At 40.7% G+C, this 57,671-nt stretch carries 54 protein-coding genes (1 of these 54 only partly in view); 35 read left to right on the top strand and 19 right to left on the bottom strand.

Going from position 1 to position 57,671, the window contains the following annotated elements:
* From metK to N6A79_RS12620, 6 genes are all read left to right on the top strand, one after another.
* Positions 1 to 832 carry the 3' portion of a methionine adenosyltransferase gene (metK, locus tag N6A79_RS12645; RefSeq protein ID WP_268546217.1) on the top strand. Its footprint begins 431 nt before the window's first position, so only the last 832 of its 1,263 coding nucleotides appear in the window; its start codon lies off the left edge, out of view; it ends in the stop codon at positions 830 to 832.
* Complete coding sequence (gene trmB / locus N6A79_RS12640; RefSeq protein WP_262078933.1) at positions 832 to 1,545, top strand: tRNA (guanine(46)-N(7))-methyltransferase TrmB; 714 nt, start codon at positions 832 to 834, stop codon at positions 1,543 to 1,545. The genes metK and trmB overlap by 1 nt, the downstream gene beginning before the upstream one ends.
* Before the next feature lie 134 nt (positions 1,546 to 1,679).
* Positions 1,680 to 2,477: a pyrroline-5-carboxylate reductase gene (locus N6A79_RS12635; protein WP_268546216.1), complete on the top strand. Its 798-nt coding sequence runs from the start codon at positions 1,680 to 1,682 to the stop codon at positions 2,475 to 2,477.
* Between the two features lie 46 nt (positions 2,478 to 2,523).
* The gene (locus N6A79_RS12630) at positions 2,524 to 3,114 is read left to right on the top strand and encodes a cysteine hydrolase family protein (protein WP_268546215.1); all 591 of its coding nucleotides are present in this window, start codon (positions 2,524 to 2,526) and stop codon (positions 3,112 to 3,114) included.
* Positions 3,115 to 3,179: 65 nt separating this feature from the next.
* Positions 3,180 to 4,223, top strand: coding sequence for a hypothetical protein (locus tag N6A79_RS12625; RefSeq protein WP_182417972.1), 1,044 nt, complete (start codon positions 3,180 to 3,182; stop codon positions 4,221 to 4,223).
* A gap of 167 nt (positions 4,224 to 4,390) precedes the next feature.
* The gene (locus N6A79_RS12620; RefSeq protein ID WP_268546214.1) at positions 4,391 to 5,419 is read left to right on the top strand and encodes an LLM class flavin-dependent oxidoreductase; all 1,029 of its coding nucleotides are present in this window, start codon (positions 4,391 to 4,393) and stop codon (positions 5,417 to 5,419) included.
* Between the two features lie 96 nt (positions 5,420 to 5,515).
* On the opposite strand, the gene N6A79_RS12615 is transcribed toward N6A79_RS12620, so the two are convergent.
* The gene (locus N6A79_RS12615; protein WP_268546213.1) at positions 5,516 to 5,941 is read right to left on the bottom strand and encodes a hypothetical protein; all 426 of its coding nucleotides are present in this window, start codon (positions 5,939 to 5,941) and stop codon (positions 5,516 to 5,518) included.
* Between the two features lie 232 nt (positions 5,942 to 6,173).
* Here N6A79_RS12615 and N6A79_RS12610 point away from each other — a divergent pair, with 232 nt between their 5' ends.
* From N6A79_RS12610 to N6A79_RS12600, 3 genes are all read left to right on the top strand, one after another.
* A complete protein-coding gene (locus N6A79_RS12610) occupies positions 6,174 to 6,581 on the top strand; it encodes a hypothetical protein (protein WP_268546212.1) in 408 nt (135 codons plus the stop codon).
* Positions 6,582 to 6,594: 13 nt separating this feature from the next.
* Positions 6,595 to 7,056 (top strand): hypothetical protein, encoded by a 462-nt coding sequence (locus tag N6A79_RS12605; RefSeq protein ID WP_268546211.1) that lies wholly within the window; start codon positions 6,595 to 6,597, stop codon positions 7,054 to 7,056.
* A gap of 389 nt (positions 7,057 to 7,445) precedes the next feature.
* On the top strand, positions 7,446 to 7,751 hold the full coding sequence (locus N6A79_RS12600; RefSeq protein WP_182417967.1) for a hypothetical protein: 306 nt from the start codon (positions 7,446 to 7,448) through the stop codon (positions 7,749 to 7,751).
* Positions 7,752 to 7,841: 90 nt separating this feature from the next.
* Here N6A79_RS12600 and N6A79_RS12595 read toward each other — a convergent pair whose 3' ends face one another.
* The 5 genes from N6A79_RS12595 to N6A79_RS12575 form a co-directional block, all read right to left on the bottom strand.
* Complete coding sequence (locus N6A79_RS12595) at positions 7,842 to 8,579, bottom strand: hypothetical protein (RefSeq protein ID WP_268546210.1); 738 nt, start codon at positions 8,577 to 8,579, stop codon at positions 7,842 to 7,844.
* Positions 8,580 to 8,606: 27 nt separating this feature from the next.
* On the bottom strand, positions 8,607 to 8,987 hold the full coding sequence (locus N6A79_RS12590) for a hypothetical protein (protein WP_268546209.1): 381 nt from the start codon (positions 8,985 to 8,987) through the stop codon (positions 8,607 to 8,609).
* Positions 8,988 to 9,200: 213 nt separating this feature from the next.
* Positions 9,201 to 9,989, bottom strand: a complete 789-nt coding sequence (locus N6A79_RS12585; RefSeq protein WP_268546208.1) for an ABC transporter ATP-binding protein — start codon at positions 9,987 to 9,989, stop codon at positions 9,201 to 9,203.
* A complete protein-coding gene (locus tag N6A79_RS12580) occupies positions 9,990 to 10,985 on the bottom strand; it encodes a FecCD family ABC transporter permease (protein WP_268546207.1) in 996 nt (331 codons plus the stop codon).
* Positions 10,982 to 12,049 (bottom strand): ABC transporter substrate-binding protein, encoded by a 1,068-nt coding sequence (locus N6A79_RS12575; protein WP_268546206.1) that lies wholly within the window; start codon positions 12,047 to 12,049, stop codon positions 10,982 to 10,984. The genes N6A79_RS12580 and N6A79_RS12575 overlap by 4 nt, the downstream gene beginning before the upstream one ends.
* Positions 12,050 to 12,325: 276 nt before the next feature.
* Between N6A79_RS12575 and N6A79_RS12570 the strand changes: the two genes are divergently transcribed.
* The 3 genes from N6A79_RS12570 (at position 12,326) to N6A79_RS12560 (ending at position 17,966) form a co-directional block, all read left to right on the top strand.
* Positions 12,326 to 14,536, top strand: coding sequence for a TonB-dependent receptor plug domain-containing protein (locus tag N6A79_RS12570; protein ID WP_268546205.1), 2,211 nt, complete (start codon positions 12,326 to 12,328; stop codon positions 14,534 to 14,536).
* 168 nt (positions 14,537 to 14,704) lie between these two features.
* Positions 14,705 to 15,313 (top strand): glutathione S-transferase family protein, encoded by a 609-nt coding sequence (locus N6A79_RS12565; protein ID WP_268546204.1) that lies wholly within the window; start codon positions 14,705 to 14,707, stop codon positions 15,311 to 15,313.
* A gap of 178 nt (positions 15,314 to 15,491) precedes the next feature.
* Entirely contained in the window at positions 15,492 to 17,966 is a 2,475-nt protein-coding gene (locus N6A79_RS12560) for a TIGR02302 family protein (RefSeq protein ID WP_268546203.1), read from the top strand.
* Between the two features lie 53 nt (positions 17,967 to 18,019).
* On the opposite strand, the gene N6A79_RS12555 is transcribed toward N6A79_RS12560, so the two are convergent.
* The 3 genes from N6A79_RS12555 to N6A79_RS12545 all read right to left on the bottom strand — a co-directional run bounded on the left by N6A79_RS12555 (position 18,020) and on the right by N6A79_RS12545 (position 22,770).
* Positions 18,020 to 20,302 (bottom strand): molybdopterin-dependent oxidoreductase, encoded by a 2,283-nt coding sequence (locus N6A79_RS12555; protein WP_268546202.1) that lies wholly within the window; start codon positions 20,300 to 20,302, stop codon positions 18,020 to 18,022.
* Positions 20,303 to 20,771: 469 nt separating this feature from the next.
* Positions 20,772 to 21,095: a hypothetical protein gene (locus N6A79_RS12550; protein ID WP_268546201.1), complete on the bottom strand. Its 324-nt coding sequence runs from the start codon at positions 21,093 to 21,095 to the stop codon at positions 20,772 to 20,774.
* Positions 21,096 to 21,351: 256 nt separating this feature from the next.
* Positions 21,352 to 22,770, bottom strand: a complete 1,419-nt coding sequence (locus N6A79_RS12545; protein ID WP_268546200.1) for an NAD(P)/FAD-dependent oxidoreductase — start codon at positions 22,768 to 22,770, stop codon at positions 21,352 to 21,354.
* A 604-nt stretch (positions 22,771 to 23,374) separates the two neighbouring features.
* Here N6A79_RS12545 and N6A79_RS12540 point away from each other — a divergent pair.
* The 21 genes from N6A79_RS12540 to N6A79_RS12440 all read left to right on the top strand — a co-directional run bounded on the left by N6A79_RS12540 (position 23,375) and on the right by N6A79_RS12440 (position 43,867).
* Positions 23,375 to 24,367: an aldo/keto reductase gene (locus N6A79_RS12540; protein WP_268546199.1), complete on the top strand. Its 993-nt coding sequence runs from the start codon at positions 23,375 to 23,377 to the stop codon at positions 24,365 to 24,367.
* A 368-nt stretch (positions 24,368 to 24,735) separates the two neighbouring features.
* Positions 24,736 to 25,236: a hypothetical protein gene (locus N6A79_RS12535; protein ID WP_268546198.1), complete on the top strand. Its 501-nt coding sequence runs from the start codon at positions 24,736 to 24,738 to the stop codon at positions 25,234 to 25,236.
* 121 nt (positions 25,237 to 25,357) lie between these two features.
* Complete coding sequence (locus N6A79_RS12530) at positions 25,358 to 25,855, top strand: hypothetical protein (protein WP_262098685.1); 498 nt, start codon at positions 25,358 to 25,360, stop codon at positions 25,853 to 25,855.
* Between the two features lie 70 nt (positions 25,856 to 25,925).
* Positions 25,926 to 27,293, top strand: a complete 1,368-nt coding sequence (locus tag N6A79_RS12525; protein WP_268546197.1) for a hypothetical protein — start codon at positions 25,926 to 25,928, stop codon at positions 27,291 to 27,293.
* A gap of 28 nt (positions 27,294 to 27,321) precedes the next feature.
* On the top strand, positions 27,322 to 27,639 hold the full coding sequence (locus N6A79_RS12520) for a hypothetical protein (protein ID WP_268546196.1): 318 nt from the start codon (positions 27,322 to 27,324) through the stop codon (positions 27,637 to 27,639).
* A 17-nt stretch (positions 27,640 to 27,656) separates the two neighbouring features.
* Positions 27,657 to 29,009, top strand: coding sequence for a PBSX family phage terminase large subunit (locus tag N6A79_RS12515; RefSeq protein ID WP_268546195.1), 1,353 nt, complete (start codon positions 27,657 to 27,659; stop codon positions 29,007 to 29,009).
* 55 nt (positions 29,010 to 29,064) lie between these two features.
* Complete coding sequence (locus tag N6A79_RS12510; protein WP_268546194.1) at positions 29,065 to 31,107, top strand: portal protein; 2,043 nt, start codon at positions 29,065 to 29,067, stop codon at positions 31,105 to 31,107.
* A 77-nt stretch (positions 31,108 to 31,184) separates the two neighbouring features.
* Positions 31,185 to 32,108: a hypothetical protein gene (locus N6A79_RS12505; protein ID WP_268546193.1), complete on the top strand. Its 924-nt coding sequence runs from the start codon at positions 31,185 to 31,187 to the stop codon at positions 32,106 to 32,108.
* 212 nt (positions 32,109 to 32,320) lie between these two features.
* Positions 32,321 to 33,364, top strand: a complete 1,044-nt coding sequence (locus N6A79_RS12500; RefSeq protein WP_268546192.1) for an alpha/beta hydrolase — start codon at positions 32,321 to 32,323, stop codon at positions 33,362 to 33,364.
* 325 nt (positions 33,365 to 33,689) lie between these two features.
* Positions 33,690 to 34,781, top strand: coding sequence for a N4-gp56 family major capsid protein (locus N6A79_RS12495; protein WP_268546191.1), 1,092 nt, complete (start codon positions 33,690 to 33,692; stop codon positions 34,779 to 34,781).
* A 117-nt stretch (positions 34,782 to 34,898) separates the two neighbouring features.
* On the top strand, positions 34,899 to 35,198 hold the full coding sequence (locus tag N6A79_RS12490) for a hypothetical protein (protein ID WP_268546190.1): 300 nt from the start codon (positions 34,899 to 34,901) through the stop codon (positions 35,196 to 35,198).
* A gap of 181 nt (positions 35,199 to 35,379) precedes the next feature.
* Positions 35,380 to 36,078 (top strand): phage adaptor protein, encoded by a 699-nt coding sequence (locus N6A79_RS12485; RefSeq protein ID WP_268546189.1) that lies wholly within the window; start codon positions 35,380 to 35,382, stop codon positions 36,076 to 36,078.
* Between the two features lie 73 nt (positions 36,079 to 36,151).
* Positions 36,152 to 37,618 carry a hypothetical protein gene (locus N6A79_RS12480; protein ID WP_268546188.1) on the top strand — a complete coding sequence of 489 codons (1,467 nt, stop codon included), beginning with the start codon at positions 36,152 to 36,154 and terminating at the stop codon, positions 37,616 to 37,618.
* Positions 37,615 to 38,043 carry a hypothetical protein gene (locus N6A79_RS12475; protein WP_268546187.1) on the top strand — a complete coding sequence of 143 codons (429 nt, stop codon included), beginning with the start codon at positions 37,615 to 37,617 and terminating at the stop codon, positions 38,041 to 38,043. The genes N6A79_RS12480 and N6A79_RS12475 overlap by 4 nt, the downstream gene beginning before the upstream one ends.
* Position 38,044: 1 nt before the next feature.
* Positions 38,045 to 39,094, top strand: a complete 1,050-nt coding sequence (locus tag N6A79_RS12470; RefSeq protein ID WP_268546186.1) for a tail fiber domain-containing protein — start codon at positions 38,045 to 38,047, stop codon at positions 39,092 to 39,094.
* A gap of 152 nt (positions 39,095 to 39,246) precedes the next feature.
* A complete protein-coding gene (locus N6A79_RS12465) occupies positions 39,247 to 40,191 on the top strand; it encodes a phage tail protein (protein WP_268546185.1) in 945 nt (314 codons plus the stop codon).
* Position 40,192: 1 nt separating this feature from the next.
* Positions 40,193 to 40,618 carry a hypothetical protein gene (locus N6A79_RS12460; RefSeq protein ID WP_268546184.1) on the top strand — a complete coding sequence of 142 codons (426 nt, stop codon included), beginning with the start codon at positions 40,193 to 40,195 and terminating at the stop codon, positions 40,616 to 40,618.
* 56 nt (positions 40,619 to 40,674) lie between these two features.
* Complete coding sequence (locus N6A79_RS12455) at positions 40,675 to 42,315, top strand: phage tail protein (RefSeq protein WP_268546183.1); 1,641 nt, start codon at positions 40,675 to 40,677, stop codon at positions 42,313 to 42,315.
* Between the two features lie 11 nt (positions 42,316 to 42,326).
* Positions 42,327 to 42,893: a hypothetical protein gene (locus N6A79_RS12450; RefSeq protein WP_268546182.1), complete on the top strand. Its 567-nt coding sequence runs from the start codon at positions 42,327 to 42,329 to the stop codon at positions 42,891 to 42,893.
* A gap of 35 nt (positions 42,894 to 42,928) precedes the next feature.
* The gene (locus tag N6A79_RS12445; protein ID WP_268546180.1) at positions 42,929 to 43,594 is read left to right on the top strand and encodes a lysozyme; all 666 of its coding nucleotides are present in this window, start codon (positions 42,929 to 42,931) and stop codon (positions 43,592 to 43,594) included.
* Entirely contained in the window at positions 43,595 to 43,867 is a 273-nt protein-coding gene (locus tag N6A79_RS12440; protein WP_268546179.1) for a hypothetical protein, read from the top strand.
* A 247-nt stretch (positions 43,868 to 44,114) separates the two neighbouring features.
* Here the strand turns inward: N6A79_RS12440 and N6A79_RS12435 are convergent, their stop codons facing one another.
* Positions 44,115 to 44,408 carry a PepSY domain-containing protein gene (locus N6A79_RS12435; RefSeq protein ID WP_182417935.1) on the bottom strand — a complete coding sequence of 98 codons (294 nt, stop codon included), beginning with the start codon at positions 44,406 to 44,408 and terminating at the stop codon, positions 44,115 to 44,117.
* 143 nt (positions 44,409 to 44,551) lie between these two features.
* Here N6A79_RS12435 and N6A79_RS12430 point away from each other — a divergent pair, with 143 nt between their 5' ends.
* Positions 44,552 to 44,908, top strand: a complete 357-nt coding sequence (locus tag N6A79_RS12430; RefSeq protein ID WP_268546178.1) for a hypothetical protein — start codon at positions 44,552 to 44,554, stop codon at positions 44,906 to 44,908.
* Between the two features lie 92 nt (positions 44,909 to 45,000).
* On the opposite strand, the gene N6A79_RS12425 is transcribed toward N6A79_RS12430, so the two are convergent.
* The 4 genes from N6A79_RS12425 to N6A79_RS12410 form a co-directional block, all read right to left on the bottom strand.
* Positions 45,001 to 45,549 carry a flavodoxin family protein gene (locus N6A79_RS12425; protein WP_268546177.1) on the bottom strand — a complete coding sequence of 183 codons (549 nt, stop codon included), beginning with the start codon at positions 45,547 to 45,549 and terminating at the stop codon, positions 45,001 to 45,003.
* A 62-nt stretch (positions 45,550 to 45,611) separates the two neighbouring features.
* A complete protein-coding gene (locus N6A79_RS12420; RefSeq protein ID WP_268546175.1) occupies positions 45,612 to 45,947 on the bottom strand; it encodes a DUF1330 domain-containing protein in 336 nt (111 codons plus the stop codon).
* Positions 45,948 to 46,048: 101 nt separating this feature from the next.
* The gene (locus N6A79_RS12415) at positions 46,049 to 46,942 is read right to left on the bottom strand and encodes a LysR family transcriptional regulator (protein ID WP_268546174.1); all 894 of its coding nucleotides are present in this window, start codon (positions 46,940 to 46,942) and stop codon (positions 46,049 to 46,051) included.
* 155 nt (positions 46,943 to 47,097) lie between these two features.
* Positions 47,098 to 49,632, bottom strand: a complete 2,535-nt coding sequence (locus N6A79_RS12410) for a ligase-associated DNA damage response DEXH box helicase (protein ID WP_268546173.1) — start codon at positions 49,630 to 49,632, stop codon at positions 47,098 to 47,100.
* 118 nt (positions 49,633 to 49,750) lie between these two features.
* Between N6A79_RS12410 and N6A79_RS12405 the strand changes: the two genes are divergently transcribed.
* On the top strand, positions 49,751 to 50,689 hold the full coding sequence (locus tag N6A79_RS12405) for a glycosyltransferase family 25 protein (RefSeq protein ID WP_268546172.1): 939 nt from the start codon (positions 49,751 to 49,753) through the stop codon (positions 50,687 to 50,689).
* A 7-nt stretch (positions 50,690 to 50,696) separates the two neighbouring features.
* On the opposite strand, the gene selB is transcribed toward N6A79_RS12405, so the two are convergent.
* The 5 genes from selB to N6A79_RS12380 all read right to left on the bottom strand — a co-directional run bounded on the left by selB (position 50,697) and on the right by N6A79_RS12380 (position 57,670).
* The gene (gene selB / locus N6A79_RS12400) at positions 50,697 to 52,631 is read right to left on the bottom strand and encodes a selenocysteine-specific translation elongation factor (RefSeq protein WP_268546171.1); all 1,935 of its coding nucleotides are present in this window, start codon (positions 52,629 to 52,631) and stop codon (positions 50,697 to 50,699) included.
* Positions 52,628 to 54,016: an L-seryl-tRNA(Sec) selenium transferase gene (selA, locus tag N6A79_RS12395; protein WP_326848740.1), complete on the bottom strand. Its 1,389-nt coding sequence runs from the start codon at positions 54,014 to 54,016 to the stop codon at positions 52,628 to 52,630. The genes selB and selA overlap by 4 nt, the downstream gene beginning before the upstream one ends.
* 15 nt (positions 54,017 to 54,031) lie before the next feature.
* Positions 54,032 to 54,946 carry a formate dehydrogenase accessory protein FdhE gene (gene fdhE, locus N6A79_RS12390; protein WP_268546170.1) on the bottom strand — a complete coding sequence of 305 codons (915 nt, stop codon included), beginning with the start codon at positions 54,944 to 54,946 and terminating at the stop codon, positions 54,032 to 54,034.
* 264 nt (positions 54,947 to 55,210) lie between these two features.
* Positions 55,211 to 56,743 (bottom strand): class I SAM-dependent methyltransferase, encoded by a 1,533-nt coding sequence (locus tag N6A79_RS12385; RefSeq protein WP_268546169.1) that lies wholly within the window; start codon positions 56,741 to 56,743, stop codon positions 55,211 to 55,213.
* Positions 56,744 to 56,839: 96 nt separating this feature from the next.
* The gene (locus N6A79_RS12380) at positions 56,840 to 57,670 is read right to left on the bottom strand and encodes an enoyl-CoA hydratase (RefSeq protein ID WP_268546167.1); all 831 of its coding nucleotides are present in this window, start codon (positions 57,668 to 57,670) and stop codon (positions 56,840 to 56,842) included.
* Position 57,671 lies beyond the last annotated feature (1 nt).

The following is a 57,671-nucleotide window of genomic DNA, read 5'->3' as shown; positions in this document are numbered from 1 at the left end:
CGAAGAAGGTGCTGGCGATCAAGGTATTATGTTTGGTTATGCTTGCCGTGAAACTGAAGATTTAATGCCAGCGCCCATTTATTATGCCCATAAAATTTTGGAAGAAATTGCTGTCGCTCGTCATAAAGGTGATGGCGAAGCTCGTTTATTGGGACCAGATGCTAAAAGTCAGGTGACTGTGCGCTATGCTGACGGTAAGCCATCAGAGGTCGTGTCAATCGTTTTATCAACCCAGCATCTTGATGCCAATTGGGATTCGAAAAAAGTGCGCGAAGTGGTTGAACCCTATATTCGCAATGCTTTACATGACATTGAAATCTCAGAAAATTGCAATTGGTATATTAACCCAACTGGAAAATTTGTTATTGGTGGGCCTGATGGTGATGCGGGGCTTACCGGTCGTAAGATTATTGTTGATACTTATGGTGGGGCTGCGCCGCATGGTGGCGGTGCTTTTTCTGGTAAGGATACCACTAAAGTTGACCGTTCCGCTGCCTATGCCGCACGCTATCTAGCTAAAAATGTTGTTGCTGCTGGCCTATCTGAGCGTTGCACCATCCAGATTTCCTATGCGATTGGCGTTGCCCAACCGCTTTCAATTTATGTTGACCTTCATGAAACGGGCAAGGTTTCAGAGGCGCAGGTTGAAGCAGCAATTCGCGCAGTAATGGATCTTAGCCCAACCGGTATTCGTAAACATCTTGATCTTAATCGACCCATTTATGCCAAAACGTCAGCCTATGGACATTTTGGTCGTAAACCTGGCCGCGATGGTTCATTTTCTTGGGAAAAAACCGACCTTGGCAGTGCGTTAAAGGCAGCAATTCAGTAATGCAATCGGATAAAACACCACATAGAACCCGTATGAGCGAGGCTTTTTATGGCCGACGTCAAGGCAAGCCCTTACGGGATAACCAAATTAAACGGCAAACAGATCTTTTGCCGCAGGTGTTGGTTGACCTCAAACAACCAGCGCCGCAATCGCTAAAAGAATTATTTGCAAAGCCCGTTGAAGCTGTACGCCTTGAAATTGGTTTTGGCGGCGGTGAGCATTTATTGCATGAGGCTGGTCGTTTCCCCAATACCGGTTTTATTGGGGTTGAGCCTTTTGTTAACGGCATGGCAAAGCTATTAGCTGGTCTTGATGAATTGCCTGATTTGCAATCCTCATTGCGTCTTTATAATGATGATGCAACTGCACTGCTTGATTGGCTGCCTGATCAATCGCTTGATGGTATTGATCTATTCTATCCAGATCCATGGCCCAAGAAAAAACATTGGAAGCGGCGTTTTGTGAATGAGAAAAATTTGCAGCGGTTCGCCCGTGTTTTAAAAAAGGGGGCATTGTTTCGTTTTGCTAGTGATATTGATACCTATATTAACTGGACATTATTGCATTGCCGTGAGCATGGTGGTTTTGAATGGGTAGCGGATAATGCCAGTGATTGGCACACGCCCTATGAAGCATGGCCGGGCACGCGCTATGAAGCAAAGGCGATACGCGAAAATCGCACGCCAGCTTATTTGACATTTAAACATATTTAAAAAAGGGGCAATTTTGCCCCTTTTGTTTTTGATGTTAAAAATACATTATTGGGCAGTTTTGCCAGTCCATGGATATAAGCTTATATTCATAATATTGGCTTAATCATATTGAGTTTTTAAGGTGGAAGCGACAGATGAATATTGGTTTTTTAGGCACTGGCACAATTTCTGATGCTATTATTCGTGGTCTTGCTAAATCGGATATTACCAAATCAAGCCTTGATAAATCAAAAGGGGCGGTTAAATCAATCATTGTGTCACCGCGCTCACAATCTATTTCAGCTAGGCTTGCCACAGATTTTCCAAACCTTGTGCATGTGGCATGTGATAATCAAGCGGTGGTCGACCAATCGGATATTGTCTTTATCGCTTTGCGAGTACAAGACGCGCAAGACTTGCTTAAACAATTAGCATTTAAGCCGCAGCAAAAACTGGTTAGTTTTATTGCAACCGCCTCAATTGATGATCTTGCCGCTTGGAGTGGGCACAAGGGGGACATTCTTCGCGCGGTGCCGTTACCATTCGTGATGGATCATCAAAGCGCCACGCCGGTTTTTCCAAAAGATGAGGACGTTGAAGGAATTTTTGCCAAGATTGGCGGCGCACTTAGTCTTGCCAATGAAGAAGAATTGAAAATTTTCATGATTGCAGGCTCACTTATGGGCAGCTATTATCGTTTTGCAGGCAGTGCCAATCAATGGTTGATTGACCATGGCATTGATGAAAATACTTCAACCAAATTTATCAGCAAATTATTTGCAAGCCTTGCCCATGAAGCGCAATCGCGACCAAAAATTGACTATAAACAACTAGAAATTGACCATTCTACCAAGGGCGGCACCAATGAGTTGGTGACGAAAGTCTTTACCGATAATGGTGGCATTGATGCGCTTATTAAAGGGCTTGATAGCGCGCTTAAAAAAATGCAGTAACTTAAAATTCTATATTATTTTTATATAGAAGATAAAGAAGGCAGCTATGGAAAACAAAGTTATTGATCCTAAAAAGACCGCTTTAATCTTGATGGATTTTCAAAAATTTATTTTGGAGAATTTTATTTCACTAGAGCAAGCGACACATGTGACGCAAAATGCTGCAAAGCTACTTCAATGGGCGCGCCAAGCAGGTGTTTTGGTTATCCATGTGAATGTTAGTTTTCGCCAAGGCTATCCTGAAATTAATTCACGCAATGTCATGTTTGGTGATATTAAGGCCAATAAGCGGGTTATTCCCGGCGGTGACGAGATGAAAATTTATGCGCCACTTGCGCCGCAAAGTGATGAGCCAATTGTTGGCAAACATCGCATTAGTGCATTTTCAGGCAGTGATTTTGATATGATTTTGCGCGCTAATAATATTGAAGAATTGGTGCTTGCTGGGGTTGCAACCTCGCATGTTGTTTTATCGACCTTCAACCAAGCATTTGATCTTGATTATGGTTTAACGGTCATTGAAGATGCTTGTACCGATGGTGATCTTGAAATGCATGATATTTTAATCAAAAAGCATTTTCCAAGACATGCAATGGTCATGTCTGCACAAGAATTTATTGAAAAAAATATTAGCTAATCTTTGATTTTTTAGGTAAATATCGCAGTTTAAAACGTGGATTATAGCATAAGCCGGGGAACAATATGTTACAAAATTTATTTTTAAAAATCTACATGCCTATTTTTAGGTTTAAAAATAGACGTTATTTAAAAAAGCGAAATTTTAACTACATTATTGATCGTTTTGAAGAATATGGCGCTGCTGGGCTTGAAGTTAAAAAAGTCACAGACCATTTTTTACAAAATCATTTTGACGCATTTCGGCAAGGGTTCGAGCAATTGCGCCGCAATGATGAGCTTCTTGCCAATGGCTTTTTGAAAAGCGGCCTTGTCTTTGATGGGCTTGAAAATATATTTAAAGACTGTAGCTTTGATGAAGCATTGAAGAAAATTTCACATTTGGAAAATTGGTGGGAAAAAGATAAAAGCTCATTTGCTGGTGGGCTTTATGCATTATGTCTTTATCACACCGGTTGGATTGCGCGCGGCGGCGGATATATCCAAGATGTCGGTAAGACTGGTTTAAATAGCTATCAAGGTTGTTTGAGCAAAATGTGGGATGTCCTCAAAGACAGCGTTGCAGGGTCTGACAACTGCCTTTTATGGAACTTAGCACATTATAAATTATATAGCGATGGTGGTGCTGGAATTGAATATCTTAATGAGTTGTTTTGTACACTTCTTGCTTTAGATCCTGATAATCTTACCCATTATATTGATCATGGTTTTCGGCTATTGCCGCGTTGGTTCGGTTCATCTATGCAAGATGTTGACGATTTTGCTCGCAAAGCCATTGAAGTTACCAAAGAAAAATTCGGTTGTGGTGTTTATGCGATGATTTATTCATTCCATTTTCGACTTGGAGATAATCCCGTGGAAGAGACCTGCTGTGATTTTGATTTGTTAAATCAAGCCTTTGACGATTTATATCAGCGTTTTGGTGGGCAGGCTATGGTTAATTATAATATTGCCCTACTTGATTGGGCGGAAAAATATGACAAGGCCTATCCGTTGGTTAATTCTCGACTAACCGCAATTGTGCCTGCTGTTTGGAATCCTTATGATGTTGTCAACGGATTATTAATCGCTGATCTTAAAATTTGTCATATAGGGCTACATTATTCTTAAGCTACATAAAGGCGCTTATCGCTAATTTAAACTGTTCATCTAACCGTAGTATTTTGTTTTGCAAAATTCTTGCATTAATTTATATATCGTTATATAGATTTTATACATAACGGGTGTAAAATTGTTGTGAAAGCTATTATAAAATTGATAGCGCATTAAAGGAAAAGATGATGAAAAAGATTGCCTTTCTTTCTTTTGGACGTTGGAAACAACATGAACTTTCCAAAACAACGACACCGCAGGCATCCTATAAGCAAGCAATTGAAATGGCAGTTCGAGCGGAGGAAATGGGTGCTGATGGTGCTTATTTTCGTGTTCATCATTTTACCGAACAATTGGGTGCGCCTTATCCTTTGCTCGCAGCTATCGCAATGCAAACCAAACATATTGAAATTGGCACTAGTGTGGTTGATCTTCGTTATGAAAATCCGCTTTCCATGCTCGAAAATATCGCCTCTGCAGATATGATTGCTGACCAAAGAATACAATTTGGTATTGGCCGCGGCGCGCCGTTTGCATCCATTAATGGTAGTGAATTTTTTGCACCAAGCATGAATAAGGAATTGAGCCAAAGAGAACTTGCCCAGCAACGCGCTTTGTTTTTTCTTGACCAATTACGCGGCGAAAAAACATTTGAACTTGAATATAATTTTGCCGACGCTGGTGAAACGCGCCGCATTGCAAGAGTGGAACCCTATAGTGACACGTTACACAAGCGTATTTGGTGGGGATCTGGCACGATGGAATCGGCCATCTGGGCAGCTGAACATGGCATGCATATTCAATGTGCCACCCATCGCAATCCTGATACCGGTCAATTTATGTTTTCAGAGCAAGTCGAGTTTTTAACTGCCCATAAAAAAGCCTGGGATAAAGCTAAGCATAATTATGCACCACGCGCTGCAATTATTCGTGAGATTGTACCGCTTTGTGATGAAAAAGAAGACGCTTGGTTGCAACAAATCAATAATGAATTGGTGGAATTATGGCCCAATAATAAGAAAGCGCGTGATGTTTTTCAAAGCACCTATTGTGGGCGCCCTAAAGATATAATTGCTAAGCTCAAAAATGATGCCGCAATTTCTGAAGCAGATACTATTTTTATTCCGGTTGAAAATAGCATTGGTCTTGAATTTAACCTTAAAATTATTGAAAATATTTTGACAAAAATTGCACCGGAATTGGGGTGGCGCTAACAAAGCGGCCTGATTTAAAACTGATATTTTATAAATATAAAGATGAAATTTTTTTGAGGCGTAACGACAGTTTCGCCTCAAAAATATTGTTTAATATTAGTTATCTGCAAATCTATATCGTAAACTTGATCCCAATCTTAGCTCAAAAATTACATAGGTATATAATTTTCTTAGGCATGAATTGTCTTCTATAGCTCTGTTTGCTCCCTCTATGTAACTAAAATTCAAATCCCGAAAAAAACTTATCTCAGACAAAGTTGAATGTTGTGGATTTTGCGCTGCAGGTGCAAATTTTCTGCTTTCAAAGGCGCATTTTATTTCATTAAACATATTGTTTTGCGGATAAATATCTTTAATTTTTTTAAAATCGGGGCTTTGAGGATAATAGATTAAAGACCAATGTTTAGGATCTTTATGGGTGTGCAGGGTATAATGATCGCCATTATCAACAAAAGCGTAAGAGCCGTCAATCTGCATATTTATAAGGATATTTGGTCCCTTATGAGCGATAAAATCTACCATTGTAATGCCTTAAAACTTCTATTCATTTGTTTTTTGTGAAAAAAATAAAGTAAAATATGCTAAAAATTGATGGCACCAATAAGATTTCAACTAAAAATGCTTTTTTATTACGATGCTCTAAGTTCTGTATTTATTTTAATGAACCATTATTTGTCTTTTTTGATAAAGTATTATCATCATAGTTTGATTTTTTTCATAAACTTCGCTTATATTTGTCTAGGAAAGGTGAGCTATGGAAATTCGCGATTATGAACTTGAGGAAAAATATAAAGTTAAGATTTTTGAAATTATTTCATTAGGATTTCCGCTTTTTTTTGATATTTATGAATATGCTGAAAATAAGCTAATAATCGCCATCAGTAGTGATTTTTGCTATTATCATAATTGCGAATTTATTATGGACGGTGTTGAATTGATTCATTGCGAAGCTATGTGGTCAACGGACTTTAATCTGGATTATTTACGCATCTTCAAATTTCAAAAAAATAAACAGGATTTTATACGTTTAGAAATACTCTCAGATACGGGTATTCTCTTAAGGTTTATTGGGAAAAGTTTAAATTTTAATCCTCATATGGTTTTTTATTATGAACGTGAGAATTTAAAGCCCGGCGAGCGTATAGTTAGTAAATTGTTTTAAGTATCGGAATTTTATGATGGAAATTGATAATCATACAGCGCAAACCATCATGGGCTATTTGCGTGAACGTTGGCCTAATCAGATTTTGCGCATCAAAATATATGAGTGGTGTTCAACTAATCTGCTTTTAGCAATTAGTGATGATTTTCAAAAGCATCATATTTGCGAGTTTTTTTCAAATGATTATTGTTATTCCAATTGTTCGGTCGAGTGGAGTTTCAACACCAATAATGATTTTTTAAAAATTATTCTTCAAAACGAGTTTCGCCCTGTACCCGAGTTTATTTTTACCGCCCTTGATGGCGCTCAACAGCTTATAAGCTGCGATAATTTCTATTTTAATTTTGATGTCGTTGATTATCTGGGCGCTAAAAAGCCGCAAAAATTTGACCGCTTAAATAAAAATTATTTTTCGCATTATGATCCAAAAACGGATCTATTTGATGAAAGAAAGTGGGGACTGCGATTAGATTAGGAAACGAAGAACAAAAACGCGGGCAATGATTATTATCAATATGATATAGCCAACGTTTTTTAAGAATCATAGTTTATCACGATGATATTCTACATTGATGGGCCGTTATTCCAATCATAATTATGATTATTGGCCATGTTGCAAACTTTTTTAAGACTGTAAAAATTAGAATAATATTTCATATAATGGCAATATTGCCCGTCTAAATAATACGCCAAAGCATCAAATTACTCAATTTTAGAGACTGAAACGGGAAATATTAAAAGTTTTACCAGTTATTTGAGAATTAAATTCTAGCGTAAAATATTTGCGACAAGGCCGTTTTTCTTGGTTAGATTTTAATGAATGCATTATGTAGCTACATAATCTCTATTAAGAAAGATAAATATATGTTATCAGATAGACTTTTTCGATTGTGCGTTGAAGCAACTTTTGGTGAAATTTATAACAATATAAGAATAATATCTATCGTATTTTGCCCTAATAAAAGAGAATTAAAATATAATATTTATACAGATAGAATGGTTTCTGATTATGACTTGGATTCCGGAGGCGAAATTTCTTCTTATTTAGCGGATGATATAAGAATAAATGAATATGTTGATAAAATTTCTGAAAATGTAATGTTTGATGATAGAGCATACAAGGATATCCAAATAATTGGAACTATAATATTTAAGAGGAGAGAGTACTAAAATATAGGAACGTTGTTTAACCCATCATCGTAAATGCTTGGTATTTTGGGATAATGGGTTAAAATCGCCTAATATAATCTCATAATAGTTTTATTGTGGCGTAACATCCGGACGATCAAGGCTGATGCGTTGCTCATAAGGTAAGGCAGTAAGGTTTTCAAGAATAGCAAGGCGACCATTTACGCCGTGTTCTTGAATATAGGCCAGTTCCTTAGCGGTAAGCAATGTGATTGCTAACAAGCGAATAGGGCCGCAGGGCATAGCGAGTGTGGTTGTAAAGTCAGGCTGCGGTGCACCGATAAGAATACCAAGATTACCATTATCCAAGACAAAGCGTGATGGTACTTGGTTTGCAACTTCCGCGCTTTGAAAGTCTGGATATTCAATAGAAACCGCACCATATTGCTCAACCATATCAGCAAGGTTTGGATTTTGTGCAGCAACATCGGCGGTGCTGACAACAACACTATAGGCAAAACTATATTGCAAACCATTTTTATTGCCATCATGGCTAAGATATTCAGGGGCGATGGAATTGGTCTCCAAAAACACTTCAAAACCGAAACCGCTCGTTTTCGCCTTACTTGATTGCGGCCATGATAGCCCATTACTGGAAACAATAATGCTGTTGGTGCGGCGCACAAAAGCAAAACTTTGCACAACTGTTGGCCAAGGTTCGCCCTGTACGATTAATGACACAATGCCATCATCCATTTTGCCAATACTATTCCAGTGTTCATGCAAAATAGCGGCTGTCTTATCGACTAATTGAATGTGCTTATCATCCGCCTTTGATCCTTGAAATATATTTTTAATAAAACCAAACATATCTTATCCTATTAGGGGCTTTGTCCTTTAGTAAAGTCCTGGCATTTCATTATTGGGGATTATTTCATAAAGATTACTGTCCAATGGTCCCTCTAACGTTTCTTTATTTAAAAAGCGTTTCAATGATAAAAAACGAAATTGGTAATAATCATTTTGATTTTTGACCCAGAAATTTAAATTTAGTTTAATAAATTTATTAAGTCCATCATGTTTTAAATATAGCTCGTAAAATTTATCATAACATTTATAAACATCAATTTTATTATATATTACAATATTTATAATAACTTGTTGGTAATCCCACCATGGATCTAAATATGATATTTTCCACAATTTTTCATCATGCTGTTTTAATTGATTTTCAAGGGTATCAATTTCTAATTTAAATTCTGGAAATTGAAATTGCATCTTTCTTTTCTCCCCTTTTATTAGTCGTAATACATTATACAAAATTTAAACTAAGTTCGATTTGATTGATGGAAGCGGTGGTATAGCTTATTTATAACGGTAGAATAATTAAAGAGAATTTCAACTTAATTGATGAAGAAGAGCCGCGATTTTTGCGATTTTAAAAAACTTTAAATATAAGCGTTTCGTTTAAGATGAGGTTTCAAGGCTTTATCATTGGTTTATTTCATGGTTATTTTTGATAAAGCTTATTTTTTTACCTTCAACTTCAATAATGCCGATAGGTGCTTTATAAAGATTGGTTAGCATTGTTTCGTTCATGACATCATGGGTTTTACCGCAACACAGCATATTATTATCCTTGATCATTAAAACATCATCGGCAATGTCAAAGGCTTGGTCTGGATGATGCGTTGTAAAAATGATCGTGCGTCCTTGGTGTTTTAACGCGCCAAGTAGCTGGATGACATGGGATTGATTGTAAAAATCAAGACTTGCGGTTGGCTCGTCTAATATGATTGCTTGGGCATTTTGCATTAATGCACGGGCAATCAAAACAAGTTGTCGTTGCCCGCCGCTTAAGCTGGCATAGTCTTGGTTGGCAAGATGCAAGATATTTAATTGATCAAGAATAGTGCGGGCTTGTTGCTCATCCCTCTGGTTGGGGTGAGCAAAAACGCTCATTTGCCCAGCTTTTCCCATTGTTACCATTTGCAATACACTAAAAGCAAAGCCGATTTGCATATTTTGCGGCACATAGGAAAGGACTTTGGCGCGTTCTTGCAAATTTAAGCTGCTAATTGAGCAAGAGTTAAGGAAAATTTTTCCTGATAAGGGAGGCAATAGGCCAAGTAAGGTTTTGAGTAAAGTGCTTTTACCCTCGCCATTAGCACCAAGAATACAAAGGACGCTGCCTTGCTTGATTGAAAAATCAATATTTTGACAGATCATTTTGCGATGATAACCAATAGTAAGGTTTTGAACGCTGATCAAAGTTTGCATTTATTTTCCTTTGATTAACAGCCAAATGAAAATTGGCGCACCAATAATGGCGGTTAAAATGCCAAGCGGAATTTCAGTTGCGGCAAGTGAGCGGGCGCAGCTATCAACAAAGAGTAAAAATATTGCACCAATAATAGCTGATGTTGGACCAACACGCCCAAAACTTGGGCCAACAATCATGCGGCTAATATGGGGAACAACAAGCCCAACCCAGCCAATAATACCAGCAATTGAAACGGCAATTGAGGTGAGGAAAGTGGCGCAAAGAATAGTGGTAAGGCGGATTTGTCCTGTGTTAATGCCGATTGTTTTAGCCTCTTCTTCACCAAGGGTCATGACATCAATGCGAAAACGCATGGCGATTAATATAGTAATACCAATGATAAAAAATGGTGCTAATAGCAAAATATTATCAAGCTCTACCCGGCTCAAACTTCCTAACAACCAAAAGGTGATAATCGGTAGTTTTTCATAAGGGTCACCAATAATTTTTAAAAGCGATACGCCTGCACCAAACAGGCCGCCAACAACAATACCAGCCAAAACAAGCACCAAAGTGACATCGCGCCGTGGTACAAGTCGAGCAATGAGAAGAACGATAGCAACAGCACCAATGCCGCCGAAAAAAGCACCGACCTGAATGGCAAATAGGCTTAACGAGGCAACAATGGCTAAACATGCGCCAAAAGCTGCGCCTGAAGAAACCGCCAATATATCTGGTGAAACAAGGGGATTGCGAAAAATGCTTTGATAGGCAGCGCCGGCACAAGAAAATGCGCCGCCAATCAAAATTGCGGCAAAAATTCGCGGCGCTCTAATATTTTCAATGATACTGATTATCGTATCATTGGGTCGCTCACCGCCAAAAATACGCCATTCTAACCATTGTAAAAATGTTGATGCTGATATTGGATAGGCGCCAATTTTTAAATTGATGAGAATAACAGCAATTAAAAATAGCGGCAGCCCTATCCATTGCAAAAGTTTGATTTTCATTGAGAACCAGTTTTTTGCGGTTGAGTGCTGATCATGAGGTCATCAAATGCCTTATCATCAAGCGTGATATGATAAAATAGGTCATAAAATTCACCAGCGGTGGCTTTGATATCCACATTATAGGTTTCTGGATAAAGAATATGGGTAAGCCAAATGACGCCAATGGCCCGATTGACTGAAGGGGGAACATCAATCCAACTATAAGGCATGGATGGGGCAAGATAAACCTTGTTGTTTTTAACCGCACGCAAGTGCTGCCATAAGGGATCGCTGGCGATGGTTTCCATGAATTTTGGATTTGAAGCAATGATAATATCAGGATCAAGAGCCAAAATGTGATCCATGGATAATTGTAATATGCCTTGGCTACCAACATTAGCATCAACTGCATTGATTGCGCCAGCGCGTTCAATCACTTCTGCATGGATAGAACCGCTGCGCCCCGTTTCTTTACCATCGACACCACGGGCATAATAAATACGCGGACGCTTATCCTGCGGGATCTGATCTATTGCGGTTTTTACCGCTTTCATATGGTTTTCAAGCCACAAAGCGCGTTTTTCACCTTCATCTGGTTTATTGATTGCTTTTCCAATCTCTCGATAGGCTTTAGGGAAATTGTCTAAACTGCCATCAAACAGGATATAGGGAATATTAGTGCGCTTACGCACCATTTGGGCAAGTTCAAGGTCAACCGTGCCCACATTTCCTAAATCAATAATGACATCAGGTTTTGCTAATAAAAAACGCTCAATATTGGCTTCACTGCCAACTCGTCCGCCAAGAGAGCCAATGACCGGCATGTCAACGGCTCGTTGCCCTAAAAATGTGCGGCGCTTTTCACCAATTTCGCTTGGCCAACCCATCATTAAATCTGGTGCAAGCGTATAAAGAAAAACACTGGCTGGCGGCCCTGCGGGGGCGACCTTGGCGATTTGGTCTGGTATTTTTACAACTGTGCCTGTTGCATCAATTATTTCGGCCGCTTTTGCAAAGCTTGGAACCAATATTAAGATTATGAATAAATAACGCAGTAAGACCATTGCACAGACCTCTATTTCCACTATGAGCTCGTTTTTTTGAACAGAGTTTTTCGCAAAACTTTATGCATTAGAAAAAAATACTATTTACACTAGCTCTAAAAAACATTACGGTATATAGGTAAACTACATAACGATTTATAATTCAAGTAGCCATTAAGGTTAAATAGAAAAAATATCACCTTTGTTCATGTCTAATATACTGGCATGCAAGGGGTGGTTTTTTGCAAACTTTTTTGGCGCATTGTGCACTTTAGTCGTATATTTCTTAATCATATTTTTCCTTGAGGGGTCTTGGAAATGAAAGACAACCAAAAAACACTGCATAGCCCCATAAAGGCTATGCTTTTTGCCGCCGTATCGTTTTTGACCTTATCGCAAGCCGCATTGGCGGCGCCAGTTGAAGGGCAAGACCAAAATTCGTCATCGTCATCAAGCAGTTTAGAAAATCAAAACCGCAATGATGATAATAATGCCGGTGTCTTTACCCTTGGTACAATTACAGTTTTTGGCGCAAGAGCTAATGCTGCTACGAGCGGTTTATCGGTTTCTGAAAGCACTGTTACATCAGAAGATATTCGTGTTTATAACCGCAACACTTTGGGCGATGCACTCAAAGTGACACCTGGTGTTATAGTTCATAGTTCTGGCGGGCGGCGCAATGAAAACCGCTATTATATTCGTGGTTTTGATATGAATCAGGCGCCGTTGATGGTTGACGGCGTCCAAATTTATCTGCCCTATGATAATGGTCTTGATATTAATCGATTTTTGACACCTGATTTATCACAAATTCAGGTGCAAAAGGGCTATGTATCGGTACTGAATGGCCCTGGTGGCATGGGCGGAGCTGTCAATCTGGTGACCCGCCGTCCAGAAAAAACCTTGGAAGTTGAATTTCGTCCAACTGTTGAATTTGGCAATACAGGTAGGGTTGCCAATTATACCACCTATGGTTATGTTGGCAGTAAGCAAGACACTTATTATGTACAAGCAAGTGGTGTTTATAGCGATAATGATGGCTTTTTTCTCTCCCGCCATTTTGATCCAGTGGTTATTGGCAATAGTATTATTGAAAATGGTGGCCGTCGTGATTTTTCATCATCAAGAGATTGGCGCGGTAATTTGAAAATTGGCTTTACGCCAAATGATACCGATGAATATACGATTAATTATACCAAGCAAGAAGGCCACAAGGATTCGCCCTATTCAATTTTTGCGCCTGTTGATGGTTTAACAACCAAACCGCCTAAAGGTCTTGGTTACCAAGCCAATTGGAATTGGCCGCAATGGGATGTTGAAACCATATCATTGTCAAGCCACACTGAATTTGGCGAGCATACTTATCTCAATACGCGGTTTTTCTATGCTGAATTTGACAATACCATTGCAGCTTATGATGACTATCACTTTAATCGCCAGTTTAAGGGTAAGGCTTTTCGCTCAACCTATCATGACAAAAGCTATGGTATGAGCATGGAAGCTGGTACCAAGCTATTTGAACGCAATGATTTAAAAGCTGCTTTCCATTTTCGCCGTGATGAGCATGAAGAGCATAATATCAATCAGCCTTCTAAGCCAACCGCTATATATGATCCGGTAACGGGGCAAGATGAAAATATTTTTTCAATCGCGGTTGAAAATACTTTTCATGCCACGGACAAGCTCGACTTAGTTGGTGGTATTAGCTATGATTATCGTGATTTAAAAAATGCTGAATATCTCATTAAAGGGACTCGTGATATTGGGCATTTTGAACTTTCTGATGATGATGCAATAAACTGGCAAATGGCAGCAATTTATCGCCCAACCACTACTGCAGAGTGGCATGCTAGCGTTTCTAGCCGCACACGCTTTCCAACTATTAAAGAACGTTTTTCAAGTCGCTTTGGCGCGGCTGTTCCAAATCCGTGGGTGAAGGCGGAACGCGCAACAAATTATGAAATTGGCTGGTCAGACTTTGTAACCTCTGATCTTGAGGTAAGCACTGCAGTGTTTTACAATAATGTTGAGGATATGATTGATTCTGTCTATCTTGGCGTTATGAACAGCGAGGGCCGTGAAATGGCACAAAGTCGCAATGTTGGTAAAGCTCGATATTACGGCATTGAATTAAAGGCTGAATGGCAAATTAATGAAAACCTACTTTTTGGTGGAAATTATAGCTATTTGAAAGGCAGGATCACATCGCCGAATGAAAGCGAAACATTGGTGACGGGTAAGCCGCAACATCAAGCTTTCATTTATGGTAAATGGACACCGATTGAAAAGCTCACCATTTCACCTAGCATCGAAATTGCTTCTTGGCGTTATTCACGCAGCGCAATCCAAAATATTTATCGCAAAGCTGATGGTTATGTTATCGGCAATATTTCTGCCGAATATAGCTTTACTGATAATGCAAGCTTGCTAGCAGGGGTGAGAAATATTAGCGATGAAAATTATGAAGTTGAAGCTGGTTATCCAGAGGCTGGTCGAACATTTTTTTTAAGCGGCCGTTTTACTTTTTAAGCTGAAAGTTTATGAAAATATAAAGCGCTGGTCTAACATTTTAGGCCAGCGCTTTTTTTGTTTCTAGACGAAAAATTGGTTTTCAATTTTGAATAAATACTCTAGATTTTTTGTGTATCAAAATGTTTAAATAAAAACATAAAGAACCTAAAAAGGGGAAGAGATAATATGATTTTGATTGGGCAATTAGACTCACCTTATGTGCGCCGTGTTGCAATTTCTGCGGCCTTTATGGGATTTAAATTTGAGCGCAAGAACCTTTCGGTCTTTCGGGATATTCCAGAGTTTTCAACTTATAATCCTGTATTGAAATCGCCTTCTTTTGTGAGTGATGACGATATAGTTTTAATGGATTCAACTTTAATTATTCAATATCTTGAAGCGCAAACACAAAAGCAACGTAGCCTTTTACCAAAAGATAATCTTGCGCTAGAGTTAAGGATTATTGGGCTTGCTTTAGCAGCTAGTGATAAAAGCGTTCAAATTGAATATGAAGAAAAGCGTCCTATAAGTGAACGCTCTCCAAATTGGCTAGCGCGAATAATAGAACAAATGCTGAGTGCTTTTTCTCTTTTAGAGCAAGAATATCAGAAAATATCGACACCTTGGCTTCATGGTGAGGAAATTATGCAAAGTGATATAACAACCGCCATTGCTTTGAATTTTTCTTATAATACCGTGCCGGATTTGATTACCAAACAAAGCTATCCAGCACTTAACCAACATTGGCAAAGGGCAGAAATGTTGGATATTTTTAAACAATATCCTTATTGTTAATTTTATCACTGAGAAAATTATTCCATAATAAGTATATGGTATGAGGAATATAATTTTAAAAATAAAAACAGGATGATTGTCTTTTTAAATCAAACTTAAGACAAAAACTTGTATAAAGACTGATTATGACACCTCTTTGCTATATTGCATGGCAAAATCATGCCAAACGGATGGAATTATGACCATAGAAGTTGAAAATCAGAATTGGCAAGCAAAACTGGCGCGTGTGCGTCGGCTGACCTTTGCTATTTTGATTTTCGAGCGTTTATGGCCGTTGGTTTTGCCGGTTATTCTAGTGGTTTTGAGCTTTTTTGCGCTTTCATGGTTTGGCATTTTTAAAATGGCTTCCGGTTTAACGCAAATTGGCTTGCTATTGGTTTTTGCGTGTTTACTGTTTTGGTGTTTGCTGAAATTGTTGGATTTTAGATCACCCACTCGTAGTGATGTTGATAACCGAATTGAAAAAGCAAGTGGGCTAAAGTTTCAGCCAATTCTTGCGCAATATGATGCGCTACCGCCAACCAGTGATGAAGTTGCTAAAATATTGTGGCAAGCACATCGCCAACGCTTGGTTAAATCCTTAAATAATTTACAAAGTGGCTACCCATCGCCCAATATTCCGCGCCAAGATCCCTATGGTTTGCGCTCGATTGTTATTTTAAGTTTTGCTATTGCTTTTGCCTATAGTTTTAGTCCATCCTCAGGGCGCATTGATGATGCATTTTATTTTGGCAAACATGCCGACTGGTCCAATATGCGCGTTGATGCGTGGGTTGCGCCGCCTGAATATACAGGGCGCGCTCCGATTTATTTAATTGAAAATAATACATCTTCCAAAACTGACGGGCAGTTTGATGTTCCAGTCAATAGTATTATTAATTTGCGTATTAGCAGTGCTGATACGCGCTTAAAACTTACTGCCAATTGGCATGATGGTGACAATACGCTTAAAAGTGAAGACATTGCAGCTAAGGCCGATGATAATAGCGATGTCATGGCTTATGATGTCAAATTAACCAAAGCGGTTACGCTTTCCTTGACTGGTCCGCATATGGATTTAAGCTGGAATTTTAATGCAATTGCAGACCAATCCCCGCGCATTAGCTGGGAAGGTGATCCCAAAAGGGCAATTAATGGGTTGCTTGATTTAAGTTATAAAATTGATGATGATTATGGTGCGGTTAAAGCTTGGGCAACGATGGAACTTGCAAAGGATGATGATGGCGAGATCCCATTATCTAAAGGGCACCAGCTTTTTCCAGTGCCTGATATTACTTTAACATTGCCACGCAATGGTAAGGGAATTACTCGTACATCGAAAGATTTTGCCGCAAATCCTTGGGCCGGCGCTAAGGTTTATATGACCTTGCATGCACAAGATGCAGCCGGTAATCTTGCATCAAGTGAGCCTAAGGAGTTGGTTTTACCGCAACGCAGTTTTGGCAATCCACTTGCCCGCGCTTTGATTGAGCAGCGCGGCTTATTGATTGGAGATACAGCCAATAAAGATCATATTCTTGATATGCTTTATGCCGTGCAAATTCGTCCAAAAGATACGATTAAGAATGCCACAACGGTGATAACCCTTGCGAGTGTTAAGCGCCGCCTTGCCGTTGCTAATAATGATGAAGAATTTCGCAATATTGCTGACTATTTATGGGATATTGCCGTTGGAGTTGAAGGTGGCAGCTTAAGCGCAGCAGCACAAAGACTAAAAGCTGCACAGCAAGCCTTGCGCGATGCTTTGCGTAATGGCGCAAGTCAAGACGAGATTGAGCGTTTAATGGCCGAGTTGAAAAACGCCATGTCTGCTTATATGGATGAGCTTGCGCAAAGTGGCCAGAAATTGCAACAACAGCCCGGCCAACAAATGCAGGACTTGAGTGAAGATGAATTGCAAAAGAAATTAAAAGAGCTGGAAGATCTTGCTAAAACCGGAAATCGTGCTGCGGCAGAACAATTATTATCTGAACTTGAAAAAATGATGGATAATATGCAAGTCACCCAAAGTGATGGGGGCAGCGGTAGCGGTAAGGGCGAGAATAAAGATAGCGCAAAGCAAGAAATGCAGAAAAATATCGATAAATTATCGGATTTAATGCGCCGCCAACAAGAAATGCTTAATGATACTAATAAGATGACTGGCGAACATCAGCGTGGTGAAAAATCTGATGAGGATTTTGCTAAAGATCTCGATGATTTGAAAAAGCGCCAACAAGATTTATCCAGTGATTTAAAAAATCTGCAAGAGGATTTAAAAAAGCAAGGCATGAAACAAGGCGAAGGTCTTGATGATGCAGGGCAAGCGATGGAACAATCGCAAGAAGCGCTAGATAATGAAGATGGCGAATCGTCAACCCAAAGCCAAGCCGATGCCCTTGATGCAATGCGTAATGGCGCGCAGGAAATGATGGCTGAAATGCGCGAAGCCTTGAAGGAAAAAGGTGAAGGCACGCCCAATGATGATCGCAAGATCGATCCATTGGGGCGTGAGATGGGCGGCGAGCAAAATCAGCATGGTGATAATGCAATTCCAAGTGAAAGCGATATTCAAAAAGCCCGCCGCATCTTGGATGAAATTAGGAAACGCCTTGGCAATCTTACTCCAGAAATGGAACGCCAATATCTTGAACGCTTGCTAAATTTTGATTGATGCCTATTTAAGTTAAGCTAAGAATTAAACATTAATTATATTAGGTAATGTATTTAGCCGAATTGAGGTGGTTCATAAATATTGGTTTTAGGGGCTATGCCGTGATATTTTTCGACCTCAATAAGGCAGGAATTGGCACTGGTGGCTTGGGTGAGGGTTGATGTTCCGTGATCTTGTGTCAAGACATTGGGATTGCCATTTAGCTCAAGCTTGTTACCGTTTTCATCTTGCCATGGATTAAACCAAGCCCCTGTTGCCATTTGTGTGACACCTTGTTTTATATCTTGGCTAGGTTTTGCTATTGCAAGGCAGGCACCGCGCTCGTTAAAAACGCGCACCAGATCATTTTCTTTTATATTTCGTTGTTTTGCATCATCTTCATGGATAAGGATTGGCTGGCGGCCATGCTGTTTGGTTGCTTGTGGTTTTGCCGCGTGATCCCATTGGCTGTGGAGTTTGTCGCTAGGTTGGCAGGTAAGAAGGTGAAGCGGAAAACTCTTTGTTTTATCTGATCCGAGCCATTCACTTGGTGGCAGCCAGGTTGGATGGGGTGGGCAGTCTTGATAGTTAAAAGCTGCAATGGCTTTTGAATAAATTTCTATGCGTCCTGATGGTGTCCATAGACGGTTTTCATCAGGGGATTGACGAAATTCGCTCAATAGCGGCTTTATTTGCCTTTTAGGAAGTTCAAGATAGCCCATGTCTTGAAATGTGCGATAATTGGGCAAATTAATATGTTGATGCTGAAAAATTTGGCAGCTTTGCTGATATAGCCAACATAGCCAATCCGCTTCGCTACGTTTAGCGGTAAATTGTTCTTCAAAACCTAATCGTTGAGCAAGTTGTTTTAATATCTCATGATCGGTTGTGACGCCTTGCGGTGGCTCGCTTAGAGCTTTGGCATAAGTTAGGAAACTATCATTGCTGGCACTTGCTATATCGTCACGTTCTAGAAATGTGGCGGCTGGAAATACGATATCGGCATGGCGGGCATGGGCGTTCCACCAATGTTCATGGGTGATGATTGTTTGTGGCTTTTGCCAAGCATTAACCAGACGATTTAAATCTTGATGATGATGGAAAGGATTGCCGCCTAGCCAATAGACGAGTTTTATATCAGGATAATTTTTGATTTGGCCGTTAAATTGATAATTGGCATTGGGGTTAAGCAACATATCGGCAATGCGGGCAACGGGGATTGCGTCTTTGATCGGATTTACCCCTTGCGGTAATGATGGTAGAGCAACTTTGGGGCCAGTCATGCCGATATTGCCGGCTGAAGAATAGCCAAAGCCAAAGCCTTGTCCTTTTTTTCCGATATTGCCTAGCATAGCACTAAGGGCAATTGTTGCCCAATAGACTTGCTCGCCATGATCGGCACGTTGCAACGACCATGCGACCATGATGAATGTTTTTTTGTCAATTATCTGTTTGCCCAAGGATAAAATTATATCGGCATTAATGTCAGTGATGCCCGCTGCCCAAAAATGATCTTTAATGATGCCGTCATTTTTGCCATGAAGATAATCAACAAAATGATCAAAGCCAGTCGTGTATTGATTGATGAAATTATAGTCAACTCGATGATTGACGAGGACGTGGTGGCATAAAGCCAATAACAAAGCCGTGTCGCTATTAGGACGCAAAGAAAGCCATTGGCTTTGAATATCGCTATCGCTTTTAACGGGCGAAATAGAAATAAGGTCAATGCCTTTTTGGCATAGTTTTTGCAAATGGCTATGGGTGTTATGACTAAACAGTCCACCAGAGTTAACCTGTGCATTGCGAATGGGTGTACCGCCAAACATTAAAACAAGTTCGGCTTCATCTAAAATATCGTCATAACTGGTATGATTGGCAACCAATCCACTAAGACCACCGATAATATGGGGTAAAATAGTTTCACCAGCGCCATAGCTATAAGTTTGGATTGAGCGAACCGAACCGCCAGCGAGATTGAAAAAGCGTTTTAATTGGCTTTGGGCATGGTGAAAGCGTCCGGCGCTTGACCAGCCATAGGAGCCGCTATAAATTGCCTGATTGCCATAAATTTGTTTAATACGGGCAATTTCTTGAGCTGCAAGATCAAGAGCAAAATCCATCTCCACTTCAATAAATTCATCTTGGCCGCGTGTGCCAATTTTTGCTTCTGGCCCATATTCAAGATAGGATTTGCGAATGGCTGGTTTTAAAATGCGGCAAGGTGCAAGGCTGTATTGTGGGTAATCAGTGCCGAAGCTTGCCGGCTGGATATCTTTATAGAAGGGGAAAAGGCTTGCATGATCATGCTGATAAATACCCCAATGGGTGGTTAGAAAATATTTGCGGTTTTCCATTTACCCATCCTTGCAAGTATTTATGCTTTTAGCTTCCCCAACGCATTCAGTGATATTATAATGCGGGTTTAAGTTCAATGATTGCTTATCTTAAAAAAGATCGAATCGTTAATAATTCAATATAAGCTATGCTTAATTTAGCGGTATTAATGACATTAAATGACAGAAAATAGATTGGAACGGCCAATTATATTTTTGCTTTTCCAACTCTAATTTTTAAAAAATAATATTTAAAATCAATATATTGGATGCGTATTGTTAGGTTTATTTGTGTGTTTTTGATTTTTTTAACAGTGATTTGCATTTTTTTCTTGCAATGAGAACAAAAGGTGAATATATGACATGTATCTTCAAAATGCAAAATTGTATCCAACGACCAAGCAATGGCAAATCAGCTGCTTGATTGATGATTTATTTGATGCTTGGTTGAATGACATATTGTAATAGATTTTAATTGGCTTGGTTTATATCATTCAGCTAATAATTTAACTGTATTCCAGTCGGTTTTGGTTTTCTTGGAAATAAGCCAATTTTTAGCATTAATATTGGTTTTGGCTGCTGTTTTATAGGCTGGCATTGTTAAGATAAGTTGGTTTTCATTATCCAAATCTTGTGCATTTTGGTGAATATGAGCCACAACAATAGTGCCGTCACTAAATTCAACGCTAATCGGGGTTGGGAGTGTGCCACAGTCTGGCAATTCGTCTTGCTGTTTTAGTTGGCAGCCCGGATATAGATGCGTGTTGGAAATAGAAAAGCCAAAAATAAGATCATTTGCTTGATGGTTACTCATTTTACGTTCCAATTTTGTTATATTCCAATTTTGAAATGATGCAGATGATATTTTAAATGGTTAGTTTGAGCTTTATATTTGCATTTGTCAAAAATTTCAGGCCACTTTGCAAAACTTGTAGCGCTGGTAATTATGTTTTGAGGGATGCTAAGGCATAAAGTGCGAAAAGGGAATTATCTACCGCACATTTACATTTCTTAATAGATTTTTGTAAATGTGCGGTAGGTTTGTTTTTATACTTTAATTGATCGCTATTTTAAAAACGATAAATGCTAAAGGCTTTTGGATCAATCACTGGCGTTGCGCCCAATAATAGATCTGCGGCAATTGATGCAGATACTGGGCTTTCTGTCATGCCCCAGCTTGTTGCTGTATTGACAACGAGACCTGGACATTCTTTGACCAAAGAAATGATTGGCGATTCATCGGGAGCAACTGCCATAGCGCCGCTCCAGCGATCGATAATTTTTGAATCATTAAAGGCTGGAAACTCTTTTTTAAGGGCAATTAATGACGCATCCAAGTCTTTGATGTCGGGGACGGCGACCATATCGCGATTGCTTTCAAATGGCGATTTTTCGTCCAATTTCCAACTGGTTTTTTGAGTGAAGGAATCAAGCAATTGTTTATTAATTGAGATGTGAATGGCAGCGTCGGGTGCAGAAAGGAGCGGAAGATATTTATAACCATAGCCAAATGAATCTTTGACGATTGGAATAACTTCAATGCGCGGTGACGTTGCATAAGTGCCATCAGCCTGCTCGCGGAAGAATATGTTTCCCGGTAATGCAACATTTGCGCCAGGAAGCCCCTTACCGCCAGTAATTAATTGTTGTGATTGATAGGCTGGTAGAGTTTCTAGATCGACACCGAGATTTTGCATGAAGAGACGAGACCATGCACCACCACAAAGGACAACACGTGATGTTTTGATTGAGCCATTTTCGGTTACTACTTCTGATACCGCGCCTGCTTGTTTTTCAATTCCGCGAGCTGCGCATTGGGTATAAATTTTTACCCCGATTTTTTTGGCATATTCTGCCACTTTAAATGTTGTAATTTCAGGGTCAAGGCTGCCTGAATCTTCTTCAAAACCAGCAATTTTCCAATCGGAAGTGGCGCCTTTTAAACGGTCGTTTAATTCACTTCCTTCGATAATACGAGTTTGAAGTGGAATTTCTGTACCAGCTTCTTCCTTGGCTTGCGCTATCCATTTTTTTACATTTTCCAAATCTTCTTCATTAAATGGAACTTCAACACGTCCTTGTGTTCGGTAGCTTGTATCAACGCCAAGTTTTGCATTCATGTCGCGCCAATGTTTTTTACCTAAATGGTGGAGCATGAATGTTGCGCCTTCCATTTTATAGGTGATGAGCTGCCCATAAAAGCGCGATGATTGCTCGCCGGCAATATTGCCCTTTTCAACGACAACAACCGCTAAACCTTTTTCAGTAAGATTGATGGCGGTCATCAATCCTAATATGCCGCCACCGATAATAACGGCATCAGCGCTTTGCGGAAGAGGTCCCGTTGAGCCGTCAACAAAACCAACCCGTGGCTTTCCGGGAACCAATCTGCCTTCGCGCTGTAGCATGGGGGTGAGAACGCCAGCACCGACGCCAACAGCACAAATAGCTGCACCGCCCAAAATTAGTTTTCGTCTACTAATATTCATATTCAAACCTCTTTATTGAAGTTATTTCTAATTTATTGGCACGAATTAAAATTGGCCAAAAACAATATATTAGAAATAAATTATGCTATGTTTTGTTGAAATGCATGCTTGCAAATAGGGTTGTAATGCGATGAAAATTATGAGGCTTGAGACTAGAAAACCCCATTTATCTTTCCTGTTTTGGGAAAGGATTTATGCCCAATTTTTATGCCGCATTTTCCCGATATTGGAAAACTATACTTGGTTTGTCATGATATGTCACCAATACAACACCAATTAGGTGATTACATTATTGTGAGCTTCATACGAAAATGTGAAAAGCGATCTCATGAGAGCGTTCAATGGAGATTAGTGATTCATCGCTGCCTATGTTTAATGAGCTGCGTTAAGCGAACAAAGTTTGGTGGCTAATGGATAAATTTTTACTTATTAATTAGTTCTACTAATAACTCTAATTACTTTTTATAGCATTCTCAATAAATTATTTAACGGTTATTGATGGGTGAAATCAAATTTGATGCAATTTGATGTTACTGCAATTTGAGAATTATTTTAAAATGAGCAGATCATTGCGCTGTATCATTGCCGCTAATTAGGAGCTGTTATGAAATATGTAAAATTTGGAGCCACTGGCTTAGATGTATCAAAAATTTGTCTTGGTATGATGAGTTTTGGCCAACCGGGCGAACAAAACGGACTATTTCCGTGGGCTAAAGATTTTGACGCGGGTAAAGAGACGTTTAAAAAGGCAATTGAACTTGGTATTAATTTTTTTGACACCGCCAATGTTTACCAAATGGGAAGCAGCGAAGAGATTACTGGCCAGTATATTAAGGCATTTAATCTTAATCGTGATGAAATTGTTGTGGCATCGAAGGTTAATTTTGCAATGCGTCCTAACCGTCCTAATGGTGGCGGCCTATCACGCAAAAATATTATGACCGAGATTGATCATAGTTTAAAGCGGTTACAATTGGATTATCTTGATGTCTATCAAATTCATCGCTTAGATCATTCAACCCCTTATGAAGAAACCATGGAAGCATTGCATGACGTAGTAAAAAGTGGCAAAGTTCGCTATCTTGGTGCATCTTCCATGCATGCATGGGAATTTGAGCGATTGCAGAATATTGCTGAAAAGAATAATTGGACCAAATTTGTTTCCATGCAAAATCACTATTCGCTTATTCATCGCGAGGAAGAACGGGAAATGATCCCGCTTTGTGTTGATCGCAAAGTGGCGATGATCCCGTGGAGTCCTTTAGCGGGTGGCCGATTAACCCGTCCGTGGCAAACCGCAACCGATCGTTCAAAGATTGATAATGTATCGCCGATGGTTTGGGGTAATAGTGAAGATTTGGATAAGGTGATTGTTGATAATGTTGAGACCTTGGCAAAAAAGCGCGGCATTTCCATGGCGCAGCTTAGCCTTGCTTGGATGTTAAGCAAACCGTTTATCACTTCACCCATTATTGGAACAACATCACCCCATCATATTGATGAAGCGGTAAAAGCCCTTGATATTACCCTTAATGATGATGAAATTGAGTTTCTTGAACAATCTTATAAGCCGCATCCAGTTTTAAGTGTATTTTAGATACTGATTTTTTGGAAGTTATACAGCGGATATTCTGTAAGTATAACTTCCATCATTGAGACCTTTGGTCTTCTGTGTAAAGCTGTATTTGAACCAATTGACCAAGGGCTTTAATTTCATGGTCATTTTTGAAAAGTTAATTAATTTAAAGCGTATTGATCGAAAATAAATTGTGTGTTTTTAGTATGATTAATATTGGTTTTATCAATATGGTAAAAACTACTTAGTTGCGTTGGTTGTAATATACGGATAAAAACCATTATAAAAATTGATAAACTATAGTGTTGACTTTATGTGGTTTATCAAAGGGTCAAGAATATTGTTATTCTTATAATCAATGAATTGGATAAAATGTCTTGGCAGATATAATGAGCCAAAATGCTGATGAGGATGTGTTTTTTGGTCATCCATGGCGCGGTATTGTTGTCGTGCTTATCTTTTTGATAGTTGCACCGCCAATGGAATTACTTCTATTTTCTTATTGTCAATATGAGTGGGGTAGTGATACCAAATTGCTTGTTGAAATGGTTGATATTTTTAATATTTATTTTTTACCAAATGTAAAAATTTCTTATTCATTTTTTGTTGCGCAAGCGGTTTTAGCTGGGCTTTATTGTGCATTTTTCGTTGCAAGAGGTCAGGCTCTTTCATGGCGGCAAGCAGTTATAGCTTTGAGTGTATTGGAGCTCACGACAGAGTTTTTGATTGAAATTATAACATTTTACTTTCGGGATATGGCTTTTGATGGTTTGTTATTATTTGTCACCTTGTTACAAGCGATATTTGCAGCTTCCATTTGTTGGTTGATTATACGCCTATTAAAAATTGATCAATTCATAAATTTGAAAAAGAATAAATCGGCTTATTAAAGAAAAAGCTATTTTTTTGTGCTATTGATGATTAATAACATATTAGTAGCGAGCAGATAATTTTATGAAAATTTTATGTAAGCTATGATTGAGTATGTGAGCGATTATCAGGTGTGGTTTAATGAGTAATATGACAAATAATTCAAATCCTAACGAGGTTTTTAGCCATCCTTGGCGTGGTATTTTGGTTTTGTCTATTTATTTGGTTATATCGCCACCCTTACAAATGTTGGTATTGGTGTTTTTTGATCATTCTTGGATTGGTGGTTCAGACCTTTTGATTGAAATTACGAATGTTTTTAAACAAAATTTTGTCCCGCGATTGATGAGTTCTTATTCATTATTTATGGCACAGGCTGTTTTTGCAGGTCTTTGGTGTGCTTATGGAGCAGCGCAGGGTAGGGCTTTGAGCCTTGGAACTGCAATCACCTCTTTGGTGGTTACAGGCGTTGTTATTGAGCTAATTACCCAAGTCATTGTTGTGCTTGTAAATCATACTGCTTTTATCCCTATGCTTTTATTAATTGCGGTTGTGCAAGGCATTGTTGCTGGCTTTATTTGTTGGTCGCTTGCGCGCAAGTTAAAATTGGCGCGTCCTGCTGATGATATAAAAAGTTAAAAAACCTTGCCCTGTTTATAGAAGGCGAGATGTTTGAGTTAGCGAAATTGGCTTTAAGGATGCAATTGACGTGGCGGAGTTTTCAAAAGATTCAACATTTTGGTATGCGCGATTGGTGCAGGCCTTGTTTATATTCGCCGGTTGTCTTGTTTTTATGCCGCCGCTATGGGCTTTTATTTATTTAAATATCACGGGTGTTTTTTCTGGTTTTGAGCTATCTTTTTCGCAAATTTTAGCATTGACTTTAATACCTTATCCGAAAAGTTTACTAACCGCTTTGTTTATTGGTTTGGTTTTAGCTTTTCGCAGTGGCACATGGGGGAGCATAAGTCTTTTATTTGCAATTTTAACCAGTTTTATCTGTGCCTTCATTATTATGATAATAACGGCAGTTTTGCAGTATTTTTGGCCGCAATGGATGAATGATACAGGCTTTGGCGGCGAATTTAATTTTGGTTGGTTGGTTGCTTTTGCTGCTAGCGGCGCGCTTTATTATTGGCTTTTAGTGCTTTCTGGGTTTTATGATCGTTATCAAATTGATGAGCGCCCCAATCTTATCGCTGCTTTTTGGGCAGCTTTAACCTATGGTATTTTTACGCCGGTTTTATATTTATTGATCACTGTAAAGCTTGCCTTTGGTAGTGCAATTGCTGCCATTGCTTCTGGTCCGATTAAACAGGTGCAAGTTGAAACGACTGCTTATTTAATAGCGGCGTTGCTAGCCTTTGCTATTGCCAGCCTTATGCGGCGTTTTGGCCGACTTACCCCTTTGGCAATATTGGTTTTGCCGTGGGTGGTCTGCGCTGTTCTTTTATTGCTGCGCTTAATTGCTTTGCCAAGTGAGGTGAGAGGTGATTTAAGCAGTTTTTATATTTGGGTCTTTATATGGCTTGCATTTTTGACTGGCATATTAAGTTTAGTGGTTTTCTATTTGCTTGGCATTATAGGTCAAAGGCAAGGTGACGGTTTAGGGCAAAATATTTGGCTTTATGAAGGGCAAAGCATTTTAGGGTCGGTTATCGCCGCTAGTTTTATATTTGCTGTGATGATGCTTGTTGCGCCGATTATTTTGCATTTTACCAATCAATCTTTGCTCGCTATTTTTATTGGTTATCCACCAATTGGCTATTTATGGCGCAATATTTGGATTGCCTATGTACAAGCTGGTTGTATTTTTGGCGGTTTGTTAGCAATTTCGGTTTTTATGACTGGACGTCTGAAATTTAGTGTATTTTTGGGCTGGGCGATTATTGCCTGTTTGCTTGGCTCTTTATTGCCGATGCGTCCATTTATTTTATCATTTGGCTTTTTCATCGATAATATTGCTTGGCCGATGTTGTCCTATCTTTGTGTAATCATCTTATGTTGGGTGATGATGATAGGGCTTGAGCGCTTTGGGGTGCTTGCGCAACTGCGCAATTATTTGAAAAAAGTTTAACTGCAAATTTCTTATAAAAAGGTGATTTATGGTAAAACGGAGTGCGCCGCGCCGCCGTGCCAATGCGCATGGCAATAATATTGAGCGTGAAAAACTTTGCAAAGCAGTTTTGAGCGCGGCAGAAGCTGCTGGCAAACAATTTGGCGATAAGGGGCTTGTTTCTTATTTAGAAGCACAAGCGATTGCGACGCCTAGCCCTTTTTTGACTTTGCTTGGCAAGGTGCTAGCTGAGGATAAATTAAGCAAGGGCGCTAAAATAACCCATATTGAAATTATTGCACCGCAACTTGAAGACGTTGTCCAAAACGCTATTGGCACGTTGGATATAAGTGAAGATAAGGTGTGATGACATGTTGAGGTAATATGATACAACCAAAAAGGGTAAAGTCACCCAAAAATCAAAAATCTATTGCGCAAATTGAGTTGCCGCAAAAGCTTGTTGCGGTTTTTGCAGGTAATGCGCGTTATCGCGGCGCATATGGTGGGCGTGGCTCTGGCAAGACAAGGTCTTTTGCAAAAATGGCGGCAGTGAAAGGTTATCAACTTTCTTGTGCTGGTGAGGAAGGGCTTATCATTATTGGTCGTGAATATATGAATTCCTTGGAAGAATCGTCTTTTGCTGAAGTAAAAGCGGCTATTTTATCAGTGGATTGGCTTGCACGTCATTATGATGTGGGTGAAAAATATATTAGAACCAAAGATGGTCGGATTTCTTTTGCTTTTGTTGGGTTAAAACATCATCTAGATTCGATAAAATCTAAGGCGCGAATCCATCTTTTATGGGTGGATGAAGCGGAAAAATTATCCGAAAGAGCTTGGAGTAAAGCTATTCCTAGTGTGCGCGAAGAAAGTTCTGAAATATGGGTGACTTGGAACCCTGAACGAAAAACAAGTGCAACCCATTGCCGTTTTCGTGAACATCCTCCAAGCGGCGCAAAAATTGTTGAATTGAATTGGCGCGACAATCCGTGGTTTCCTGAAGTTTTAAATTTGGAACGCTTGGAAGACAAGCAAAAGCGACCAGAGCAATATGCCCATATTTGGGAGGGTGATTTTATTGGGGCGGCGGAAGGCGCTTATTTTGCTAAATCTTTGTTGACGGCTCGTGAAGAAGGGCGCATTGGCCATGTAGCGCGCGATCCTTTAATGAGTGTCAAAGCTTTTTGGGATATTGGCGGTACGGGCGCGCGTGCTGATGCAACGGCCATTTGGATAGCGCAATTTATTGGGCGTGAAATTAGGGTTTTAAATTATTATGAAGCGCAAGGTCAGCCCCTATCCGCCCATATTGATTGGTTGCGGCAAAACTCTTACGGTGATGCGCAGATGATTTTGCCCCATGATGGGGTGACCCGTGATCGAGTACATGATGTTAGTTTTGCTGGTAGCCTGCGTGACGCAGGCTTTTTTGTTGATATTGTCCCCAATCAAGGAGTAGGTGCGGCGCGATTGCGTATTGAAGCAGTGCGGCGTTTATTTAATGCTATTTGGTTTCATGAAGAAACAACAAAAGCGGGGATTGATGCCCTTGGCTGGTATCATGAAAAGCGTGATGATAACCGCCAAATTGGTCTTGGGCCAGAGCATGATTGGTCAAGCCATGGCGCTGATGCTTTTGGCTTAATGTGCGTGGCTTATGAAGCGCCAAATGACAAACAGATAAGGCAACGCTACCAAAATGGTCGATATAATTCATCATCATGGATGGCCGGCTAAAAGAGTTGAGCCAATTTATTTTGGCGCTGCGATACATATTTTCAAGGATTATAAGATGGATAGAAATGAACATGCTGACTTTAGCGTGCATGATATTGCTGCGTCTAAAGATACTGACAAAGAGCTTGGCAATGAAGCATTAACTCAAAAACTCATTGGCTGGTTTCAAGAAGACATTGCCCATTGTGCTGCATGGCGTGTTCATGCCCGTGAAGATTATGCTTTTTATAATGGTGAGCAATGGGCGGCTGAAGATATGGCGGTTTTGCGTGAACAGCGCCGACCTGTAATGACGTTTAACCGCGTTGCACCATTGGTTAATGCGGTGATTGGCTCGGAAATTAATAATCGCCGGCAAGTGCGTTATATCCCTCGCGAAATTGGTGATAGTATTGCCAATGAATTATTAACCGGTGCTGGTGAGTGGTTCCGCGATCAATCGGGCGCTGAAGACGAGGATTCTGATGCTTTTGCCGATACAGTAATTTGTGGCATGGGGTGGACGGATACGCGGCTTGATTTTGAAAATAATCCCGATGGTGATCCATTAGTCCAGCGTTTGGATCCTTTAAAAATGGTTTGGGATTGCGGTGCTGTGAAAGCAAATTTGGGTGATGCGCGTCGGCTTTGGTATGTTGATGAAAAGCCGCTTGAAGATGTTAAAGCGATGTTTCCTGATATTGATAGTGAGCTTCTTCATGCTGACTGGGCTAAGACTTTGGCTCATGATCCACAAGGCATGCATAGTCATCAAGCTGGTTCTGCTTATAATGACAATAATGATTATGGATTTTCAAAAGATGATAGCGGCCGTAAAATGTGCACTTTGGTGGAGTGCCGCTATGTTGAGCGTGAGAATTTTTATCGTGGCCCCGATTTATTAACGGGGAACCCGCGTGAATATAGCCAATTGGAACTAGATGAAATTTTAAAGCGATTTAAGGACTTTCCTTTTATTAAACAAAGTCGCAAAGTGGTGAAACGCGCATTTTTAGGGCGCACTTTACTGGCTCCGCCCGATAGTCCTTTGGCACCCAAAGGCATGTTTGGCTGGGAATGTATTACCGGCTATTATGATCGTATGAAGCGGCAATTTTATGGGGTTGTCCGTCCGGCAAAGGATCCGCAACGCTGGTCAAATAAATTTTTTAGCCAAGTGATGTATTTGCTAAACAGTCAAGCCAAGGGCGGTATTATGGCTGAGCGCGGTGCATTTGAGGATGATCGTCAAGCGGAGGATAGTTTGGCGCGTGCCGACCAAGTGACCTGGATGCGCAATGGGGCTTTATCTGGTAATGCTGCGCGTATCCAACCAAAGCCAGTGGCGCAATTTCCATCCGGCTTTTTTACTTTGTTTAATGAAAGCAAAGAAGCTTTGACGCAGGTGACTGGCTTGTCGCCAGAATTTATTGGTACGCGAGAAGTGAACCAACCGGGGGTTTTGGAAGCACAAAGACGTCAATCATCTTTAAACCTTTTGGCGTCTTTGTTTAATTCGCTGCGCCGTTACCGCAAACGCCAAGGAACCATTGTTCTTTATCTTTTGCAAAATTACTTATCGGATGGGCGGCTTGTGCGTATTATTGGTGAAGATAAAAGCCAATATGTGCCGTTAACGCGCGAGACCATTGCCAATAGAAGTTATGATATTATTGTTGATGATGCGCCGACAAGCCCTAATGAAAAAGAACGCACCTTTGCAATTATTCAGCAAATGTTGCCGATTTTACGCGACTATATTACGCCAGAAATTGGTATGGAAATATTGCGCTATTCGCCGCTGCCAGCGTCGCTAATTGACCGTTGGCAACGTTTGTCGGCAGCACAAAAAGAGGCAATGCCAGAGCAAAATACGGCTCCTTCTGAAGCAGATATAAAATTGCAGGGTTTGCAAGCCGATATTGCTGGGAAAACTGCCAAACAACGCCTTGAAGTTGAGGCAAAAAGCATTGATCTTTACATGAAGCAATTGGAAGCAGAAGCAAAAGCACGTGATCTTGCTTTAAAAGCGGCAAGTGACGCGCAGAGCCTTGCTGTTGCGCAGGAAAGAAATGCTATTGCTCGCCAGCGAGTAAATAACCAACGCGCCAATTCTTAAATAGCAGCGTCAACTTTTAATTGAAAATTCCTCTTTGATAACATGCAGCCCTTGCTGCAATGAATAAGGATGTCAAAATGCAAGAAGCAGATGTAGTTTTAAATGATGTTGAACAGGCCTATTTTGAAAGCCGTGGCGCCACCGGATTAGTAAATGAAAGCGAATTAGCAAATGAAAGTGGGGAGCGAGATGAAAGCGCAATAGATGTGGGGGAGTTGGATAATAGTGCGCTGAATGACAAGACTTCCAAAGAACCTATTATGCAAAAAACGGTACCTCATGCAGCTTTGCATGCCGAGCGGGAGGAGCATAAAAAAACGAGGGCTTTGTTAAGTGAATTACGTGAAGAGGCAGAATTACTAAAGTCTTTATTAGATACAACATCGCAAAAAAAATCACCCAATAATGAGAGTGATGTTCCGCCTGATCCAGAAAAGGATTTTATTGGTTTTACCCGTTGGCAAGCTAATGAAATTAAGCGGTTGCGTGAGGATATGGCAGCTGAAAAACAACGCGAAAATGATGCACGACAACAAGTTGAAACCGAAAATGCTTTATGGGGACAATGGAATAATGCGCTTAGCCAATCACGCAGCGAGATTGGTGATTTAGATACAGCTTTGAATTTTTTAGGGCAAGCGCGGGATAATCAATTAAAAGCATTAGCTGGTATTGATGGACGGTTTAATGATGCTGGTTTTAGAACAAACCAAATGCGCAATGAACTGCGCGATATTGTTGCTGCAAGCCTAAAGCAAGGTGAAAATCCAGCCAGAGCCTTATATGAAGTGGCCAAAGGCTATGGCTATGGGGGACAAAATGGTGCGCGTTTCAAGGCTTTGGGTGAAGCGCAAAATGCCGCGCGAACTCTTGCAGCAACCAATGGTCGCGATGCCGGTGATCCAATGTTGCTAGAAACGCTTGCTGGACTTTCAGAAGCGGAGTTTGCCAAATGGTATGATAATAATCGCGATAATTTCCGCAAAATGTTTGGTGGCTGATATTTAGCGCTACCTTGAGAGAATGCTTGAATAGGTTATATGGCTTGTGTGAGCCATATAATCAAAGTTTTATTATGGAGCTCATCCAAATTCGATTTTTTATAAGGTTGTTTGTAAATAAAAGACATTAACGGGCTTGATTGAAGATAATGATTGCAAATATCCTATTCTCATATTTAGATTAATCATCTGGAAAATCTTGGGAGATGGTTATGAAAAAACAAAGCAAATATTTGAATAAAAATAGTCTTGTAGGTGATGTTTCTTCTTTAAGTGGACAGGATAAATTAAAATTACAAGACGTTGTTGCCCGAACTTTACCAATACCATCTACAGTGAGTGCTGCTGCACGTATTCTTATTGGCAGTGAAACAGAACCCCTTTTATTACAAAAACCACAAACTGATGATGAATGGCGTAGTTGGGTTCAAAAAAATGCTGATCTGGTCACTGATAATATTGGGCAATTATGTGATGTGCTTAATGTAACTATTGACAAGGACGAAATAGGCGGCGTGCCCATTTTTCATGTTTTACCAGCAAAAATTGCTAAAGAAAATGAAACACGAATTTTGTTAAATTTGCATGGTGGTGGCTATGTGCTTTATCCCCATGAATCGGGCTTATCCGAAGCTATTTTAATGGCAGGGCTTGGTGGTTATAAAGTGATTTCAGTAGATTATCGTATGGCACCAGATCATCCTTATCCTGCTGCAATGGATGATGCTTTTGCGGTTTATAGTGGTTTGGTTAAACAGCATGATCCAAAGAAAATTGGTGTTTTTGGAGCGTCCACCGGTGGTGGTATGACGCTTGCTTTAGTGTTGCGCGCGATTGGTGAGAACATTGTAACTCCGGCAGCTATTGCACCGAGCACGCCGTGGTCTGATTTGACTAAAACAGGTGATAGCTATTTTGTTAATGAAGGAGTTGATAATGTACTTGTGCGCTATGATGGCTGGCTTGGCGATGCTGCTAAGTTATATGCGAATGGTCATGATATGAAAGACCCGCAATTATCGCCTGTTTATGGCGATTTTCATGGTTTTCCACCAACCTTATTAACGTCGGGGACACGTGATTTATTTTTAAGTAACACGGTGCGTGTGCATCGCAAATTAATTGAAGCAGGTGTTGAAACCGATTTAATTGTTTTTGAAGGGCTTTCACATATTCATGATATGATGAGTTTGGGGCTTGAAACTCAACAGCATTTTTCAGATATTGCAAGCTTTTTCGATCAATATTTAGATTAGACAATATTGTAATTATCGATTGTTAAAGAAAAAATGCGCTGGTGAAAGCCAGTGCATTTTTTCTTTGCAAATCTAAGATAGCCGTGAGATTTGTTTTTTAAAGGCTTTCGTTTCGCAAAAGACGTATTTTTGCAATTTGTTTTTGTGATCTTATGCTTGCAAAAGCAGGACTTTATAAAGCTTGATTAAAGCTGCGCTTATTGCTGCGTTAAGCAATCACCCATCAAAATTTAAAAGTTTAAAAGGCAGTTTTGCTCTTAATTGGGCATGGGTCTCATTTGTTGGGTGTTTATTTTTTCCAATTCATTTTTAGGAGAAACAGCACATGGCTGTAACCAATATTGATGTCAATAATCCTTTGGCGGTTAAAACCTGGTCGCGTCAGCTTGCGGCAGAAATTTCAAAAGCGACAGCGATTGCGCCGCTGATTGGCACATCATCTAGCAGTATTATCCAATTAAAGGATGAGACTTCCAAAGGAGCGGGCGATAAGGTGACTTTTGGGCTGCGCCGCCAATTAATTGGTGATGGTGTAACTGAAGGCACCGAGCTTGAGGGGCGTGAAGAAGCTCTGAGCACTTATAGTGACAGTTTGATGCTTAACGAACTTGCCCATGCCGTACGGGTAAAAAATGATGGCACGATTGATGCGCAGCGCGTGCCGTTTAACTTGCGTGAAGAAGCCAATGCTGGTCTGGTTGATTGGTATGCCGACCGCTTGTCAATGACAGCATTTTTGCATTTTTGTGGTTATACTGGCAAAACACTTAATTTTGAAGGGAATTCGCTAACCCTATCATCGGTTCATTATGGTTTTAACCAACCAACAGCGCCGACGGTTAACCGCGTTTTCCGTGCCAATAACAAAGCCAATGAAGCAGCACTTGCGGTGGCAGATAGCTTTAACCTTTCTTTGATTGATCGGGCTGTAGAAAAGGCAAAACTTGCTAATCCTAAAATTCGTCCAGTGCGTATGAATGGTGAAAATGTTTATGTGCTTTATTTGCACCCAACACAGGTTACATCATTGCGCACCAATACATCAGCAGGTCAATGGCTTGATATTCAAAAAGCTGCCTATATGGGATCTCGGTCAAAAAATCCGATTTTTGATGGTTCACTGGGTATGTATAATGGCGTTATCTTGCGCGAAGCTGAACATATTATGCCTGGCCTTAGCGATACTGGTGTTGAATTGCCGAATGTGCGCCGTGCGGTTTTACTTGGTGGGCAAGCCGGTGTTATTGCTTTTGGTAAGGATCGCTCTGCTGAAAAATATAAGTTGGTTGAAGAGTTGTTTGATTATCAACGCGAATTAGGTGTTGCTGCAAAAACTGTTTTTGGCTTTAAGAAAACAGTGTTCAATAATGAAGACTTTGGTTCCATCGTTATTTCCACCTATGCCGCACCTGCATAAGTATTCAAGATTTAATCTAAGTGTAAGGGCAAGTTTATCTTGCCCTTATTTTTAAAGAGAAGTAAAAAATAAGATATTTGTTGGGGACGCAGCTCAATTTAAATGTAAGGAATCGATATGTTTCATGATTTTTTCTCCACGTTTCATTTCATAGTGGCGTTCTTATCTACTATTTGTGGATTCTCATCTGCCTTTTTTTGGTTTTGGGCTGGTAAGGTTAAGATATCTCGTAAAACAGCAATTGAAAGAATTGAGAAAAGGGCGAAAGAGAACGGTGAAAAGCCTAATCTTTCTGGCGTAGAGTTTGATGGCTTTGACGTCAGGGAAACATTAAGAGATCAATTTAGATATAATAGTATTGCAGCATTCCTAGCCGCTGCAGCAATTGGTTTTCAAACACTAAATCAAATTTTTTGAAAAATATTGTGTTTTATATTTAGATATGTTTTGGATAACGGCTGTTTTAATCTTACATATTTAACTTTTAGACAAGCAATAGCAAATTTAAAAATCTAGTTTTTATTTCCAATACAATATTTTTTGTCACTTTCAAATGTTTCTTGGCATTTGATTGAATGATGACCTATGCGAGGGATAAATGGCAGTTATCGTAACAACGGGTGGCCCGATTTCAGGCATACCCACGGTTTTAGCACCGCAAATTAAGACGTTTACTGATTTGATCAATAGTATTTCTGACGATCTTGATGATACCAATAATGAATATTTGGCGCAGATCCAAGAAGCAATTTTTTCAGCTATTAGATTTTGTGAGCGTGAGCCTTTTTATTTTAATGAAAGTCGTGAGGTAAGTTTTTTTACCAAACAAGATCAGGAATTTTATTCAGCCAATGATAATGAGGCAATTGCGACTCTAGCGGGTCTTTCTCAGGTTTATTGCCAAAGGGATAATAATCACTATGTGTCTTTAACAGCAAAACCGCCGGAGTTTATGGAAACCAACCAAAGCAATATGCACGGGGAACCTATCTATTATAGTTATTTTGGGCAAAAATTACGGTTTTATCCTATTCCTGACACAGCCTATCAAATAAGATTGCAATTATCGCCGGTGCGATTTCGCAATATTACTTCGGCGAGTGAGCCAAATCCTTGGTTTTATGAGGCTTTTGATTTAATTCGCGCGAGGGCGAAATATGAGCTTTATAAGGACATTTTAAAAGATGGCGATATTGCTGCAAGTGCCTTGAATGATTTTTATGAGCAATTAGCCGCATTAAGAGCCGAGACCTCGCGTCGCAATGGCCGAGGCCGCATCTATCCGACAAATTTTTAGCATTTTTAGGAAAAGAAAACTGCTTTTTTGTCACAAAATGTTTCTGCAAATTGCCTTTTGAAAGGAAAAGTCGATGGCTTTTTTTCCTATTGCTGAATATCGCCCAGATGTTGCTGATATAAATGGTCAATTTACCGATGATATTCGCAATGTTATTCCTGCCGATGGCTCTTATATACCAATGCCTTCTTTTGAAGTTTTTACCGGTAATTTGATGGCAAAGCCCTTAGGTGGCATTGCTGTGCGCGCTGTTGATGGCACAACGCTTATATTTTGCGGTACTGACACTGGTCTTTATATGCTAGATAATACTGATTTAACCTGGAAAAATATTGGTAAAGACAATTTTAGCTATTCAGCCAATGAAGATGCGCGTTGGAGTTTTGCGGCATTTGGCAATTATGTTATTGCGGTGAATAAAAACGATGCACCGCAAGTCTTTATCATTGGGCAAGCAAGTCGTTTTCGTAATCTTGGTGGTGATCCGCCGCGAGCAGGTTTAGTGCGGGTTTGGGGTGATTTTGTTTGTCTTATGCAATTGCCTGATTTTCCAAACCGTGTTCATTGGTCGGGGCTTAATGACGCTGAATGGTGGACGGTGGGGCAAAAAAATTGTGATTATCAAAATTTTCCCGATGGTGGCAATGTTCAAGGATCTAGTGAAACAACAAATCCAATTGTATTTTTGCAAACTGCTATTTATCGTGCCACCTTCGTGCCCGGTTCTGACATTATTTTTAGTTTTCAAAAAATTCACGATAAACGTGGTGCGAAGTCAGCCGCTTCGATTGCATGTCGGGGTTCTTATGCTTTTTATGCTGATGAGGGTGGCTTTTTTCAAATAAGTATGGATGGCACAATTAATCCGATTGGCTTTGAAAAAGTCGATCGCAGTGTTTTTTCTAAATTAAATGCCGTTGATATTTCCAGTATGTTTGGTGCCATTGATCCATTTTATAGCCGTGTTTACTGGATTACCGATTATCTGGGAACTGGTATTTTTAGAGAAATGCTGATTTATGATTGGGGCCTGCAACGTTGGTCTTTGGTCAATGTTGAGACTTGCGGCATTTTACCGATTTATAATGCTGGCTATACGCTTGATGGTTTAGACCGTGTATCAACGAGTCTTGAAAATCTTCCATTTTCATTAGACAGCAAGGCTTGGCAGGGCGGCGCACCGATTTTAGGAGCGTTTTCGGCAGATTATCGCCTTGGTGCATTTTCTGGCACTGGGATGGAGGCGATTGTTTCATCGCAAGAGATTGGCTCAACCGCGGGTAGCGTGCAACGAATTAGCTCAGTGTTTGCGGCCATTGATACCGATCAGGCATTTTTAAGTGTTGGAACACGATTTCGACGTAACCTTTATGACCCAATTCGATGGGGGGTAGAAAAATTGCCTTCTTATAATAGTGGCCGTTATCACATGCGTGCGCGAGGGCGTTTCCATAAATTTAGGTTGCGTGTTCCAGCCGGTGAGGTCTGGAAACATGTAAAGGGTTTTGATGTTGATTTTAATTTTGCGGGGATGCGATGAGCCTATCAATCTATTTAACCAGTGAGTGGAGCTTTGATGAAATTGCGCCATATAGCAAGGCAATAGGCGAAGCCATGAAAAAACTGGAGCAGCGTTTTCCAGACGATATTAGCATTGCCAATCTTGCCCGCAACATTGCCGAGGGGGTTGAGCAGCTATGGCTCATTTTGGATGAAAAAAAGGAGTTTGTTGCTTTTGTCACAAGCCAGAAAGAGGTGACTGAAACCGGGCGGAAGCGTTTGCTTTTATTGGAATTGGCGGGTGAGGGTGGACCATTTATAGCCGATTTGATTAAGACAATTGAAGTTTGGGCGCGAAATAATGGCTTTGATGAAATTTGCCCGATTGGGCGATTAGGTTGGCGCAAAGCTTTAGCAAAACATGGATATGCGGCAAAGTTTGTCCGCTATTATAAGGAGCTTTAATATGGGTGGTAGCACAAGTAAAAACAGTAAGAGCGAACAAAAACAAACGGAAAGCCAGACCAATGCGCCGCCAGCTTGGTCGCAAGCTTTGTTTCAGCAAGGGGCAAGTGATGCTTTATCGGCCTATCAAAATGGACAAGGCGGTAATGTTTATCAAGGGCAGCGCGTTGCAGATTTAAGCGATACAACAAAATCTGCCATTGATGGTTTAGCAAATAGTGCTAATAATTTCGATAATGATTATCTTCGCCAATTGATGAATAATCCTACCTCAAGTGCTAGTAATTTAACAAAAATGGCATCAGGTGATTTAATTGGCAATAATAGTGCTTTTAACGAAGCATTACAAAATACGTTGAATAATACTGCCACTACCATTAATAGCCAGATGGCAGGTGCTGGGCGATATGGCTCGGGTGCGCATTCGGGAGTTCTTGCCAATAATCTAGGCCAAGTTGCAACCTCCGCTTTGTCCAACCAATATAATCAAGATGTAAAAAATATGCTAACTGCCAATAGTCAGATTGACAGTGCTAATCAAGGGCAAGTGGCAGGTGCTGCCAATTATTTAGGTAATGAAAGCAATGCTTGGCGCAATGCATTAAATGGTGGCCAGACGCTTGATGACAACGCGCAGGCGCAAGTTGATGCCGATTGGCAAAAATGGCTTGAAGATGATAACCGTGATTGGAGTAGGCTTAATCTTTTGCAAAATGCGGCAACTGGTTTTTCGGGCAATTATGGCACAAGCAGTGGTTCGAGCCAAAGCCAGACAACCAAAAAGCCAAGCCTGTTGGATACGGCGAAAACCGTTGGTGGTTTGATCGGCAAGTCTGATATTCGCGCCAAAGAGAACATTGTTCAAATTGGAAATCGCAACGGCTATCCGCTTTATGAGTTTAATTATTGTGGGCAGCCACAACGTTATCGCGGCGTGATGGCGCAAGATGTTTTATCGATTAAACCGCAAGCGGTGTTGATTGATGAAAGTGATGGTCTTTATTGTGTTGACTATAGTGAGATCGGCTTTGCTATGGAATTAGTCCATTAGAGCGTTTTCCGAAAAGTGTGAAGCGGTTTTCGGATAAAAAACGCGGTGTAAACAATGGATTAGAGCGGCGATCTGATCCAATCAGATCGAAATGCGCTCTAAACTTGCCTAAAAAGGCTTTAATTTTTTCCCTTAATAATTTGGAGATGGTGATGAGCACAATTTATGATTGGTCGCTCAATGCGGCGAATAATGCCAATGCCGATGATATTATCAATTGGTCGGAAGGGCAGCCACCAAGTTCGGTAAATAATTCGGCGCGGGCAATGATGCAGCGTATTCGTGAATATATCGCTGATATTGGTGGTACACTTATCGCCGGCGGAAGTGCAAATAGTGTGGAATTACGCAGCAATGCAACGATAACCAGTCTTTTTGATGGTATTTTGGTGCGGTTTCGAGCGGTTGGCAATAATAATGGTAATGCGACCTTAAATTTGAACGGTCTTGGTGCACGTCCAATATTTCAATCTAATTTTAATGGTGTAACTGCTTTAGTAGGTGGTGAAATTAAAATTGGTGGTATTTATGAGGCGGTTTACCAACAAAGTTTAAATAATGGTGGTGGGGGCTGGTTTTTAGCAGCGCCAACACCGAGCCAAGCCATTCCTACAGGTATGATTGCACCTTTTGCTATGGCGTTTGCGCCAACTGGCTGGCTTGAATGTAACGGCGCCGCAGTTTCACGTGCTGTTTATCCTGCTTTGTTTAATGCCATTGGTGGCACTTGGGGGTGGGGAGATGGGCAAACCAGTTTCAATCTACCTGATTTTCGTGGGGTGTTTTTACGCGGTTGGGACCATGGACGTGGAATTGATAGTGGCCGTGCTTTTGCAACGTTTCAAGATAGCCAAAATCGCTCCCATAATCATGGTGGGGTGACAAGTACTAATGGTAACCATACTCATAATTTTACCTATAGATATATAGACGTTATTGCTGCTGGCAACTTTGGGTATAACGCGTTTGTTCCTGGTGTGCGTGAAGAAACACGCACCACAACAACTAATGGCGATCATAATCATACCATTAATTCTGATGGTGGTAATGAAGCACGCCCAATTAATCTTGGTATTTTATATGCGATAAAGGTGTAAAATGAGTGCAAGTCAAACACCTTTTGCAATTTCGGGCATTAAAGAGCCGGAAAAAATTCGCGTCATTATCTATGCCAATAATGAAATGGTGCATGCGCCACTTAATGCGGTTTTAAAAGCTGGTATAACAAGTGGCAGCAATGAAAATGGGGACTTTGTGCGATTTGCTGATGGTACGCAGCTTTGCTGGGCAAATTCTGTATCGTCAGTAAGGCGTAGCGATAATCAATCCTTTGATGAATGGATTTTTCCAGCTGCTTTCGAGTCAACGCCAGTTGTGACAATTACGCCATTGGCAGTGCAAAATAATAGTTCTGTGCTTATTAGTGAGATTGACAGAGCAAAAGTACTGTTTAGTCGTAATGCCAATGAGTTAACCAGTAATATGAAGCCGCCGCAAAGAATGGCCATGGGCCGTTGGTTTTAAAATCATCATTATAATTTATTTGCCGCTTTAAGCGGCTTTTTTTATGGAGTTAACCTATGGCTGTTCCCTATCACACCCATAATTTTGAATTGCCAGCCGCAACCAAACAAGAGGTGGTGGCAGGAATTGCAGTTGATAAAGTTGTAGTGCCAGCTAGCCTTGGCAGTGCTGCAGTAGAAGATGTTTCGGCTTTTGCAACATCTGAACAGGGCTTAAAAGCTGATCGGGCGGTTAATCCAGATCGTAAAATTATTGCTGGCAATGGTTTGCAAGGTGGTGGTGATTTTAGTGAGGATAGAACCCTTAATCTATCAGAAGCAACTTTAAATGCTTTGGATAAAGCAAATGATGCCGCTTCTAGATTTTTAATTCTATCTCCTGGACGCGGTTTGACAGGCGGTGGTACCTTAAGTGATCGCAGTATTGAATTTTCATTAAATTCTTCCAGTCTCGCTGCGATAGCTAAGGCACAAACATCTGTCCAGCCTGCTGATCTTGGCGCATTGGCCAGCAAAAGTAAAATCGTTGTTGCTGATATTACTGCAAGTGGAACTGCCAACAATGCGAGCTTTTTACGCGGTGATGGTAGTTGGGCCACAATTACCGCAAGTGGATCGGGTGGTGGATCAGGTGGTGGAGATATGACCAAATCGGTCTATGATCCTGCCGGTAAAAATGCTGATGCATTTAATATGGATAATATGGTTGCTGGCACAACCAACAAAATCTTTACTACAAGTGATAAGGCATTATTGGATAATGCGGCAGCTAAAACGGTTCAAATTTCCTCTGGCACTGGTCTAACCGGTGGCGGTACTTTGAGTGCGAGCAAGATTGAATTGTCACTTAATGCGACAAGTATTGCCGCGATAGCTAAGGCGCAAACATCTGTCCAACCTGCCGATCTTGGCGCATTAGCCAGTAAAAGCAAAATTGTTGTTGCCGACATTACTGCAAGTGGAACTGCCAATAGCGCGAGCTTTTTACGCGGTGATGGGAGTTGGGCCACAATTACCGCAAGTGGATCGGGTGGTGGAGATATGACCAAATCGGTCTATGATCCCAATAATGTGGCAGCAGATATTTATGACGCTGATAACCTTAACGAAGGGAGCCGCAATCTTTTTTTAAAAACAACAGAAAGGCGAGCAATTGTTGCTATTTTAGCTGCACAGCGCAGTTTAATTGGCCAGATTGCCTTTTTTCCTGCTAATAACCCGCCATCTGGTTGGTTGAAGGCCAATGGCGCATTGATATCAAGAATATCATACCCTGACCTTTGGGCTTTTGCCACGGAAACAGGTGCTGTTGTTAGTGAGAGTGACTGGCAGGCAGGTGCCCAAGGGTGCTTTTCTTACGGCACGGGCGAAGTGTCGATGTTTCGAATTCCTGATTTGCGTGGTGAGTTTTTGCGTAGTTTTGATGACGGGCGCGGCATCGACACCGGGCGTGGAATTGGCACTGCGCAGGGGGACGCGATACGTAATATTACTGCAAGATTGGGGTCTTCTAGCGCTGTGCCATGGCAAGCTGCGAGCGGCGCCTTTTCGCTTAATAATCCGTCAGGCTTTCGTTTTATTAATCCATCCGTTCCAACACCGGGCAGTATACTTACATTTGATGCGTCAAGTGTTGTACCCACCGCAGATGAAAATCGCCCACGCAATATCGCTTTATTAGCTTGTATTCGTTATTAAGGTTAAAAATTATGAACGCACCAAAAATTTATAATTATCATCCAAATAGTTTTGAATATTTAGGGACAACTTTTGCAGATCGCTCGCCAATGGAGGAGGGCGTCTGGTTATTTCCTGCCTTTTCAACCTTGCAGCCACCGCCAAAATTTAAAAAAAATCAAAATGTTGTTTTTTTGCCTGAACAAGATAAATGGCAAATTATTGCAGATTATCGCGGTGATGTTTGGTTTGATAGCGATGGCACCAAGGTCGAAATTACTACCTTGGGTAACCCTGCCGAAATTGGACTTTTGCGCCAACCGCCAAAAATAGATCAACAGAAAGTTGGGCAAGAAAAAGTCTATCCTGTTTTAACTGCGCGGCAAATCCGTTTGTTATTACGCAAGCTTGATAAATTGCCCCTTGTGCAAGGCGTGATCAACATTCTGCCATCGCCTAAAAAAGAAGATGCGCAAATCGAGTGGGATTATGGTTTGAGTTTTGACCATGAGCATTTCTTAGTTCAGCATATTGTGGGTGGTTTGGCGCTTGACTGGGATAGTTTTAATGAAGCTTGGCATGAATTTTCCAACATATAATTGGGGATAGATTTTTATCCTAGAAAGGTGATTTCGTGACTAGAAAAATCAATCAACAAGGGTTGGATCACATCAAACGTTGGGAAGGTTTACGCCTTAACGCTTATCAAGATAGTGCGAATGTTTGGACAATTGGCTACGGTCATACCAGTATGGCAGGTGATCCTTATGTAAGGCCGGGTATGGTAATTACCGATATTGAGGCCACTCATATTTTAATGCGTGATTTAAGGCAATTTGAACAAGCGGTTGAGCAAGCCGTTAAAGTTAAATTGAATGATAGCCAATTTGCAGCACTTGTTTCGTTTGCCTATAATGTTGGGGTTGGAGCTTTTAAAAAATCTTCTTTGCTTAAAAAATTGAACAAAGGCGATTATGATGGAGTGCCGCTGGAATTGATGAAATGGGTTAATGCTGGCGGTAAGCGCTTACAAGGGCTAGTTAATCGAAGATCTGCCGAGGGTGGTTTATGGGCAAAGGGTGAATTTGTTTCGTCTAATTATATAAAACCGCAACCAATTAAGGATAATCCGTTGACTAAGCCAGAAGTGATTGCCCCCATATTGGGAGCTGCATCAGGATTAACCGGTTTTGCTAGTGGCGGGGGACCTTTTCAATGGGCTTTAGCCATTGTTATGGTGATGGCTGCCTTTATTGGTGCAGCTTATTTTATTCGCCGTATCAAAAAGGAAAATACTTAAATGGTTTGGCCCTATAAAATTGGCATTATTGCTGTTTGTCTATTTGCCGCCGCATCAAGCGGCTTTTTTTATGGGCGCAATTTTGAGCGTGAGGCCGCGCTTAAATCAGCGGTTAAAGCTTACCAATTAGCGAGTAAAATTCAAAATGAAGTTGATCTATATAGCGATTATGCTTTGTGCCTTGCCCTTAATGGGGTGTCAAAGCCCTTCCCAAAAAATGATCCATGCGAGGCTCTCTTGCGCAGGGTGGACAGCACCGCCGAAAATAAATGAGCCAGCCCAATTGGTTTTGAAAGAGCCGCAACTTAGCAAATGGCTTGTGGTAACCAATCGCTTTGGCCAAAAGCAAGGCTGTTGGAAGTAAAGGAAAAAAGATGCCCTTGTTAGAGTGTTTTTCTGAAAAGTGTGAAGCGGTTTTCGGACAAAAAACGCGGTGTAAACAATGGATTAGATCGCCGATCTGATCCAATCAGATCGGCGATCTAAAAAGCATCTTTTTAAATATTCCTACATGATGTGATTAATCATCATATTCTTGGCCGGTAATATTGCCTTGATTGTCAACGCGAAGCTCAAGGCGCTGGTTGTTTCTGTCTGTCACCTCAACTTCCCAGCCGTAATATTTTTGGTCAATATCACGAATTTGATAGCCTGCTTGTTCAATTTTACTGGCAAGCTGTGAAGTACTGATGCGGGCACTTGTTTGTGCAGGATAGGGCGCATTTTGCGCATAAGAAGCGGACGCTAAACCAGCAACACCAATTGCAGCTATTGCAGAGGTAACAACAAGGGCTCGTAACGTTTTAACTGACATTTTTCATCTCCATGATTGAGTTTGTTTAAGATTTTGTTTGATGAAACTTATCTAGCATGATTCCCCTGACGCCAATCTCACATGAGCCGTCAGCGTTCTGACAGGAAGTAAAACTTGTTTTTTTAACTGTAGAAAGATATAAAATGCCTGAGAGAAATATTCCGCCTGATTGGTATCTAACGCTATTTGGGCTTTTTTGGACGGGGCTTGCCGGCAGTCTTGGCGCTGTTTTACGGCAAATAACTGGCCCAAAACAAAGTTGGTTGAAACGATTAAGTGAATGGATTGGTGGGGCTATCTGTGCCGTTTATATGACGCCAACGGTCACCCATATTTCACTACATCTTTTAAATAAGTTTGATTTAATTGAACAAGGAGCAATATTATCACCTGAAAGTATAACTGGCCTTGCTGGTCTTATGTGTGGTGCATTGGGAATAACTTTGATTGAAAGCTTAGTTATTATTATCAAACATTTTAGGCGAAAAATTGCGAGTTAAGACTAGTATTATAGCCTTAACCCGCTTTTTTACTTTTTATAAAATGCTAAATAAAACTACTTCCAAAGTGTTTTATGAGACATTTAGGATGGTTATCGAGATAATTTTGCTGCTATTTCGCTAACATGTTTGCCAAGATATTGAGCGGTGAGTAAATCATTCATTTTAGGGGTGATTTCTGGTGATGCATCACTTGATTGTGCCATCGCACCTAACCAGCTGCCAATTGGGTTTAAATCAGTATCAGCAGTTCCTGCCATCAGACCTAGATTTACCCATATCATCCCTTGTTGAGCAGCAAAAAGACTCATTGTCATAAGGCTATTAAGTTTATCGCCATGTAAAGCACCAGATGTTGTAAAGCCTGCTGCAAGTTTGTTTTGCCAAGCTTGTTTGATAAAAGCAGGGCGGGTTGACTCTTCCATAAATTGCTTAAAACGTGCGCTAATTGTTCCGTTATATGTAGGGGAGCCGAAAATAATTGCATCGGCTTCTTCCAATAACGGCCAAGGTGTTGCCTCATCACTAAGTTTAATTTCAAAGACTTCGGCGCCTTGCACTTCCCTCGCACCTTTTGCTACATATTGGGCAAGTTTTTCTGTATGGCCAAAGCCACTATGATAAACGATTGCAATCTTCATGATGTGATATTCCTTAAATTATATTGTTTAGATTGAAAAAATTGGTGAACACAGAAATTGGTTTAAGAAGATGGTAGTGTAAGCCCTTCAACCAGATAGGCGTTGGTTTTTCCTGCTTTATGGCGTAACGGAATAATTTTTTGATAAGCCTTAGAATAATACCAATTTTTTGCATGCTGCATTGAAGGAAATTCTAAGATAACAATAGCTGCGTTTGCTATTGACTCTCCTTCCAATGGAATTGTTTGATTATTGCGTACAATTAGTTTGCCATTAAAAGGTATTAAAGTTGCCAGAACTTGCGATGAATAAGTTTGCATAGGTTCTAAATCATTTAACCAAAATTCGGCGACAAAATAGGCTCGTTTATTTTCAACTATTAAAGATGTGTCTTGCATTTTTATCATTCCTGGCAGATGTGCGTGATGAATGATTAAATATCTTGATTTTGAAAAATAACTAGTCGTATTAAAATCATTGAACTTATGAATGGCATTCATTAATGGTGATAGCGCAAAGCCTGTACGAGAAGGTTAAAGGCGGCTGTATGATGCCTGCGGCTTGGATAATATAAATAATAACCTGGAAATGGCTGACAAAATTCTTCAAGAACGCTGATTAAATGGCCAGATGTGATATAGTTTTTAACTATGTCATGCGGAATGTAAGCAAGACCGAAGCCGTCAAGTGCTGCAGTTAATATTTGCGGGTAGGTATTGAAGGTAAGTTGCCCTTTGACTCGTATTTTAACGGTTTTTTCGTCCAAATCAAATTCCCAAGGATAAAGTCCGCCTGATGTGGGCAACCGCAAATTGATACAATTTTGCTGATCTAAATCTTCAAGATTTTTTGGTTTTGGAAAATGTTTAAAATAAGAAGGCGTTGCAACGACCGCCATATGCATATTGGGCCCTATACAAACGCCAATCATATCCTTGGCAAGATGCTCACCTAGACGGATACCCGCATCAAAGCGGCTGCTTACAATATCAACAAGACCGTAATCACTGCTAATTTCGATATTTATATTGGGGTATTTTTCTAAAAATATTTTTAATTTAGGCCAGAGAACATATTGTGCGGCAAGATCGACTGTTGTTAAGCGAATAGTTCCAGATGGTTGGCCGCTTAATTGGGTAATGGTTTCAAGTTTTTCTTCAACTTCTTGCAACAAGGGAAAAACATCTTGAATAAGTTGCTCACCAGCTGGCGTTACTGCAACGCTTCTAGTTGTTCGAGTTAAAAGCCTTAAATTCATTCGCGCTTCAAGTCCACGTATAGCGTGACTAAGCGCGGATTGAGTAAGGCCAAGTTGGCTTGCCGCCCGTGTAAAGCTTTTTTCTCTTGCAACAACAAAAAACAACAAAAGATCATGGATGTTTTCACGTAACATTGTATTATCCGCTTAATTTTTAGCCTTTTGGGCGATGAGGTATTTAAAAACGCCATGCTCATTTTCATGTTTACGCATAAAATGCAGTTTTATTGCGCGTATTATACCATTCAAACCGTGTAAATATGAATAATAAAATGATTGACTTTTGTATATCAACCAAAATCAAAATTAGCATATTCTTGCGCGAGTTCTTCCAAGATAAGGTTTCGACCGCTACCCGGAATCATTTCGCGGCCGATCTCCATAATAACTGGTAGCGCAAGCGGTGATATATGGGGGCAGTGGTGATGGTGAATATGATTTTTAATCCGCGCCAGCATATCACCAAGGCGTGCTATATCTAAAAGGCCATGGGCGGCATCTTGACGGGTTGCTTTTAATAAAATGTGGTCTTTTTGATGATTGCGTAAAACGTCATAAACAAGATCAGTTGAAATGGTGACTTGCCGACCAGTTTTCATCGTACCAAAATGACGGCGATTAATAAGCCCTGAAATAATCGCGCAATTGCGAAAAGACCGTTTCAATAAATGGCTGTCTTCAAGCCATGCCTCAAGGTCATCGCCCAACATGTCTTCACTCAATAATTCGCTTAAATCTAACTGCCTTGATGCAATAGCTTGATTTAAATCACTAAGCCCCCAAAGAGCAATGGAATAATCGGTTGCGACAAAGCCAAGTGGATTAAGCCCCATGCGGTCTAGACGCTTTGTAAGCAACATGCCAAGGGTTTGATGAGCAAGGCGGCCTTCAAAGGGATAGGCAACGAGGAAATGCTGCTTTTTTTCTTGAAATGTTTCAATTAATAATTCGTTTTGTGCTGGCAAAATTGATTTTTGTTGTTGCATTTCTAGCCAATGCCGCACAGCGTCCGGCAATTTATGCCAGCTTTGCGGCTTGGCAAGCATGGCCCGTACTTGGGCCGCAAGAAAGGTTGATAGTGGAAACTTACCGCCAGCATAGGATGGAATGCGCGCCTCATGCTTTGGTGAAAGCGAAACAAAACATTGATTATCCCTTATACCTTCAAAGCGCAAAACATAGCCTGCAAAAAGAAATGTATCACCATTTTCTAAGGATTCAACAAAGCCTTCTTCGATTTTGCCAAGCTGCTTACCACCATAAGACGTGCGCTTCAGGCTGCCTTTTTTGATAAGGCGCACTTGCAATTCAGCCGCTTCAATGATTGTGCCGATGTTCAAGCGATATTGCTGGGAAATTTTTGCATTGCTAACCTGCCAAAGCCCATCCTTATTTTTGCGAATTTTGGCAAAGTTCTCATAGGCTTTTAAAGCATAGCCACCGGTTGCGACAAAATCCAAAATACGGTCAAAGTCAATGCGGGATAGATTTTTGTAATGAATGCTTGAGGTAACTTCATCATAAAAATCATCTGCATCAAAAGGCGCGGCAATGGCCATGCCAAGCACATGTTGGGCTAAAACATCTAAAGCACCTTTGCTAATGTTGGGGCTATCTTGCGCGCCGATATAATTGGCATCAAGGGCTGCTTGACATTCTAGCACTTCAAAGCAATTTGCTGGCACAAGGATTGCTTTACTTGCCTCATCAAGGCGGTGGTTAGAACGACCAATGCGCTGGGCAAGGCGGCTTGCCCCCTTGGGTGCGCCAATATGGACAACAAGATCGACATCGCCCCAGTCAATACCAAGATCAAGGGTGGAGGTTGCAACAATTGCTTTAAGGCTATTGCGGCTCATTGCCTCTTCAACCTTGCGCCGCCGGGCAACATCTAGCGAGCCGTGATGAAGGGCAATGGGTAAGTTGTCTTCATTTAAGCGCCATAATTCTTGAAATACCATTTCAGCCTGTGATCGGGTATTTACAAATATAAGCGTTGTTTTTGCAGTTTTGATGATATCATAAACATCTGGCAGCGCATAACGGGCTGAATGACCTGCCCAAGGCAATCTTGCATGAGATTTCAAAATGGTGATTTGCGGGGGAACGCCACCTTTTACAGTGACCAATTCGGCAAGGTTATTTCTTAACGATGCGCAAGTTTGCGGCACAAGCCAGCCACGTAGATCATTTGGATCACTAACTGTTGCTGAAAGACCGATGGTTTGTAAATTGGGTTGGAGTTTAAACAATCGCGCCAAGCCTAAGGATAAAAGATGGCCGCGCTTTGATGTGTGTAGGGCATGGAGTTCATCAAATATGACGAATTTCAAATCTTCAAAAAAGCGTTTTGCATCTTTTGTTGCGAGCAATAAAGCGAGCTGCTCGGGCGTGGTCAATAAAATATCAGGCGGGGTAATTTTTTGACGTTGGCGTTTATGCTGCGGTGTATCACCGGTGCGCGTCTCTATCGATATATCAAGTGCCATTTCTGCTATTGGTATTGTAAGATTGCGGTGAATATCAACGGCAAGTGCTTTTAGGGGCGAAATATAAAGCGTATGGATACCCGTAGTTTTTTTTGTTTTTGTACGCGATAGGTTGAATAATGAAATGAGCGAAGGTAAAAAGCCGGCCAAAGTTTTACCCGCACCTGTTGGCGCAATGAGTAGAGTTGATAGGCCTTTTTCAGCCTTTTCAATGAGGGCGAGTTGATGGGGGCGTGGCTGCCAGTTTTTTTGTAAAAACCAATCTTTAAATTTTTCTGGTAAAAGATCAATTTTATCTATAGGGGCAGGAATATTAATTTCTGTCAAATAAGCCATCCATTGTTGTAATTATTTATAAAGTAAGAAATGTGATGCATTTTGACAATGGAATTGTTGAATGTCGGTTTGCTAAAGACAAAAAATAGACTAGATTTAAAAAAAATTAGGAAATCTTATGAAGCTTTATGTCATCAATCTTGATCGCACACCAGAGCGCTTACAGCGTTTGCAGGAAATTTTTGGTGACTTGCAGCTTGAGTTGACGCGGGTTGCTGCAATTGACGCGCAAAATTTAAATGATGATGATGTAAACGAAATACAAAAAAATAATATATGGAGCGAGCCTTTAACCAAGGGTGAAATTGCTTGTTTTTTAAGTCATGCTCGCGCGTTGCAGCTCATCGCTGACGGTGATGATGAATATGGCGCTATATTTGAGGATGATGTCGAGCTAGGTGAGGGCGCGCAAGATATATTGCAAGATGACCAATGGATTATTGAGCATTTTAGCAAAAATAATTTAGAGCGTTTTCCGAAAAGTGTGAAGCGGTTTTCGGACAAAAAACGCGGTGTAAACAAAGGATTAGAGCGCCGATCTGATCCAGTCAGATCGAAATGCGCTCTAAGTAATGCGCCCTGCGATATAATCAAACTTGAAACATCTGGCAAAAAAGTTTGGCTGGGTGAGGGGCAAAAAATTGGTTGTTTTAAGGGGCAAGAATTTTATCTTGCGGAATTAAAATCAACTCATATCATGGCGGCTGCCTATATTGTTTCAAAACAGGCTGCGCAAAAATTATTAGTGCAAATGCAGCATGTAAGTGCGCCTTTTGATCATTGGTTATTTAATTTTGATTATGGCATTATCGATAAATTGAAAGCCTATCAGCTTGATCCTGCCATTGCTATACAAGCTAAATTACCAAGCACGTTGCAAGGTGAGCGAAGTCAAATCACCACAGCCAAGAAAGTTAAACGCACTAAAGCACAAACCATTAAACGCGAATTATGCCGGTTGGTAAAGCGCAGCAAGACGGGGCTTTGGGGATTGGGTATTAATCTATTGACTAAGACCCGCTGGAAACGCGTAGCCTTTGCAAAAAAAGCTGAATAATTAGTCTTTATAGGCTGGTGTCACTAAACAGATCTAGTCGATAAGGATTAAGGCGACGCTCGTCACCACGGCGAATGGTAACGCCATGTCGGTCAAAAAATTCAAGCAACAAAATAGCTATTTTTCGGCCATTATCTAAGCGATCACGTAAATCCGCAGCAACGAAAAGGCCTTTTTCTTTTTGGCTGGCAATATCACGCATGATCTCGACAATTTGCGCGAGCACAGGCTTTGGGAAAAAATAGTCTTGCGCGACTTCGTAAACGCGCCCCATGCGGCTAGATGCTTTCAAAATAGCACGCATATGGCTTTCATCAATGGTGAGATCATTGGCAAAATCACGGGTGCGCGGTGGTTTAAATCGCAAATCACCGTTTAATATAGGGGAAATTTTTTGAAAAATTGCCTCATCTTCTGCGGATAAATGTGCTTCATGACCAAAAAGCCCAACCCATGCGCTAAAAATTCGATATTGTTTTTGTTTAATGCCTTCTTGTAGCAAAAGACGGAAAAAAGGTGCTTTTAACTCGGGCGCAGTTTGACGGCGCAATTGCTCTAGCCCGATGCCTTGCAAATCTGGCTCCATTGCATGAAAGTCGGTTAAAATAGCACTGACTTTTTCATTTATCGCCGCAAAATAAGTATCACTTAAAATGACAGTGCTGTCATTGGTGGCAATTTTTTTAACTTTGACAATGGTTAAAAGATCTTCGGCTTCATTATCGGTTAAATTACGGGCGCGGCAAAATTCTTGCCAATTGACAAAAAATGGCTCAATTGCAAGGAGGGCGGTTAAAGCCTCGGCATGATTGTGATTTTCTAAAGCGTCAAGAATTGCCATGCGCTGAGGGCTGCGTCTTTTGCGCGCTGGGGCAAAGGGATCAATAATAAAACCGCCGCCAATGGTTCTGCTTGCCGATGTATCACGAATAATAAAATGGTCAAAACTGGCAGCAATAATTGGTTCTTCACTGACTATTTGCACTAATGGCTTGCTATTTGGCGTGCCTTCATCACTTTCCAAAAAAACAAGTCGAGCAGCCATATCGCGCGCTCCATGGTGAAAGCGCACTGGAAACCATTGTTGCAAATTCTTTTTTTCATTGTTTAAAACTTGAAGCCTTACATCAAAGCGGTTGGTTGGTTGATCTAAAAAAGGATCAATCACCATATCGCCACGTTTGATATGGTCTAATGTGAGCATATCGCCAACAAGATTTAATGCTGCGCGGTCGCCGCTAATCGCCTGTGACTTTTCTTCATTTTGAACATGAAGCGTGCGAATGCGCCCTTTATAATGATGTGGGGCTACAATGATGTCGTCATTTTTATGAATTTGCCCCGATAAGACGCTGCCAGTAATAACTGTTCCTGCGCCTTTAACGCTAAAGGCGCGATCAATGGTTTGACGAAAACGCCCGGCAATTGGACGATGTTTAAATTCTTGTGCTTCACCACTTAAAAATTGCCAAAGCTCATCAATGCCTTGTCCTGTGAATGATGAGACGGGGAATATTGGCGCATCTTGCAAAAAACTATTTTGAGTAAAGTTTCGTATTTCTTGCTCAACTTGGATAAGTCGATCTCTATCAACAAGATCAATTTGGGTTAACGCAACCGCGCCCTTGGTAATCCCCATCAATGATAATATATCAAGATGCTCGCGGGTTTGTGGCATAATGCCATCTTTAGCAGCAATCACCAGCAAAGCAAAATCGATGCTCGCCGCACCGGTTGCCATGGTTGCAATTAGCTTTTCGTGGCCTGGAACATCTACAAAGCCAAGACGCTCGCCATTTTTAGCTGTTTTATAGGCAAAGCCGAGCTCAATCGTGATGCCGCGTTTTTTTTCTTCAATGAGGCGATCGGTGTCAATGCCAGTAAGCTTTTTGACAAGGCTAGTTTTTCCGTGATCAATATGGCCAGCGGTTCCAATAATCATAAATCAAGCAATCCAAAATTGGCGGCAAAAGCCTGTGGTTCTTCCAATGTACGTAAATCAAGCATAAGGCGATTGGCTTTCATACGACCAATGACCGGCACAGGTAGTTCGCGCAATTTTTGCGCCAATTGATTAAGGCTTAAGGTTTCATTTCCAGTGCTCTCGATTGCAATGGCAATACTTGGCAGGGTTTGTGCCGGGCTTGCACCAGAGCCGACCTCACTTTCGCATGGTAGTATTTCGGCATTGAAGAAATCACCAAGGCTATTTTGTATGTCTGGCAATAACAATCCGGCCATTTCAGCAATGTCCTGACGCTTTCTTGCCAAAAAGCGTAAGGTTGGAATATTTTTTAGCATCAGGCTTTCATTCTTGTAGCAATGCAAGGTAGCTTCAAGGGCCGCAAGGCGTATTTTATCCATGCGTAAAATACGTTTTAATGGATTGCGATTAATGCGCGCAATAAGCTCAGCCTTGCCAACAATAAATCCAGCTTGGGGGCCACCCAATAATTTGTCGCCTGAAAAACTAACAAGATCAGCACCTGCTTCGACCACTTCGCGGATACATGGTTCTGCCTGTAAGCCAAATTGTCGAAGATCAATAATATTGCCCGAGCCAAGATCCTCATAAAGCGGCAGTCCCGCATCATGAGCAATATTGGCGACTTCTTGAGTTGAAATGCTTTTGCTAAAACCTTGAATGACAAAATTTGAGGTATGGACTTTGGCTATTGCTGCAGTTTCTTCACTAATTGCATTAATATAATCCGCGCGATGGGTGCGGTTGGTCGTGCCTATTTCACGTAAAGTAACGCCGGCTTTTTCCATGATGTCTGGCATGCGGAAAGCGCCGCCAATTTCAATCAATTCACCGCGCGATATAATCACTTGCCGGCGCCCTGACTTTAACTCCCCCAACATGTTGAGGCAAATAAAAACAGCGGCAGCATTATTATTAACTAGGGTTGCATCTTCAGCGCCAGTGAGTTCGCAAATTAATTGGCGCAGGTGGTCATCTCGCTCCCCTCTGCTGCCGCTTTTTAAATTATATTCAAGCGCAACTGGATTGCGCATAGCATCACTTGCGGCTGCAATGGCCGCATCGGATAGAATTGCACGGCCAAGATTGGTATGCAAAATGGTGCCCGTAAGATTATAGACTGGCCGTAATTTCGATATGGATTCGCTTTCAAGTCTTGCAAGAACCAGTCCTGCAAGAAGTGCCGTATCGCGCGCTGGTCGTCCAGCTTTTATCACTGAGCGTTCATTGTTGATAACTGATCTAATCGCTTCAACTGTCGCCTTATGGCCAAAGCTCTTTAATGCATCAGCCAAAAGATTGTGTGAAAGTAACAAATCAACCGAAGGCAGCTTTGAAAACACGACCACTATCCTTTATCAAAATCCATATAAAAATGGATTAAAAGCTCCGCGGACAAAGCGTCCTTCTTGTTTAACCAAGAGATCAAGAGCTAGCGACCCAATATCATCTGCAAAAACATCTAGATTAACATCTTTTTGCGCATCGGTCATTTTGCAATATTTGCCGCAATCTCTACAGCTTTCTACTAAAATACTACCAGGCCCATCAGCAACTTCACCATATTCAACAGCACCGGTTTCACCGCAAAATGTGCATTTTATGCGAACGTAATTCCACATTGTACCGCAATAAAGGCAAGAACAAAAGCGTGTGCCTTCAGCATTTGGCCAATTGACAATTTGCGATGCTGAATGAGTGCCGCCGCAAGCAGGGCATAGATTTTGTTCAAGCGGTTTGATATTGCTTGCGTCAATTTGTGATGCAGCCAAACTATAAAGCACTTGCAAGCTCGCCAACATAAAAATATGTTCTGGTAATTGATCTTCTTGCAATTTGCGGTCATTAAGATTTTCAGCAATTTCTTTTTGCATCATTTTTGATTTTTTTACCGCGGCAAGAGCTTTCATTGAAGCCTCTGGCATAGTTATTTTTTCGATACGGGCAAAAAGATCTTTGGTAATTTTATTGGCAAGCGGATTTCTATATAATGCTGTGCGGTCAATAATTGGCATGCCAAAGTTTATTTGGCTTTTTTCATCAGTCAAGGACGTAAAACCGTCTTTGAATTTTTGTGCTGTTTCGTGCTGGGCTTTGGTTAAATCGGTTAAGAATTGGATATAGCTTGAAACGGGGTTAGTTGGAGCAAGACGCTCAAAGCGCAAAGCCCTATCTTCAAAAAGGCGATCAATATTGGCAACGCGGCAAACTGGTGGCTCGCGCATGGTTCCAACGGCTGTCATATCACCTTCAAATTTTTTATCACGTGGCATTTTCTATCCAGTAAGTTGATAGTTCTAAAGCGAGTGCTCTAAAACATATATGAATGTGTGTGTGGCCATGTTTACATGGAAATGCTAAATAGTGCTAGGGTATTTTAGAAAAACTATGAACTTGCCACTTGCTAAAGCCGCAAAAGTGACAAATAATTAAACTATTTTTACTTTCATCTAGGCTAAATTACGTGCATAAAAAATTAAAAGGCATGGTTAAACAACCATGCCTTTTATGTTCATAATGCTGTAATCAGCGTTTAACTATAAAATTCCTAGATTTTGCCATATAGGTAATGATTGTTCAACGACTTTGGTAAGGTCGGGTTTTAACAAACGAACAGCATCGGCTTCAGTTGGAATGATATTCCCTTCAAAAGATAGGGAATCACTGCGCTCAATCGCTCTTTTCCAAATTTTCTTGGCAAGATCATTGACGGTTGGCTTGCTGCCATCAGCAAGGGCATCAAAAGCAATCAGGTCAAGGAAGTTCATCATTAAGCCATTGCCACTTGCAGCGCAAGCAAGGATGCCCAATTTACGTTCCTGCTCAAGGCAGGTTTTGACATAAAGTTTATTGAAGTTTCTTACCTCCTCACGTGATTTCTGCATCTCTATTGGTTTGATGATGTGAACATAATTTGCCGCGAGTAAAAGGCCGATAATTTGTCTAGCATTGGGATTAAGTTCTGGAATACCGGGAAGTGTTACCAATTCGCCAAGGCTCATTGGTTTCTTTTCCAAAGCATCAAAAATTGGGCCGAACAAGTCTTTGTTAAGACTTAAATCACCGACATGAGAGGCGATAGAGTAAAGAATTTTTTCTTTTGGGACAGCAAGTTGTAAAACACATTTCTTTAATTGTTCAAGCGCTTTTTTAGGCTGTAAGGCAACGGAGCCCCGAGTAAATAGGTCTTTACGAAATTTACGATTGATAAAATAATCTTTAAGCGTTTCAACTGTTTGTGGGGCAGTCGCCGTCAAAATCTTACTTTGTTTATATGAAAATGCAAATTCATCAAAATTCTCGATATAGGTACAAATGCCGACATATTTTAGTTTGGCTTCACTAAGATCCTTGGCAACATCGACATGGAATGCGGGGGCCCAATCTTGATTTAAATATTCGTGTGAAAGATATGTGCCGTTATCCGGCAATTCGCGGACAAATTGCTCAGGAATAAAGCGAAGATTTTCGGGTAAGAGGTCCTTTATTCTGTGGGCTGCCTTTAATACGCGCTGGTCGCTGCGTCCAGTTTCTTCAAGTGCCAGTTGGAACAGTAATTTTTGAAAAGGGATCACTTCGGACCAAGCAGGAAGTGTATTATAGGACACATAAACAATGCCGCCTGGCTTTAGATATTTTTTTATAAATTGTACGATATATTGGCGGTTTTGCGCGCTTACCCAGCTCCATACGCCATGCAGTGTAATATAATCAAATAAAGGCATACCTTCAGGACACGGCTCTTCGGCTATTTGCTGGAAAGAGCATTCTTCAAAATGTACATTATTTAAATTGGCTTTTTCAGCCATGCGCCTTGCTTCAAAAATATGGGCAGGGTTAAAATCAAATGCCCAAACATTAGCATTCTTATTCGCTGCGGCAATTAGGAGCGATGTTTCTCCGCGTCCGCAGCCAAGCTCACAATAATTATAATCTGCATCTGCAGGAACTGGCAATTCAATACCGTTTAATTGGCATACCATATCCATATGACTGGGGGTTTGTTCGACATATGTACCTGTTGTATATTCAATATCAGCGACATAACCATCGTGCCACATATTTGTCATGTTTTTACCTTGTTATTGTTTTAGTGTTAATATTAGAATGTTTTTATATTTTAATTTATAGATATTGCCTTGGTATCGGGATTATGTGGTCCTATGTCAGCGGTGATTAAACTTCGCTTGGCGCTTCTCAACAAAAGCAGCCATTCCTTCTTTTTGATCCTCTAGGGCAAAAAGCGAATGGAATATGCGCCGTTCAAACTGTAAACCCTGCTCCAAGGACAGTTCTTCAGCCATTTTTATCGTTTCTTTGGCTAGCATCGCGACCGGACGCGACATGGAGGCAATGGAAATTGCGGTCTTCAAAGCTTCTTCTTGTAAGTTTTCGCTCGGAATAATTCGTGCAACCAATCCACAGCGTTCAGCTTCTTCTGCTCCCATCATGCGCCCAGTTAAGCACATGTCCATTGCTTTCGTCCGACCGATAAGTTTGGTTAAGCGCTGGGTGGCGCCCATGCCTGGCATGATGCCTAGCTTTATTTCGGGCTGACCAAATTTAGCCGTCTCATCGGCAAGAATAATGTCGCACATCATCGCAAGTTCGCAGCCACCGCCCAATGCATAGCCAGAAACAGCCGCAATTGTGGGTGTGCGCAGATTGCTGAACTGTTGCCATTGGGCAAACCAATCCTGCATATACATTTCTATATAGCTATGGCTCTGCATTTCTTTAATGTCGGCACCAGCTGCAAATGCCTTTTGAGAGCCGGATATAACAATGCAACCAATAGTTGGGTCTTTATCAAACTCGTTACAGGCGGCCAAAAACTCTTCGGTTAATTGGGTATTGATAGCGTTTAGTGCATCTGGTCGATTTAATTGGATGAGGGCAATGCGGTTATTATTGCCTTGCTGAAAAATAGTTGTATCACCTGCGTTATTATCTTGGTCACAATCATAAACTTCTGCGATTATTGTACCATATGTCATT

Source organism: Bartonella sp. HY761 (assembly GCF_026743145.1).
In the GTDB taxonomy this organism is placed as follows: Bacteria; Pseudomonadota; Alphaproteobacteria; order Rhizobiales; family Rhizobiaceae; genus HY038.
This window is presented reverse-complemented; position numbering and strand designations above follow the sequence as displayed.

Bases quoted from the DNA above. Each gene is read 5' to 3' on its own strand.
- N6A79_RS12595 (WP_268546210.1), bottom strand. From the start codon at position 8,579: ATGTTTGGTTTTATTAAAAATATATTTCAAGGATCAAAGGCGGATGAT.
- N6A79_RS12565 (WP_268546204.1), top strand. From the start codon at position 14,705: ATGATTTTGATTGGGCAATTAGACTCACCTTATGTGCGCCGTGTTGCA.
- N6A79_RS12475 (WP_268546187.1), top strand. From the start codon at position 37,615: ATGAGCCTATCAATCTATTTAACCAGTGAGTGGAGCTTTGATGAAATT.
- N6A79_RS12410 (WP_268546173.1), bottom strand. From the start codon at position 49,632: ATGGCTTATTTGACAGAAATTAATATTCCTGCCCCTATAGATAAAATT.
- N6A79_RS12560 (WP_268546203.1), top strand. From the start codon at position 15,492: ATGACCATAGAAGTTGAAAATCAGAATTGGCAAGCAAAACTGGCGCGT.
- N6A79_RS12615 (WP_268546213.1), bottom strand. From the start codon at position 5,941: ATGGTAGATTTTATCGCTCATAAGGGACCAAATATCCTTATAAATATG.
- N6A79_RS12405 (WP_268546172.1), top strand. From the start codon at position 49,751: ATGAAGCTTTATGTCATCAATCTTGATCGCACACCAGAGCGCTTACAG.
- selB (WP_268546171.1), bottom strand. From the start codon at position 52,631: ATGATTATTGGAACCGCTGGCCATATTGATCACGGAAAAACTAGCCTT.
- N6A79_RS12465 (WP_268546185.1), top strand. From the start codon at position 39,247: ATGAGCACAATTTATGATTGGTCGCTCAATGCGGCGAATAATGCCAAT.
- N6A79_RS12535 (WP_268546198.1), top strand. From the start codon at position 24,736: ATGAGCCAAAATGCTGATGAGGATGTGTTTTTTGGTCATCCATGGCGC.
- N6A79_RS12610 (WP_268546212.1), top strand. From the start codon at position 6,174: ATGGAAATTCGCGATTATGAACTTGAGGAAAAATATAAAGTTAAGATT.
- N6A79_RS12485 (WP_268546189.1), top strand. From the start codon at position 35,380: ATGGCAGTTATCGTAACAACGGGTGGCCCGATTTCAGGCATACCCACG.
- N6A79_RS12495 (WP_268546191.1), top strand. From the start codon at position 33,690: ATGGCTGTAACCAATATTGATGTCAATAATCCTTTGGCGGTTAAAACC.
- N6A79_RS12550 (WP_268546201.1), bottom strand. From the start codon at position 21,095: ATGAGTAACCATCAAGCAAATGATCTTATTTTTGGCTTTTCTATTTCC.
- N6A79_RS12635 (WP_268546216.1), top strand. From the start codon at position 1,680: ATGAATATTGGTTTTTTAGGCACTGGCACAATTTCTGATGCTATTATT.
- N6A79_RS12555 (WP_268546202.1), bottom strand. From the start codon at position 20,302: ATGGAAAACCGCAAATATTTTCTAACCACCCATTGGGGTATTTATCAG.
- N6A79_RS12500 (WP_268546192.1), top strand. From the start codon at position 32,321: ATGAAAAAACAAAGCAAATATTTGAATAAAAATAGTCTTGTAGGTGAT.
- N6A79_RS12630 (WP_268546215.1), top strand. From the start codon at position 2,524: ATGGAAAACAAAGTTATTGATCCTAAAAAGACCGCTTTAATCTTGATG.
- N6A79_RS12490 (WP_268546190.1), top strand. From the start codon at position 34,899: ATGTTTCATGATTTTTTCTCCACGTTTCATTTCATAGTGGCGTTCTTA.
- N6A79_RS12520 (WP_268546196.1), top strand. From the start codon at position 27,322: ATGGTAAAACGGAGTGCGCCGCGCCGCCGTGCCAATGCGCATGGCAAT.
- N6A79_RS12470 (WP_268546186.1), top strand. From the start codon at position 38,045: ATGGGTGGTAGCACAAGTAAAAACAGTAAGAGCGAACAAAAACAAACG.
- N6A79_RS12425 (WP_268546177.1), bottom strand. From the start codon at position 45,549: ATGAAGATTGCAATCGTTTATCATAGTGGCTTTGGCCATACAGAAAAA.
- N6A79_RS12545 (WP_268546200.1), bottom strand. From the start codon at position 22,770: ATGAATATTAGTAGACGAAAACTAATTTTGGGCGGTGCAGCTATTTGT.
- fdhE (WP_268546170.1), bottom strand. From the start codon at position 54,946: ATGCCACGTGATAAAAAATTTGAAGGTGATATGACAGCCGTTGGAACC.
- trmB (WP_262078933.1), top strand. From the start codon at position 832: ATGCAATCGGATAAAACACCACATAGAACCCGTATGAGCGAGGCTTTT.
- N6A79_RS12570 (WP_268546205.1), top strand. From the start codon at position 12,326: ATGAAAGACAACCAAAAAACACTGCATAGCCCCATAAAGGCTATGCTT.
- N6A79_RS12585 (WP_268546208.1), bottom strand. From the start codon at position 9,989: ATGCAAACTTTGATCAGCGTTCAAAACCTTACTATTGGTTATCATCGC.
- N6A79_RS12600 (WP_182417967.1), top strand. From the start codon at position 7,446: ATGTTATCAGATAGACTTTTTCGATTGTGCGTTGAAGCAACTTTTGGT.
- N6A79_RS12625 (WP_182417972.1), top strand. From the start codon at position 3,180: ATGTTACAAAATTTATTTTTAAAAATCTACATGCCTATTTTTAGGTTT.
- N6A79_RS12605 (WP_268546211.1), top strand. From the start codon at position 6,595: ATGATGGAAATTGATAATCATACAGCGCAAACCATCATGGGCTATTTG.
- N6A79_RS12480 (WP_268546188.1), top strand. From the start codon at position 36,152: ATGGCTTTTTTTCCTATTGCTGAATATCGCCCAGATGTTGCTGATATA.
- N6A79_RS12430 (WP_268546178.1), top strand. From the start codon at position 44,552: ATGCCTGAGAGAAATATTCCGCCTGATTGGTATCTAACGCTATTTGGG.
- N6A79_RS12450 (WP_268546182.1), top strand. From the start codon at position 42,327: ATGAACGCACCAAAAATTTATAATTATCATCCAAATAGTTTTGAATAT.
- N6A79_RS12440 (WP_268546179.1), top strand. From the start codon at position 43,595: ATGGTTTGGCCCTATAAAATTGGCATTATTGCTGTTTGTCTATTTGCC.
- N6A79_RS12380 (WP_268546167.1), bottom strand. From the start codon at position 57,670: ATGACATATGGTACAATAATCGCAGAAGTTTATGATTGTGACCAAGAT.
- N6A79_RS12530 (WP_262098685.1), top strand. From the start codon at position 25,358: ATGAGTAATATGACAAATAATTCAAATCCTAACGAGGTTTTTAGCCAT.
- N6A79_RS12460 (WP_268546184.1), top strand. From the start codon at position 40,193: ATGAGTGCAAGTCAAACACCTTTTGCAATTTCGGGCATTAAAGAGCCG.
- N6A79_RS12420 (WP_268546175.1), bottom strand. From the start codon at position 45,947: ATGCAAGACACATCTTTAATAGTTGAAAATAAACGAGCCTATTTTGTC.
- N6A79_RS12415 (WP_268546174.1), bottom strand. From the start codon at position 46,942: ATGTTACGTGAAAACATCCATGATCTTTTGTTGTTTTTTGTTGTTGCA.
- N6A79_RS12385 (WP_268546169.1), bottom strand. From the start codon at position 56,743: ATGACAAATATGTGGCACGATGGTTATGTCGCTGATATTGAATATACA.
- N6A79_RS12455 (WP_268546183.1), top strand. From the start codon at position 40,675: ATGGCTGTTCCCTATCACACCCATAATTTTGAATTGCCAGCCGCAACC.
- N6A79_RS12435 (WP_182417935.1), bottom strand. From the start codon at position 44,408: ATGTCAGTTAAAACGTTACGAGCCCTTGTTGTTACCTCTGCAATAGCT.
- N6A79_RS12540 (WP_268546199.1), top strand. From the start codon at position 23,375: ATGAAATATGTAAAATTTGGAGCCACTGGCTTAGATGTATCAAAAATT.
- N6A79_RS12510 (WP_268546194.1), top strand. From the start codon at position 29,065: ATGGATAGAAATGAACATGCTGACTTTAGCGTGCATGATATTGCTGCG.
- N6A79_RS12580 (WP_268546207.1), bottom strand. From the start codon at position 10,985: ATGAAAATCAAACTTTTGCAATGGATAGGGCTGCCGCTATTTTTAATT.
- N6A79_RS12515 (WP_268546195.1), top strand. From the start codon at position 27,657: ATGATACAACCAAAAAGGGTAAAGTCACCCAAAAATCAAAAATCTATT.
- N6A79_RS12505 (WP_268546193.1), top strand. From the start codon at position 31,185: ATGCAAGAAGCAGATGTAGTTTTAAATGATGTTGAACAGGCCTATTTT.
- N6A79_RS12590 (WP_268546209.1), bottom strand. From the start codon at position 8,987: ATGCAATTTCAATTTCCAGAATTTAAATTAGAAATTGATACCCTTGAA.
- N6A79_RS12620 (WP_268546214.1), top strand. From the start codon at position 4,391: ATGATGAAAAAGATTGCCTTTCTTTCTTTTGGACGTTGGAAACAACAT.